64 protein-coding genes (1 of these 64 only partly in view) are annotated in these 55,496 nt (G+C 56.1%); 43 read left to right on the top strand and 21 right to left on the bottom strand.

What is annotated here, in order from left to right; translation table 11 throughout:
- Window positions 1-390 precede the first annotated feature (390 nt).
- On the top strand, window positions 391-771 hold the full coding sequence (gene queD / locus OHL20_RS11165) for a 6-carboxytetrahydropterin synthase QueD (RefSeq protein ID WP_263383269.1): 381 nt from the start codon (window positions 391-393) through the stop codon (window positions 769-771).
- A gap of 4 nt (window positions 772-775) precedes the next feature.
- Window positions 776-1,459 (top strand): 7-carboxy-7-deazaguanine synthase QueE, encoded by a 684-nt coding sequence (locus OHL20_RS11170; RefSeq protein WP_263383270.1) that lies wholly within the window; start codon window positions 776-778, stop codon window positions 1,457-1,459.
- Here the strand turns inward: OHL20_RS11170 and OHL20_RS11175 are convergent.
- Together OHL20_RS11175 and OHL20_RS11180 are read right to left on the bottom strand one after the other, a co-directional pair.
- Entirely contained in the window at window positions 1,456-1,800 is a 345-nt protein-coding gene (locus OHL20_RS11175; RefSeq protein ID WP_263383271.1) for a hypothetical protein, read from the bottom strand. The genes OHL20_RS11170 and OHL20_RS11175 overlap by 4 nt on opposite strands.
- Window positions 1,785-2,336, bottom strand: a complete 552-nt coding sequence (locus OHL20_RS11180) for an RNA polymerase sigma factor (protein WP_263383272.1) — start codon at window positions 2,334-2,336, stop codon at window positions 1,785-1,787. Before OHL20_RS11180 ends, OHL20_RS11175 begins: the two co-directional genes overlap by 16 nt.
- Before the next feature lie 97 nt (window positions 2,337-2,433).
- On the opposite strand from OHL20_RS11180, the gene OHL20_RS11185 reads away from it, so the two are divergent.
- Genes OHL20_RS11185 through OHL20_RS11195 form a run of 3 tightly spaced genes read left to right on the top strand, consistent with a single transcriptional unit; the run spans window position 2,434 to window position 5,294 of the window.
- Window positions 2,434-2,892, top strand: a complete 459-nt coding sequence (locus OHL20_RS11185; RefSeq protein WP_263383273.1) for a DUF6249 domain-containing protein — start codon at window positions 2,434-2,436, stop codon at window positions 2,890-2,892.
- A gap of 48 nt (window positions 2,893-2,940) precedes the next feature.
- Complete coding sequence (locus OHL20_RS11190; protein ID WP_263383274.1) at window positions 2,941-4,233, top strand: UDP-N-acetylglucosamine-transferase; 1,293 nt, start codon at window positions 2,941-2,943, stop codon at window positions 4,231-4,233.
- A 14-nt stretch (window positions 4,234-4,247) separates the two neighbouring features.
- Entirely contained in the window at window positions 4,248-5,294 is a 1,047-nt protein-coding gene (locus tag OHL20_RS11195) for a purine nucleoside permease (protein ID WP_263383275.1), read from the top strand.
- On the opposite strand, the gene OHL20_RS11200 is transcribed toward OHL20_RS11195, so the two are convergent.
- The 8 genes from OHL20_RS11200 to OHL20_RS11235 form a co-directional block, all read right to left on the bottom strand.
- Complete coding sequence (locus OHL20_RS11200) at window positions 5,295-6,428, bottom strand: glycosyltransferase (RefSeq protein ID WP_263383276.1); 1,134 nt, start codon at window positions 6,426-6,428, stop codon at window positions 5,295-5,297.
- Window positions 6,429-6,433: 5 nt separating this feature from the next.
- Window positions 6,434-7,231, bottom strand: coding sequence for a lysophospholipid acyltransferase family protein (locus OHL20_RS11205; RefSeq protein ID WP_263383277.1), 798 nt, complete (start codon window positions 7,229-7,231; stop codon window positions 6,434-6,436).
- Between the two features lie 14 nt (window positions 7,232-7,245).
- On the bottom strand, window positions 7,246-8,817 hold the full coding sequence (locus OHL20_RS11210; RefSeq protein ID WP_263383278.1) for a phytoene desaturase family protein: 1,572 nt from the start codon (window positions 8,815-8,817) through the stop codon (window positions 7,246-7,248).
- A gap of 14 nt (window positions 8,818-8,831) precedes the next feature.
- Window positions 8,832-10,286, bottom strand: coding sequence for an aldehyde dehydrogenase family protein (locus tag OHL20_RS11215; RefSeq protein WP_263383279.1), 1,455 nt, complete (start codon window positions 10,284-10,286; stop codon window positions 8,832-8,834).
- 35 nt (window positions 10,287-10,321) lie between these two features.
- Window positions 10,322-11,911, bottom strand: a complete 1,590-nt coding sequence (gene crtI / locus OHL20_RS11220) for a phytoene desaturase family protein (protein ID WP_396272555.1) — start codon at window positions 11,909-11,911, stop codon at window positions 10,322-10,324.
- A 139-nt stretch (window positions 11,912-12,050) separates the two neighbouring features.
- Window positions 12,051-12,533, bottom strand: a complete 483-nt coding sequence (locus OHL20_RS11225) for a DUF1440 domain-containing protein (protein ID WP_263383281.1) — start codon at window positions 12,531-12,533, stop codon at window positions 12,051-12,053.
- Between the two features lie 250 nt (window positions 12,534-12,783).
- A complete protein-coding gene (locus OHL20_RS11230) occupies window positions 12,784-13,377 on the bottom strand; it encodes a hypothetical protein (protein WP_263383282.1) in 594 nt (197 codons plus the stop codon).
- A gap of 12 nt (window positions 13,378-13,389) precedes the next feature.
- A complete protein-coding gene (locus OHL20_RS11235; RefSeq protein ID WP_263383283.1) occupies window positions 13,390-14,172 on the bottom strand; it encodes an enoyl-CoA hydratase/isomerase family protein in 783 nt (260 codons plus the stop codon).
- A 45-nt stretch (window positions 14,173-14,217) separates the two neighbouring features.
- Between OHL20_RS11235 and ribH the strand changes: the two genes are divergently transcribed.
- Together ribH and nusB are read left to right on the top strand one after the other, a co-directional pair.
- Window positions 14,218-15,108 (top strand): 6,7-dimethyl-8-ribityllumazine synthase, encoded by an 891-nt coding sequence (ribH, locus tag OHL20_RS11240; protein WP_263383284.1) that lies wholly within the window; start codon window positions 14,218-14,220, stop codon window positions 15,106-15,108.
- Window positions 15,108-15,530 (top strand): transcription antitermination factor NusB, encoded by a 423-nt coding sequence (gene nusB, locus OHL20_RS11245; RefSeq protein ID WP_263383285.1) that lies wholly within the window; start codon window positions 15,108-15,110, stop codon window positions 15,528-15,530. The genes ribH and nusB overlap by 1 nt, the downstream gene beginning before the upstream one ends.
- Before the next feature lie 68 nt (window positions 15,531-15,598).
- On the opposite strand, the gene OHL20_RS11250 is transcribed toward nusB, so the two are convergent.
- Together OHL20_RS11250 and OHL20_RS11255 are read right to left on the bottom strand one after the other, a co-directional pair.
- Complete coding sequence (locus OHL20_RS11250; RefSeq protein WP_263383286.1) at window positions 15,599-17,947, bottom strand: hypothetical protein; 2,349 nt, start codon at window positions 17,945-17,947, stop codon at window positions 15,599-15,601.
- Between the two features lie 172 nt (window positions 17,948-18,119).
- Window positions 18,120-20,108: an alpha/beta hydrolase family protein gene (locus tag OHL20_RS11255; RefSeq protein WP_263383287.1), complete on the bottom strand. Its 1,989-nt coding sequence runs from the start codon at window positions 20,106-20,108 to the stop codon at window positions 18,120-18,122.
- A 650-nt stretch (window positions 20,109-20,758) separates the two neighbouring features.
- On the opposite strand from OHL20_RS11255, the gene rpsL reads away from it, so the two are divergent.
- The 35 genes from rpsL to rplQ all read left to right on the top strand — a co-directional run bounded on the left by rpsL (window position 20,759) and on the right by rplQ (window position 42,982).
- On the top strand, window positions 20,759-21,142 hold the full coding sequence (gene rpsL, locus OHL20_RS11260) for a 30S ribosomal protein S12 (protein WP_179489498.1): 384 nt from the start codon (window positions 20,759-20,761) through the stop codon (window positions 21,140-21,142).
- A gap of 85 nt (window positions 21,143-21,227) precedes the next feature.
- A complete protein-coding gene (gene rpsG / locus OHL20_RS11265) occupies window positions 21,228-21,698 on the top strand; it encodes a 30S ribosomal protein S7 (protein ID WP_263383288.1) in 471 nt (156 codons plus the stop codon).
- 89 nt (window positions 21,699-21,787) lie between these two features.
- Complete coding sequence (gene fusA / locus OHL20_RS11270) at window positions 21,788-23,881, top strand: elongation factor G (protein WP_263384994.1); 2,094 nt, start codon at window positions 21,788-21,790, stop codon at window positions 23,879-23,881.
- A 53-nt stretch (window positions 23,882-23,934) separates the two neighbouring features.
- Window positions 23,935-25,122, top strand: a complete 1,188-nt coding sequence (tuf, locus tag OHL20_RS11275) for an elongation factor Tu (protein WP_263383289.1) — start codon at window positions 23,935-23,937, stop codon at window positions 25,120-25,122.
- Between the two features lie 88 nt (window positions 25,123-25,210).
- Window positions 25,211-25,528 carry a 30S ribosomal protein S10 gene (gene rpsJ / locus OHL20_RS11280; protein ID WP_263383290.1) on the top strand — a complete coding sequence of 106 codons (318 nt, stop codon included), beginning with the start codon at window positions 25,211-25,213 and terminating at the stop codon, window positions 25,526-25,528.
- A 61-nt stretch (window positions 25,529-25,589) separates the two neighbouring features.
- Window positions 25,590-26,330, top strand: coding sequence for a 50S ribosomal protein L3 (rplC, locus tag OHL20_RS11285; protein WP_263383291.1), 741 nt, complete (start codon window positions 25,590-25,592; stop codon window positions 26,328-26,330).
- 81 nt (window positions 26,331-26,411) lie between these two features.
- Entirely contained in the window at window positions 26,412-27,083 is a 672-nt protein-coding gene (rplD, locus tag OHL20_RS11290; RefSeq protein ID WP_263383292.1) for a 50S ribosomal protein L4, read from the top strand.
- Entirely contained in the window at window positions 27,084-27,377 is a 294-nt protein-coding gene (locus OHL20_RS11295; RefSeq protein WP_263383293.1) for a 50S ribosomal protein L23, read from the top strand.
- A 72-nt stretch (window positions 27,378-27,449) separates the two neighbouring features.
- The gene (gene rplB, locus OHL20_RS11300) at window positions 27,450-28,274 is read left to right on the top strand and encodes a 50S ribosomal protein L2 (RefSeq protein ID WP_263383294.1); all 825 of its coding nucleotides are present in this window, start codon (window positions 27,450-27,452) and stop codon (window positions 28,272-28,274) included.
- A gap of 79 nt (window positions 28,275-28,353) precedes the next feature.
- Entirely contained in the window at window positions 28,354-28,641 is a 288-nt protein-coding gene (gene rpsS, locus OHL20_RS11305; RefSeq protein ID WP_263383295.1) for a 30S ribosomal protein S19, read from the top strand.
- 71 nt (window positions 28,642-28,712) lie between these two features.
- Entirely contained in the window at window positions 28,713-29,174 is a 462-nt protein-coding gene (gene rplV / locus OHL20_RS11310; RefSeq protein ID WP_263383296.1) for a 50S ribosomal protein L22, read from the top strand.
- A gap of 76 nt (window positions 29,175-29,250) precedes the next feature.
- On the top strand, window positions 29,251-29,928 hold the full coding sequence (gene rpsC, locus OHL20_RS11315) for a 30S ribosomal protein S3 (protein ID WP_263383297.1): 678 nt from the start codon (window positions 29,251-29,253) through the stop codon (window positions 29,926-29,928).
- An 81-nt stretch (window positions 29,929-30,009) separates the two neighbouring features.
- Window positions 30,010-30,444, top strand: coding sequence for a 50S ribosomal protein L16 (rplP, locus tag OHL20_RS11320; RefSeq protein ID WP_263383298.1), 435 nt, complete (start codon window positions 30,010-30,012; stop codon window positions 30,442-30,444).
- A 35-nt stretch (window positions 30,445-30,479) separates the two neighbouring features.
- Window positions 30,480-30,755 (top strand): 50S ribosomal protein L29, encoded by a 276-nt coding sequence (rpmC, locus tag OHL20_RS11325; RefSeq protein ID WP_263383299.1) that lies wholly within the window; start codon window positions 30,480-30,482, stop codon window positions 30,753-30,755.
- Window positions 30,756-30,757: 2 nt separating this feature from the next.
- Window positions 30,758-31,108: a 30S ribosomal protein S17 gene (rpsQ, locus tag OHL20_RS11330; RefSeq protein WP_263383300.1), complete on the top strand. Its 351-nt coding sequence runs from the start codon at window positions 30,758-30,760 to the stop codon at window positions 31,106-31,108.
- Window positions 31,109-31,173: 65 nt separating this feature from the next.
- Window positions 31,174-31,545, top strand: a complete 372-nt coding sequence (gene rplN, locus OHL20_RS11335) for a 50S ribosomal protein L14 (protein WP_263383301.1) — start codon at window positions 31,174-31,176, stop codon at window positions 31,543-31,545.
- Between the two features lie 90 nt (window positions 31,546-31,635).
- Window positions 31,636-31,992: a 50S ribosomal protein L24 gene (gene rplX / locus OHL20_RS11340; protein WP_263383302.1), complete on the top strand. Its 357-nt coding sequence runs from the start codon at window positions 31,636-31,638 to the stop codon at window positions 31,990-31,992.
- 91 nt (window positions 31,993-32,083) lie between these two features.
- Entirely contained in the window at window positions 32,084-32,632 is a 549-nt protein-coding gene (gene rplE, locus OHL20_RS11345) for a 50S ribosomal protein L5 (RefSeq protein WP_263383303.1), read from the top strand.
- Between the two features lie 49 nt (window positions 32,633-32,681).
- The gene (locus OHL20_RS11350) at window positions 32,682-32,867 is read left to right on the top strand and encodes a type Z 30S ribosomal protein S14 (RefSeq protein ID WP_263383304.1); all 186 of its coding nucleotides are present in this window, start codon (window positions 32,682-32,684) and stop codon (window positions 32,865-32,867) included.
- A 166-nt stretch (window positions 32,868-33,033) separates the two neighbouring features.
- Window positions 33,034-33,432, top strand: a complete 399-nt coding sequence (rpsH, locus tag OHL20_RS11355) for a 30S ribosomal protein S8 (protein ID WP_263383305.1) — start codon at window positions 33,034-33,036, stop codon at window positions 33,430-33,432.
- An 89-nt stretch (window positions 33,433-33,521) separates the two neighbouring features.
- Window positions 33,522-34,067 carry a 50S ribosomal protein L6 gene (gene rplF / locus OHL20_RS11360; protein WP_263383306.1) on the top strand — a complete coding sequence of 182 codons (546 nt, stop codon included), beginning with the start codon at window positions 33,522-33,524 and terminating at the stop codon, window positions 34,065-34,067.
- A gap of 95 nt (window positions 34,068-34,162) precedes the next feature.
- The gene (rplR, locus tag OHL20_RS11365) at window positions 34,163-34,528 is read left to right on the top strand and encodes a 50S ribosomal protein L18 (protein WP_263383307.1); all 366 of its coding nucleotides are present in this window, start codon (window positions 34,163-34,165) and stop codon (window positions 34,526-34,528) included.
- 57 nt (window positions 34,529-34,585) lie between these two features.
- Window positions 34,586-35,095 carry a 30S ribosomal protein S5 gene (gene rpsE / locus OHL20_RS11370; RefSeq protein ID WP_263383308.1) on the top strand — a complete coding sequence of 170 codons (510 nt, stop codon included), beginning with the start codon at window positions 34,586-34,588 and terminating at the stop codon, window positions 35,093-35,095.
- A 39-nt stretch (window positions 35,096-35,134) separates the two neighbouring features.
- Window positions 35,135-35,329, top strand: coding sequence for a 50S ribosomal protein L30 (gene rpmD / locus OHL20_RS11375; RefSeq protein ID WP_317890951.1), 195 nt, complete (start codon window positions 35,135-35,137; stop codon window positions 35,327-35,329).
- A gap of 72 nt (window positions 35,330-35,401) precedes the next feature.
- Window positions 35,402-35,863, top strand: a complete 462-nt coding sequence (gene rplO / locus OHL20_RS11380; protein ID WP_263383309.1) for a 50S ribosomal protein L15 — start codon at window positions 35,402-35,404, stop codon at window positions 35,861-35,863.
- 103 nt (window positions 35,864-35,966) lie between these two features.
- Window positions 35,967-37,376, top strand: a complete 1,410-nt coding sequence (gene secY / locus OHL20_RS11385; RefSeq protein ID WP_263383310.1) for a preprotein translocase subunit SecY — start codon at window positions 35,967-35,969, stop codon at window positions 37,374-37,376.
- Between the two features lie 60 nt (window positions 37,377-37,436).
- Window positions 37,437-38,102: an adenylate kinase gene (locus OHL20_RS11390; protein ID WP_263383311.1), complete on the top strand. Its 666-nt coding sequence runs from the start codon at window positions 37,437-37,439 to the stop codon at window positions 38,100-38,102.
- A gap of 7 nt (window positions 38,103-38,109) precedes the next feature.
- Window positions 38,110-38,859 carry a type I methionyl aminopeptidase gene (gene map / locus OHL20_RS11395; protein ID WP_263383312.1) on the top strand — a complete coding sequence of 250 codons (750 nt, stop codon included), beginning with the start codon at window positions 38,110-38,112 and terminating at the stop codon, window positions 38,857-38,859.
- 104 nt (window positions 38,860-38,963) lie between these two features.
- Entirely contained in the window at window positions 38,964-39,182 is a 219-nt protein-coding gene (gene infA / locus OHL20_RS11400; RefSeq protein ID WP_013581270.1) for a translation initiation factor IF-1, read from the top strand.
- Between the two features lie 95 nt (window positions 39,183-39,277).
- Window positions 39,278-39,391, top strand: coding sequence for a 50S ribosomal protein L36 (gene rpmJ, locus OHL20_RS11405; protein ID WP_013581269.1), 114 nt, complete (start codon window positions 39,278-39,280; stop codon window positions 39,389-39,391).
- Between the two features lie 135 nt (window positions 39,392-39,526).
- Window positions 39,527-39,907 (top strand): 30S ribosomal protein S13, encoded by a 381-nt coding sequence (rpsM, locus tag OHL20_RS11410; protein WP_263383313.1) that lies wholly within the window; start codon window positions 39,527-39,529, stop codon window positions 39,905-39,907.
- A complete protein-coding gene (rpsK, locus tag OHL20_RS11415; RefSeq protein ID WP_263383314.1) occupies window positions 39,908-40,333 on the top strand; it encodes a 30S ribosomal protein S11 in 426 nt (141 codons plus the stop codon). It begins immediately after the preceding gene.
- Between the two features lie 128 nt (window positions 40,334-40,461).
- Window positions 40,462-41,094 (top strand): 30S ribosomal protein S4, encoded by a 633-nt coding sequence (rpsD, locus tag OHL20_RS11420; protein ID WP_263383315.1) that lies wholly within the window; start codon window positions 40,462-40,464, stop codon window positions 41,092-41,094.
- Between the two features lie 163 nt (window positions 41,095-41,257).
- Complete coding sequence (locus OHL20_RS11425) at window positions 41,258-42,364, top strand: DNA-directed RNA polymerase subunit alpha (protein WP_263383316.1); 1,107 nt, start codon at window positions 41,258-41,260, stop codon at window positions 42,362-42,364.
- Window positions 42,365-42,502: 138 nt separating this feature from the next.
- Window positions 42,503-42,982 (top strand): 50S ribosomal protein L17, encoded by a 480-nt coding sequence (gene rplQ / locus OHL20_RS11430; RefSeq protein WP_263383317.1) that lies wholly within the window; start codon window positions 42,503-42,505, stop codon window positions 42,980-42,982.
- A gap of 282 nt (window positions 42,983-43,264) precedes the next feature.
- Here the strand turns inward: rplQ and OHL20_RS11435 are convergent, their stop codons facing one another.
- The 6 genes from OHL20_RS11435 to OHL20_RS11460 form a co-directional block, all read right to left on the bottom strand.
- Window positions 43,265-43,441, bottom strand: coding sequence for a hypothetical protein (locus tag OHL20_RS11435; protein ID WP_263385070.1), 177 nt, complete (start codon window positions 43,439-43,441; stop codon window positions 43,265-43,267).
- Window positions 43,438-43,851 (bottom strand): DUF6677 family protein, encoded by a 414-nt coding sequence (locus OHL20_RS11440; RefSeq protein ID WP_263383318.1) that lies wholly within the window; start codon window positions 43,849-43,851, stop codon window positions 43,438-43,440. The genes OHL20_RS11435 and OHL20_RS11440 overlap by 4 nt, the downstream gene beginning before the upstream one ends.
- Before the next feature lie 36 nt (window positions 43,852-43,887).
- Window positions 43,888-45,057: a M24 family metallopeptidase gene (locus tag OHL20_RS11445; RefSeq protein WP_263383319.1), complete on the bottom strand. Its 1,170-nt coding sequence runs from the start codon at window positions 45,055-45,057 to the stop codon at window positions 43,888-43,890.
- Between the two features lie 94 nt (window positions 45,058-45,151).
- Complete coding sequence (infB, locus tag OHL20_RS11450) at window positions 45,152-48,304, bottom strand: translation initiation factor IF-2 (RefSeq protein WP_263383320.1); 3,153 nt, start codon at window positions 48,302-48,304, stop codon at window positions 45,152-45,154.
- A 150-nt stretch (window positions 48,305-48,454) separates the two neighbouring features.
- A complete protein-coding gene (gene nusA / locus OHL20_RS11455; RefSeq protein WP_263383321.1) occupies window positions 48,455-50,065 on the bottom strand; it encodes a transcription termination factor NusA in 1,611 nt (536 codons plus the stop codon).
- A 63-nt stretch (window positions 50,066-50,128) separates the two neighbouring features.
- On the bottom strand, window positions 50,129-50,710 hold the full coding sequence (locus OHL20_RS11460) for a ribosome maturation factor RimP (protein WP_263383322.1): 582 nt from the start codon (window positions 50,708-50,710) through the stop codon (window positions 50,129-50,131).
- 298 nt (window positions 50,711-51,008) lie between these two features.
- Between OHL20_RS11460 and guaB the strand changes: the two genes are divergently transcribed.
- Window positions 51,009-52,535: an IMP dehydrogenase gene (gene guaB, locus OHL20_RS11465; protein ID WP_263383323.1), complete on the top strand. Its 1,527-nt coding sequence runs from the start codon at window positions 51,009-51,011 to the stop codon at window positions 52,533-52,535.
- 4 nt (window positions 52,536-52,539) lie between these two features.
- On the opposite strand, the gene OHL20_RS11470 is transcribed toward guaB, so the two are convergent.
- The 3 genes in view from OHL20_RS11470 to OHL20_RS11480 are tightly spaced (at most 50 nt apart) and all read right to left on the bottom strand, a layout consistent with a single transcriptional unit that may run on beyond the window.
- The gene (locus OHL20_RS11470) at window positions 52,540-53,517 is read right to left on the bottom strand and encodes a GNAT family N-acetyltransferase (protein ID WP_263383324.1); all 978 of its coding nucleotides are present in this window, start codon (window positions 53,515-53,517) and stop codon (window positions 52,540-52,542) included.
- Window positions 53,518-53,567: 50 nt separating this feature from the next.
- Window positions 53,568-55,376 carry an ArnT family glycosyltransferase gene (locus tag OHL20_RS11475; RefSeq protein ID WP_317890952.1) on the bottom strand — a complete coding sequence of 603 codons (1,809 nt, stop codon included), beginning with the start codon at window positions 55,374-55,376 and terminating at the stop codon, window positions 53,568-53,570.
- Window positions 55,377-55,396: 20 nt separating this feature from the next.
- Window positions 55,397-55,496: the end of a DHH family phosphoesterase gene (locus tag OHL20_RS11480; protein WP_263383325.1), read on the bottom strand. 860 nt of this gene lie beyond the right edge of the window; only the last 100 of its 960 coding nucleotides appear in the window; the start codon falls outside the window, past its right edge; it ends in the stop codon at window positions 55,397-55,399.

The following is a 55,496-nucleotide window of genomic DNA, read 5'->3' on the forward strand; positions in this document are numbered from 1 at the left end:
GTTCCACAAGCCTGAGAACAGCCCAACCGGGCATCCCAATTAAAGTCGAACAACTTGACAATCTTCGACCTGTAAAGGGGGGTGTCTGGCAAAATCAGCAGCGAAGAGGTCTTGAACCTTCGATACAAGTCCAGACCTAAGTCTTTTGTTTAGTAGACTTTGGACTTTAAAAAAAAAAATAATTTTAACGTGTTTAATCTGCCTGTTCAAGAATAATGATCCACTCACAGCTTTATCGGTCCCGCAGGACGGACGTCGCATTTGGCTAACGGCAGATAAATCCTGCTCCTGCAGCAAAGCCTACAATCAAGAAGCGTGCGGACATGAAACCGCAACAAGCCAGTCTCATCTAACAAGTGACGCAGCCATTGAGAAGGGAACCACCGCATCATGTTTGAAGTAACTGTAGAAGCCGGATTCTCCTCCGGCCACTACCTGCGCAACTATCGCGGCAAGTGTGAGAACCCCCACGGCCACAACTACAAGGTCTTCGTTACCCTCATCGGCGAAGAACTCGACGAAGCTGGCATGCTCCTTGATTTCAAGCTTCTCAAACAGGTCATGCGTCCCACTGTCGAGTATCTCGATCACTTCATGATCAACGATCTGCCGCCCTTCGACAGCGCCATCAATCCCAGCGCCGAGAACCTGGCAAAGTACTTCTACGACAAGACCAGCACCCAGCTTCACGAGATGACTGCCGGTCGCGTTCGCGTCAAAGACTGCACTCTTTACGAGACCGACACCAGCTTCGCCCGCTACTACGAGTAAGCCCTTGTACCTCATCGAACTCTACAAATCCGTCCAGGGTGAGTCCAGCTTCACCGGCCTCCCTTGCATCTTCGTCCGTCTCGCTGGCTGCAACCTGCGCTGTGCCTGGTGCGATTCCACCTACACCTTCACCGGCGGAACGCCCTACACCGAAGACGAGATCGTCCGCCAGATCGAAGCGCTTGCCCCCTGCAAACTGGTCGAGTTCACCGGTGGCGAGCCGATGCTGCAAGCCCGCGAACTGCTTCCACTTATGGAACGTCTGCTCGCCAGTGGCTACAACCTGATGATTGAAACCAGCGGCGAGCGCCCTCTGGCCGACGTTCCCAAAGCAGTTCACAAGATCGTCGACGTCAAGTGCCCCGGAGCCGGTGCCGCTGCAAACAGCTTCCGCATCGAGAACCTCGAAGCGCTCACAAAGAACGACGAGGTAAAGTTCGTCCTCTCCGATCGAGCCGACTATGACTTCGCCCGAGCCTTTATCCTCGAGCACAACCTCAACAGCAAAGTCGCTGGCGTTCTCCTGAGTCCGGCCTTCGTCCAAACGCCGTCGCCGCAGCGCACCGCCGACAACATGGCCCTGAACCCGCGCCTGGTCGTCGAATGGATGATGGCCGACGGCCTCGACGCCCGCCTCTCGCTTCAGATTCACAAGTTCATCTGGGAGCCGATGAAGAAAGGCGTTTAGCTGACGTTTCGAACTTCACCGCGCATACCGAACCAAAGCACAAGTCCCAGAAACTGGACGTAGAGCAGCCATTCCGTCACCCGCAACACGGGCGCGTTCGCGATACCATGCAGCGCAACCATCAGCGGCAGCGAGACACCGAGCACTACCATGCAGATCATCATCACCAGCCGACCATAGTTCGTTCGAGCAAGGATTACGGGGCGCTCCCGGGGAAGCTGCTGCAACACCCGCGCTGCAAAGTCAGCAGGAATTTGAACCATAGGGCGCGCCTCAAGGGCGCGAATCAGCCGCTCTTCCACTTTCTCAGACTCCTCATCCTGCATTATCTTGTCGCGCATAGAGATTTCCTTTCCGAGTTGCTCAGCAGAGCTTCTCTCAACTTCTTCCGACCGCGATGCAGATGAGTGCGCACCGTTCCAATCGGCAAGCCCAGCGAAAGCGAGATCTGCTCATATGTGTTCTCTTCCTGATGATAAAGAACCAGTACGGCGCGCTCAATCTGGCTCAGCTTGAGCAGCTCTTCCTCAACGATCTGCTGAAACTCGCGGTCTTCCAGCTGTTCAACGGCATTGCGGCCCGGATGCTCTAACCGATCTTCCCAGCCTGATCGTTCATCGGAGATCGACACCAACGACTTCATATCCCGTTGGCGCCGTTTCCACTCATTCTGAGCAACGTTCACAGTGATTCGATAAAGATAGGTCGACAGTAAAGATTCCCCGCGAAAGCTTGGCAGCGCACGGTAAAGCCGGATGAAGACCTCCTGAGCAAGGTCGTCAATATTGTCTCGACTGCCGATCATGCGCACCAGCGTGCCGAAGACCATCGATTGATGATCCCGGACGATCTGCTCGAAGTTGGAATCGGTTTGCAAGTCAGGTTAGACAATATGCCTCGTCGAAAGTTTCGCGCGGGCAAGTGAAACTTACAAGGCATGCCGAGGTCTAAGGTGGGCAGAAAGAGGAAACATCATGGACGCATTCAATTCACCATTTATCGTCCCACTGGGGGGAGCCGCTGTCGCGATCGTCGCGATCGTCGCAGGTATTATGTCGCAGGCGCATGCAGTTCGTGTCAAGGCAGATCAGCGCATGGCCATGCTCGCTCGTGGCATGTCGGTCGCCGAGATCGAACAGCTGCTGGGCTTGGGTCAGGATGAAAAACGAGCGCCCAAGGATCCACTTCGCAGCCTCGGCAACGCGCGCCGCACTGGCATCATCCTTGTCTCCTCGGGAATCGGCATCATGCTCTTCTTCCTTGCGCTCACAGCCATCATCCAGCAGAAGGAGATTCTTTCAGGGGCTGCCGTAGGCTTCATTCCACTTGCCATTGGCATCGGATTCTTTATCGACTACAACCTCCAGAAGCGCGAACTTGCGCGCTTCGGACTTGAGGTCGGTGCGGATCTGCGATCCAGCGAACGGCTGTAGGTTCAGGAGTCAGCCGATACGCTAAACTGCTAGCTAATCGGAGGCTCCTTGGACGAGCAAGACAATCTGATCTTCGTCTCGATCGCCTCGTATCGAGACGCGCAGCTCGTTCCAACGATTAGCCACTGCCTCGCAAAAGCAAGTCATCCAGACCGGCTCCGCTTTGGCATCTGCTGGCAGCACGGCGAAGAAGAAGTCACTCTACCTTTTTTTGATGACCCACGTTTCAAGATTCTCGACATCGACTGGCGTGACAGTCGCGGGGCATGCTGGGCTCGCTCCGAGATCATGAAGCTCTGGAGCGGCGAGGCCTGGTTTCTGCAGGTCGACTCGCACAGCCGCTTCGCTCCCGGTTGGGATGAAATCCTCATCGAAACGATGCGGCAGACCGGAAGCGCGAAGCCAATCCTCAGTACCTATCCGCCGCCGTTCACGCCCTCCGAGCACGAAACCTTCGGAGGCGACGCGCTCCAGATGGCCTTTCAGGGCTTCACGCCCGAAGGTATTCCGTTCATGAAGCCGCTTGCCATTCAAAACTGGATGCACCTGCTGCAGCCCGTTCGTGCTCGCTTCCTCGCGGCTGGCTTCCTTTTTGCTCCGGGCTGCTTCGTCAAGGAGGTTCCTTACGATCCGGAGCTCTACTTCATCGGGGAAGAGGCAACGATGACTGTTCGCGCCTTCACGAGCGGCTATGACCTTTTCCATCCTCACCGGCTTATCATCTGGCACGATTATGTCCGCGCCTATGCCACGCGACATTGGGACGATCACACAAGCGCCAAGAAGGTCGATCGCGAATGGAGCGAACTCGACAAGTGCAGCAAAGAACGCATCAAGCTCCTGCTCGAGGGCGAATTACTCGACAGCTTCGGCCTTGGCACCGACCGCACGCTCGCCGACTACGAAGCCTACGCCGGCCTCAGCTTCAGCCAGCGCAAAGGCCAGAATTACACGCTGCGCTGCGGCGAGCCGCCAAACCCAGAAGCCGCGTCCGATTGGGCCGATGAGATCTACACCTGGCTCGTCCGCGTAAAGGTGAACGCTGTCGACCTGCCGCCTGGATCGCTCGACGATCCATCCTTCTGGTATGTCGCTGTCAACGATGAAGGGGGTCATGAGATCTTCCGTCGGGATTTTCCTCGCGCTGAACTTCTGACGCTCAGTGGCAACGAACCTATAATCTCGCTCATCTGCGAGTTCCAGTCCGGCATCGTTCCCGCGACATGGAGCGTCTGGCCCGTCAACCGCGTACAGGGCTGGCTCCAGCGTATCTCTGGCCCCCTCGCCGAAGATGATTACACGGTCGCTCTCGAAGAGAAGGAAGAACTGCAAACGCCATAAGCTACCATCTGGTAATGCGCTACCTTTCAGCTCTCCTCCTGCTCGCAGCAGCACTGCCGGCCCTTGCTCAAAAGCCGATCGAGATCAAGGTAGTCGTTATCACCATGTTCGAAGCAGGCGCTGATACTGGCGACACGCCTGGCGAGTATCAATACTGGGTCGAGCGCGAGCATCTGGATGCGATCCTGCCGTTCCCGCAGGGCTATCACGATCTGCGGATGAATCAGCAAGGCGTCCTCGGGTTGGTGACTGGCGTAGGAACTGCACGAGCTGCCGCCTCGATCATGGCGCTTGGTTCTGACCCTCGCTTCGATCTCACGCATGCTTACTTCCTAGTCGCCGGAATAGCTGGTATAAACCCGGAGGTTGGTTCGCTGGGCTCAGCCGTCTGGTCGGACTACATTGTCGATGGCGATCTCGCTCACGAGATCGATGCCCGCGAGATTCCCGCCGGTTGGTCGACCGGCTACGTTCCTCTCGGCAAATCGACGCCCTACGAACAGCCGCGTGCTGACCGCTTTGCCGGAGGGGATGGCATCGTCTATCACCTCAACACGGCTCTCGTAAGCTGGGCCTACAACCTGACCAAAGAAACGCTGCTTCTCGATACACCAGCCATTGCGGAGCGCCGCACGCAGTACGCACAAGTTGCCGCGCATCGTCCGCCGTTCGTATTGCGTGGCGACAATCTGTCTGCCAGCACCTTTTGGCATGGCAAGCTAATGAGCGACTGGGCAAGTAAATGGGTGCAGTACCAGACTGAGGGAAAGGGAAGCTACGCCGTTTGCGGTATGGAGGACAGCGGAACGCTCCAGTCCCTTACCTGGTTGGCGAGAGCACACAAAGTCGACATCAATCGTGTCCTGATCCTGCGCACCGCCAGCAACTTCGACCAGCAGCGGCAGGGAATCACCGCAGCCGAGAGCCTGGCTGAGACCAAGGTTACAAAGTACAGCGCCTATTTGCCTTCACTTGATAGTGCTTACCGCGTTGGCCATGTTGTAGTGGATTCACTTGTAGCGAATTGGTCGGACACTCGCGATCATATTCCCGGTAAGTAACTACTCGCCCGCGTACGCACGATCCTTCCAACTCACCGCGCCGCCCATCAGCTTGCGACCGAAGGCGTACCATTGCACCGCCAGCAGCATCAGAATGCCGAAGGGATGCAATACCGCGCCTCGCCAATCCTGCTGAAATCTGCCAGCAGCAAGCAATCTGGGAAGCCACGCGCCACATACCGCCGCAACCATACAACCAATGACAAAGCCCGACGCGTGATGAGTCACGATCCATATGGCAAGCAGAATCGGCAGCACCTGTCCAAGAACAAGCAGCAACGAGATCGGCAGGATGCGCACGGGAGCCGCAATGCCTTCCGTCGCATTTTTTGCGAGTCCCTGCCAAACCTGTCGGGCGGTCGTGTACATGCGGCATTGCGCCAAGCCAGTTAGATCGGCAAGGTCAGTTCGATAGCCATGCTGGCGCAGGAGCTTCGGCAGCATCAACCCGTCATGCATTGTTGCCTTGATCTCCGCGTGTCCGCCGCTGGCTCGATACGCTTCACCGGTCACCATCAGGAACTGACCGCATCCCGCAGAGAACGCTGGATCGGTCCCCTTACGCATTTGTGAGATTGGCAGAAAGCCCAGCAACACAAAGTGGATCAGCGGTAGTAATAGCCACTCCATCCATGTCTTTGTAACCTGTAGCGGAAAGCCGCTTACCAGTCCGGACTCGCTACGGAGCAGAAACGCTGCCATCTTCCCTAATGCCAGAGGCTCCAGCCGCACATCCGCATCCACAAAGCAGAGCAGTGGAAAACGTGCCACATGCGCCAGCGACCAACATGCGTGCTGCTTCCCGTTCCATCCTGCTGGAAGCACCGGCGCATGCTCCAGACGCACTCTCGCATCGCGTACAGCGAGCGCGGCAACAATCGCCGAGGTTCTGTCCGTTGAGCCGTCATCCATGACGATAACCTCAACGTCGACATTGTGACTTGCAAGAACTGAAGTGACGGCTGCTTCTATTGAAGTTTCCTCATCGCGTGCTGGAATCAAGACGGAGATAGCTGGAAGCTTCAATCCGTTGCGTGCTGCGGGCACTCTATAGTGCCGCAGGTTGATGCAGAAGAGCACCGCAGGTGAGAGCGCACAAAGCATCGCAGCTACCGAGAGTGCTATCAGGATCATTGGCGTCATTCTCCCACAACTTCGGGCTTAGCTGTCGAGGTATGTTCTGCCTGATAGGGTCGACGCTGAACGAATGCTTTGATTCGCTGTCCAAGCGCATAGAATCCACCGGTCCCAGATCTGCCGCCAAGCAGCGTCGCGAATCGTGAAGCATCACGCGAGACGGCAAGCTCTTTTAAGGTGTTCATCGCGGATTCCAAACCGGCGATCAGCTGACCCTGCACCTCTTCAAGATTCGAAGCGTTAGAGACTTGCACCGCCGAGCCGACGTACAAGAGAGTGTCTGGTAAGCGTTCATTCCAGAAGGGATACTCAATCGCAAGCGGAATGAGCGTACATCGACCACTGCGTTTCGCCATGCGGTTGGCCAGCGCCGCCAGCCCGGGCTTGAAGAGCAGAGGTCTTTGGCGGGCGTCAGTAAATCTTCCTTCCGGCGTTACCCACAAGGCTCCACCCTGCTGCAAAATGGCTTCGCCTAGACGGAGGAACTGCGCTGCTCCGCGCATAGTCTTCATCTCAATGGGAAAGATGCCGAGCCGTTTCAGGATGGGATAGCGCCGCAGCGCCTCAGCATCCATCGGGGCATAGTGCCTCAGTGTCGGCATCAGGGTATCCGCCAGAAGTATGGAGACCATTGGATCCCACCACGAACTGTGGTTCGCGTAGATAATCAGCGGACCGCCGTCGCTCACGAAACGCTCTGCGCCTTGGATCCGAACCGCATGGAAGTGCCGTCGGAAGTATCCCCGCACGATCCGCCGAAAGAATCTGAGTATCGGTGCGGAGATCTTCGGGACGTTCATAAAGTCAGCCTATCTTACGCTCGTGCTGCTTGGTCGAGCGTGTCAGCCGCGATCCATCCCGACATCATCACCATTGGCATTCCAGGGCCGGGATGTGCCGCGCCTCCAGCGAGGTAAAGGCCGTCCATCTCCTTGGATTGGTTTGCTGGCTTAAAGGCTCCCTGAAAGACACCATGACTTGAGATCCCGTAGATTGCGCCATTCAGAACGCGGTAACGATCGTGGATGTCTTGTGGAGTTAAAGCTGCTTCGAAGACGATGCGATCCTCAAGGTCAGTCAGCCCGGCAGTACGTTTGAGTTTGTCGAGGATAATCTGCCGATACGCGGGAAACATCTTCTTCCAGTCGTGATGCTCCCGAAGGTACGGCGTGTGGACCAGAACGTATAGCGCTTCTCCACCTTCGGGTGCGCTGGTCGGATCGGTGGCAGCGGTTGCCGCGAGATAACATGTCGGATCAGGTGCAGGCTCGCCCTGATCGTAGATTGCATGAAACTCCTCATGCGGATCACGCGAGAAGACAAAGTCATGATGTGCTAGATGCTCGTACCGCTTTTTCAAGCCGAGGTAGAGAACAACACCACTACATGCAGGCTCGTAGTTTCTCTTGCCATCGAAGTGACGTGCCATTGCCCCACCGATCAATTCGCGATGTGTCCGAACTGCGTCTGAGTTCGAGACGATCGCATCAAACGCGTGGACAGTACCTTTAGTTGTAACTAGTCCGGTCACTTTGCCGCCGGCCTTCTGTCCGTGTGCTGGAGCGTCAGTCAGTATCTTGGCTATATCAGTCTCGGTGCGGAAGACAACGCCTAACTCGATCGCAAGCTTTACCAAGCCCTCGGGTATTGCTCTGGTTCCACCCAGTGGATACCAGATGCCTTCACTCATTTGCATGTTGCCGATAGCGCAGAGAATGGCTGGAGAAGCGTCTGGTGAGGAACCCACATACTGTACGAAATGGTCGAGCATCTGCGCAGTGTTTGGATCGGGGATGTGCTCGCGAATCACTTGGCCTACCGATTTACCAAGCCGCATCCTCATGACATCTCTCAACACCTTAATGTCGAAGGCGCCGCCAATGTCCATCGTGTCTTTCATTGACCCGATAGATCGCCAGAAGAAAAAGCGATCCGATATGGAGTGAAGATTCTTCGACTCCTCGAGCAGTTTGAGATATCCCGCACCCATCTTAGGCCAGATAGCCTCAAGCGATGAAGCCATCTCATTCGGATCATCTTTGAGATCGAGCACGCTCTTATCTTCGAAAAAACAGCGCCATTGTGGGTCAAGCCGCACCATCGGAACGTAGTCGTCCATCTTCTTACCGGCTTCAGCGAAGACTTTCCTCAGCATCGATGGCTGGATGAGAATCGTCGGTCCCATATCGAAGCGAAAACCTTCAGCTCGGAGCTGTGCCGCTTTTCCGCCTAGCCACTCATTCTTTTCGAAGACAGTTACGACGTGGCCGCGTGCAGCCAGCGTGCAGGCGGCTGTGAGTCCGGCGAGACCAGACCCAATGATCCCCACGCGCTTGCTGCTTTTAGTGCCATTCACACTGTTTTCGATGACGCCACTCGTAGTCATGCTGCTCCTCAATCCTATTTTCTCTTCGCCAATTGCTTGCCGGCCGCTGCTACCTGCCGCAAGCCTCGCCAGCGTTCTGCCAGACCTCTACCGTGAAACGACGTGATCAGACCATCGAAGAGGCTTTCGTGCGCTGTGGTTGTAGCCTCATAGTGGCGAACACTCTTGCTGTTTCGCACTGCGATCGTTCGTGCCGACGTCATTTCAAGCAGACCCTCTGCACCTCGCGACGATCCAAAGCCACTCTCGCGTCGCCCACTAAAAGGAAGCCGTGGATCGGCAGTGGGCACGATAATGTCATTGATCAGCACACTGCCAGCGACGATATGGACGGCTATTTTTCGCGCTTGCTGCTCGTCTCCGAAGATCGACGCGGTAAGCACAAATGGGCAAGCTGCCTGGGCCGCGATGACATCGTTTTGGCTTGGAACATCGATTACGGAAAGAACCGGGGCGAAGATATCAGCCTGTGCGATCCGCATATCGGGTAGTACGCCTGTAACCACAATTGGCTTCATCGTTTCGGAGGGCATATCTCCAAGAACATGTGCTCCGTTACGCATAGCCTCCTGTAACAAGGTTTCAAGCAGCCTCCTCACATCGCTGGAGACTCGAATGGCAAGCACTTCGGAGAGTGCAATTTGGAGGGCAATCAGAAACGCTTCCCGGCGAGCAGCAGATGCTTCTACCAATAGAACGCGGCGCGGTGCCATGCAAGTTGCGGAGCCATTGAGGCGCATCCCGAAGGTCAAGGCCTGAATGACGCGAGACAGATCAGCTGATGGCAGAACGATGACGGCATCGCAACCTGACAGTTCCATCACAGATGGCGTTAGGGTGTCGGCAAGCTGCCGCATCAGGATGCGTCCGACATCTGCAGATCCGGTAAAGAATACCTTGTCAGGATTTCTTGCAAGCGCCGCGGAGGCCGCGCCTACCGTGTCTTCTGTGACCTGCAGAAGACCCTGCGGAAGTCCGGCGCGAATCATAACTTCTGCAACTAACTCAGCGACAGTTTGGCCGCCGCGTCCAGGCTTCCACGTTACAGAGTTGCCAGCGATCAGAGCCTGCAGGACCTGTACTCCGGGGATGAAAAGAGGATAGTTTGAGGGGCCTATGACTAAGATCTGTCCAAACGGCACACGCTCAATCTCGCTCTCGACACCCGATAACCAGAATGGAAGCCCACGACGACGTAGCCGTCTTGTCGCTAGGATGGTTTTCGCTTGCCGTTCCAGAAAACGACAGGCATCAAGCAGTGGAAGAAGCTCGGCTATTCGAGTATCCGCAGCCGTTCTGGCGAGGATCGGAGAGATGGCTGATGCGACGTCTGCTCCAAGCCGGCTTAGTTCGTGCCGAGTCTTTCGCAATACTTTGAGACGAGCTTCAAGCGGCTGCGCAGCCCATGCTATTTGACATACCTTCCCAGCGCTTCCCTCCATGAAGGGTTTTGCTTTGAAGCCGGTCATGGCTACCTCCACGACAGGAAATGCCACTGCTCTCACTAGGAGGCCACCCCAACTAGCTCGTCACGTGTCAACTCATCCGCAACACCTGAGTCCCATTGTGGCTCCATCTTTAGATCTTGCAGGAGGAGCTTAGAGGTTATGCGGGCGGACTCGAAGATCACGGGCAGACCACTTCCGGGGTGCGTTCCTCCGCCTACAAGATACATCTGATCGATATCTTCGAACCGGTTATGTGGACGAAGGTGCAGCATCTGGCTAAGCGAGTGCGCCATGCTGAAGGTAGCGCCCTTATAAAGGTCAAATTCACTTTCCCAGCCAGCAGGCGTCAGGATTCTCTCGCTGCGGATGCGTCGTTCAACATCGGTGACACCGATTTTCGCAAGTTGCTTCAATGCGAGCTCGCGATAACGTGGAGTTTCTTTCGTCCAGTCGACCTTCGAGGATTTATGGGTCACCGGTAGCAGTACATATAACGTACTCTGTCCGTTTGGGGCGAGGGTGCTATCAGTCACGCTGGCATTTTGTACGTAGAACGACGGGTCATCGGAGAGTTGGTGTAACTCCCCGATATCCTTCAGATTTTGCCTGTAGTTCTTAGCAAGATAGATCGTGTGATGAGAAACGTCATCGTACTTGCCATCAATTCCCAGATACATCATGAATGTAGAGCACGAGTACTGTTTCTTTGCTAATCGCTCGTCTGTCCATCGGTTACGAAGATGATTCGGCACCATCTTCTTCATGGCTCCGGCGAAGTCCGCGTTGACGACGATGGAATCTGCAGAAAGACTATAGCTCTTAGTCTTCACCCCGATGGCCTTACCATTTTCAACAAGTACGCGCTCGACCGGCTCGTTCAACAGGATCTCAACACCCATCTCACGTGCAATCCTGGCCATCGCCCTCGTCACTGCGCCGCACCCCCCAATGGGGTGGTACACACCATGCTCATATTCCAAGAAAGACAGAATGGAAAAGAGACTCGGACAGCGGAATGGTGACATGCCGAGGTACTTTGACTGAAAGCTAAAGCCAAGCCTGATACGTTCATCCTTAAAATGTGCCTGTAGATCCGTGTCGAGAGAGCGCCAGGGAGCGAGTAGTGGCAGTAGCTTTAGCATTCCGGGCTTGGCAAGATCCTTCCACGATTCAAATGGCGATTGCAGAAAAGGAAGGAACTTCTCAAGCTTCGTCCGATTGACTGTAAGGAAGGTCCTAAAACGAACCGCATCGTCCGGTGAGATGGCGCCAATAGCTTTCACCATCTTCTCGACATCTGGAGTCGCAAGCAGTTCACCGCCTGCACCGAAAACCAATCGATACTGCGGATCCAGACGCTTCATGGGGACCTCTTGGTCGAGGTCGTACCCCGCAGAGGCAAAGATCTCTTTAAGGACTCTTGGATAGAGAAAGAAGGTCGGACCTATATCGAATTTGAACCCGTTCTGCTCCCAAGTTGACGTCCGCCCACCCACTTGATCGCGTTTCTCAACGATCGTGACCTTCACTCCGGACTTTGCGAGCAACATTGCCGCCGCTAAGCCTCCGGGTCCTGCGCCGACTATTACGACCTGACGTGAATGCTTCTTCATCGAATCCTGCGCCTCTCGCGAGATGCACCAGATGCTTCCAAACTGGTGTTTCCTGTAGCTGTGATGGCGATTATAGAGAGATCGTGAAGGGAGCCTTGCTCTATCATTCCGTGCTGTCAAGAATCGGATAGCGCAAATTTATAGGACTGGAACTTACAGGATTGAAGGAAGATCAGAGAAATTTTCGAACTGTTCTCCGCACTGTCTCGGTGACCAGCCCAAATACAACATGCGTCCCCATCTCGCTCGTACGCTCACGGACGGTCTGTTCTCCCGGCTCGGCAGAAAGTCCCATAGCTGGTAGTGCGGTCTCGTGCGTCAATGTCGCGAGTGCTAATCCGAAGCTGGCACCCTCCTTTGCTGTGGCGGCTGGGTAAAACTCTGCTAACGCACCATAGGCCGCACCCGCAAGAGCGCCAAAGGCCCAGTGAATTGACTCGCTTGCTATCGCCTTAGTCCCATCATCCAGTGGATGACCGGCAAGCTTCTCTGCCAAGAGATCGGGTGGTTTAGGCTCACCATGAGTCCGCGGCGGATAAACTTTCTCTGCCATTGTTTTAGCTGCAGTCGCTGCAATTCCACCAATCAACCCAGCCAGCAACCCCTTGGCAAGTGAAGGTCTCTGTGGCTTCGCATCCAGTTCTGAGTTGCTCATTTTCCGTATGATGCAACTGAATAGCGCCAAGGTGCCAGAAGGTCAAAACTCAGCGGACGCATGCCTGAGGGGGTTTTCGTCGACTTCGCCCATTCGTTGCAACAGCCGGAACAAACGGTCCCATCTCGAAGGAAGAGGCAGCATACTACTAACGCCATCGTCGGCAATCGCGGCATCCAGACAGCATTGCTGGAGGCCGCATCGTTACGCGTCTTCCCTGCCGGTTGTCTCGATGCGTTCTTGGGACCGTCTATCGCAGTCCGACGCCGCCTTCGTTCCACTCATACACCACGACGCCTAGGTCGTTCAACATCTGCATGGCAGATTCCATATTGCGGCGGACCTGAACCCGGGCGGTTTTAGGAATGTTGTGTGCCTCTTCCACAGCCACCACGCGACCGTAGGGCCATGCATTCTGGGGGACAGCGTTCAGCGCAGTTGGTAAATCTCCTACACGGATGTTCAGGTCCTGCCGACGCGCGCCCACCGGGCGCAGGAGGCCCCCTTCGCCCAAGCCGCTTGTGTTGGCATCTGCCAGCATGACGTGAAGTGTCAGCATGCCACCCTGGACGGTTACGTAAGGATTTTCCCAGTTCGACAGGCTCTTCACCGCCAGGTAACGCGTCTTCGATGGAGGCGGAATCAGCTCCATCTGCTGACGTGCATCTTCAGTCTGTCGCTGCTGCTGACTAGTTACCTGTCGCGTCTCTGCGGAAACCGGAGCAGCGGTGTGACTGCAACCCATGAGGGCAGTCGAAACTAGTAAGGAAGGGAGAAGATACCGTAGATTCCACACAATATCCAGCATACCAAGCGATGCAGCAGTTCCAACGCGCCTTTTCACGTATCTGGAGCGTTACCGTCCCATCCACACCGCAGGCCGCTTCTCAACAAAGGCTGCCGTACCCTCGGCCTTGTCCAGCGTTCCGCAGAGGCGCCCGAAGATTTCGGCCTCAATATCGAGCGCATCCTCCAGTTCGACATGGCTGCCTCGCCGCACCGCCTCCAGGCATGCAGTGGCCGCCAGAGGCGCTACCGCAACGATCATGCGTGCTAACTCCTCCCCGCGCTTCATCAGCTGGTCAGTTGGGATTACCTCATCAACCAGTCCGATCCGCAGGGCTTCAGCAGAGCCGATGATTTCACCAGTCATCAGCAGTTTTAGTGCCGCTGCCTGTCCAACAATCCGGGGCAAACGCTGGGTTCCGCCGTAGCCTGGAATCAATCCGAGTTTGACCTCCGGCTGCCCCATTCTCGCGGCTTCAGACGCGATACGGAGCGTACAGGCTAAGGCCAACTCGCAGCCTCCGCCCAGAGCAAATCCATTGATGAGTGCAATCACTGGCTTGCCGCAAGTTTCAATCAGGCGAAAGACAGCCTGCCCGCGCCGCGACTTCATCTCTCCAGACACGGAACCAACGGTCTGTAGCTCCCTGATATCAGCCCCCGCTGCAAATGCTTTTTCGCCTGCACCCGTCAGGAGAATCACGCGGACGGCGTTGTCGGCCGTCAGGGCCACAAACACCTGCTCCAGTTCATCGAATGCCTGTGTATTCAATGCGTGCAGTACCTTGGGCCGATTCAGGGTGATTGTCGCTACTTCGCGATCAATCACGCACAACAATGTCTCGTAGCTCATCTCATCATCTCCGTGCATCCTGACCCTGACGATACAATCGTTCTTATGATTAAAGGAATAACGCTCGTCCACTCCGTCGCCTCTGCCGACGCGCGGAGCCTTGCGATGGACAGGCTTGGTAGTCTCTTTGAGACCCTCGGCTTTGAATCCGGTAAAGGTTGGCAGGACGATCAGCGACGTGGTGCAGCGTTTCTCGCTCCTCTCGGAAACATTGAACTGGTCACGGGCCGTACTCCAGCCGTTCCGCCATTGCTTATCGAAGTTACACAGTTAGATCATGTCCACACCGCGGTCCAGCAGTGGATGCTCACCGAACATCGCACCGAGGAGGTAGAGACACTCCTTTCTGCCCCTGAGCTCACACACTGGAACTCCCGCCTCTTCACGGCGCAACTGACCTCAGAGCTGCGAGTGGGCTTCTGGCAGTCTGAGAATCCTCTGCATGGCAGGCCTCTCGCGATTGAAGGAGATCTCGACGCCCATGGAATGCGGTTCGCAATCATAACAACGCGCTGGAACACCGTCATCACTGATCGTCTACTGCAGGGTTCGCTCGATGCTCTCTATCGAAGCGGAGCTGCGAAGCAAGATGTCGAGATTGTTCGTGTCCCCGGAGCCTGGGAGATCCCAAACGCTGCCCGGACGCTTGCGGAGTCGAAGAAGTTTGATGCGATTGTCACATTAGGATGCCTTCTTCGCGGTGAAACAGCTCATTACGAGGCTATCTATACGGAGGTAGCCCGCGGGATCGGCCAGTCTCAGCAGGAGACAGGTGTTCCCCATGCCTTTGGTGTCCTTACCTGCGAGACACTCGAGCAGGCACTTGACCGTGCCGGGTTGAAGGCCGGTAACAAGGGCTTCGAGGCAGCGATTGCCGCCATCGAGATGGTCTCGATCCAGCGTAAACTTCGCGCACCAGATCAGGCGGCATCCTAATGGGAACCCGCCGCAAGTCACGCGAACTTACCATGCAGATGCTCTTTCAGGGCGATCTCGGCAAACAGACCCCTGATGAGGTACGCAAACTATTCTGGCCCTCACGCGACGATGTCGACGCTGAGACCCGAGGATTTGCCGAAGATATCTACCGTGTCGCTACCTCTCGGCTGGTCGAGATAGATGGCATCATCGAGCAACACTCACAGAACTGGCGCATAGAGCGCATGCCCGTAGTCGACCGCAATCTTCTACGTGCAGCGATTGCCGAGATGCTGGGTTATCCGAGCACGCCTGCGCCAATCATCATCAATGAAAGTCTGGAGATAGCGCGCCGGTATGCCGCACCTGAGTCGATCCACTTCCTGAACGGAGTGCTTGATGCTGTAGCTCGGGAACTGCTCAAGAAACGTCTCGCGTAATCGATTCATCTACAGGACGCACAAAGGCCCTCTCTTTGGAGAGGGCCTTTGTGCGCACTGACAACAGCTTACGTCGTCTTGCGTGGCTTCTGAACCATTAGGTTCGGGATCGCAATGGTCCCCGTACCGCCGGTGTTAGGTGCAAGGGGGAGGTTGGGAGCAATCGTCTTAGAGTCTGTCAGTGTGCTCCCTGCTGCAGGGCGTGTAATCAGATGAACGAGATTATCTCCAGATGTTCCGGCATAGAACGTGAAGTTATCCGTGCTCCACACCCCAGCTACGGGGGCCGTCGCCGTTCCCGAAAGCTTGATATTGGTCAAGGCCCCCGGGGTAGCCGTACCTGCAACTGCCGGTGCGTAAGCCGGTAATACGCCTCCCGTTCCCGTGTAAGTTACGACTGCAGCAGTGGAATCGGAGGTCGGAAAAACACCGGTGATCGTGACCGGCACAATGCCTGTAAGAGCAGTTGTTGTGAAAGGCGTTGAGGTGCCACCGGTCGAAAACTGCTGCGTAGCAAGCGGACATTGCTGAGCAGGGAGAGTGACCTGTAAATCGCTGAGCAGCCCTGTCGATGCGGCAGCTCCGATGATATGCCGTCCGTCATTCGTAGCTGCGATTCTGTCCGTGGCTGTTGTGACCTGATCCGCCTGCGGATTGAAGACATTTGCAACTGTCGTCTGTCCATTGGTAGTGCTAAGCGTACTGCTCGGGCAGTACGTGACAGCCCGGGTAGTCGCACCAGCAAAATAGGCTCCTACACTCGGCACCGTTACTGCAACATCCAGTGGGGTGTTGCCAGCTGTCGGATTCGGTGATGGGCTTGTGGGTGTGATGTTGTTCCAACCGGTAAACGTCGAGTACACAAGCAGTTGATCGCCAGCCGTGATGTACACCGTCTGTGAGTCGGGCGTCCACTGCGCGTGCGTCCCAATGCCGCCGAACTGCGTAATCACACCGCCAGCGGCTGCTTCCAGGTAGATCAATTTTTTGATTGGATCTGCGATGACAACTGTCGCGTTATCGGGCGAAACTGCGAGCACCGTTCCCGGAACCGATACATCTTCACGCGTTACGCCATCCGTTGTAGCACTCACAACCATCAGTTCGGTAGAGCTACCCATGTAGATGGATGTTCCATCCACGCTGATGACCATCGAGTTTGGAACATATGGAAGCTGGACCGGAGCGCCCAACGTCGTTGTCGTAAAGTCGACGGGTACAAGATAGCGAGACTGCGTGCTTGCAAGGTAGAGGAGGGTGCTATTTGCTCCCGGCGTCGTGATGCCGATCGGGTTTGAAGTAGCCGGCTTTCCGTTACCCAGGAAACCAATCTGGTTGAAAGGAGAAGGATTGCATGTTGGCGGCTGGCAGATCGCCGTAATCGATGCGCCGCCTGGAAAGGAAGGAGTAATAATGCCGCCTGCAGCCGCGGGAATTGTTGTTGGCGTAGTCGAAACGTACTCCAGCGCAAGTCCGGTAAGAACGGTATTGTTCTGATCGAGAACTGTAGCTACCAGCGGCTGAGCGAAGTTCTGATTCACTGTGATGTTGGTTGCCGTCGTATTCGGCACATTCAACTTGATGCTGGTCGGTGGGCATGTCGAGAAGAAACCTGCAGAACTGCCGGCGTTTGAAACACTTGCGGTAATAACAGTAGAACCAGGCTGCTGCGCCGTAGCCACACCGTTCTGATCGATGGCAACGATTCCTGCCGTCTGCGCCGCGAATGTTAGGTGTCCCGCCTGGCAACTGATATTGGAACTTGCCGTACCTGCTCCTGCAAAGACTCGCGCCACCAACTGACCCGTGCTTCCCTGCGAGAGGCAGGCGGTGCCATTGTACGGAGTCGCTGTGATCGTATTCGCAGAGGCAAGTGGGCAGCAATTCGAGGTTGGATCTGTCGTACAGTCGGCCGTCGGCGCTCCAAGCACAATGCTGGTGACCACTGGATGCGTAAATACTGGTATTGGATTGCTCGTCACGCCGTTCGCTTCGGCGGTCAGATACGTCATAGAATTGCTCGCGTTCGGGTTTGTCGGCGGCGTACACACTGTGAAATCAGGAATGACGTTGAGACTACGATTCCATGTGCCCGCGCATAGTGCACCATTCGCAGGATTCACATCAACAATCGACACATTACGCGACCCATAGGTAAATGCCGATACGCTGACCGCGGTACCCTTGCAATCGGTACCTTGCGGTGTGGTCAATTGGCCGATCTGTCCGTAATTTAGAGAGATCCCATACGTGAGCGGCTGCAGCACGATACTGTTCAACTGCCCTACTACAACGCCACCGTCGCCGCTGCTTGCATTGCAGAAGACAACCGGATTCTTTTTCCCGCAACCAGACATCGAGATGCCAAATGGAACCGAGACCAACAACAAAACGAGTAACGTGACGAACCGACGCATTAAACCTCCCCGCCCAACCCGAACCTCAGTCGGACGGTCTTACTGCAAACGCTGAATTCCTTAACCGTAAGTGTAGAAGCTGCTTTGGCGGGACGCAAATGTCGTTGGACATCGGAACAGCGCACCTTTACAGCTTTTTGACGAACATACCCCGTCTTCGTACCTTCTAAAGCTATTTAGCGGGCATTTCCGAGCCAAACCAGTTCAGCGCCCGCTCCAATACGTCCACACGATGGGCTGGATCGCGGAAACCATGTCCTTCATTCGGATACACCACGGGCTGGGTTTTCACACCTTCCGCGCGTAACGCATGCCAGAACTCGTAGCTCTGCGGCGCCGGGCACTCGCCGTCACGATCACCGACGACAACTAAAGTCGGGGTCTTGACGTTCTTGATGTACTCGATAGCCGAACTCTTTGCGTAGACAGCGGGATCGTCGTAGACGCTCTTGCCGAAGAACGGAATCATCCACTGGTCGATTGAGTTCTCTCCGTAGTAGCTCTTCCAATCGCTAATTCCAGCTCCTGCGACCGCGGCTTTGAAACGCGTTGTTTGGGTTACGCCAAACATTGTCATAAAGCCTCCATAGCTCCAACCGGTCAAACCTTCACGTTCTTTATCGATAGGGAAGCGCTTCTCCAGCACATCCATCCCAGCTAAGACATCCCGCAGATCACCGTAGCCGAAGTCTTTGACATTAGCCTGCGTAAACTTCTCTCCCTGTCCATAGCTTCCGCGGGGGTTTGGCATGAATACGAAATAGCCTAGCGCGGAGAATGGAGCCTCTCCAAAACTTGCTCCGGGCCAACGAGTCTGTACCGCACTCGACGGACCACCATGGACAAAAACAATGAGGGGATATTTCTTATTCGGATCGTAGTTAGCTGGATAAAGCAACCATCCCTGCACCTTGTAGTCCTCATTCGACCATTCGACATCCTCTGTCTTGCCCCACGCCGGCTTCAGCTCGTCGTTCAGGTGGGAAATTTGTTTAAGGTTCTCTAGTTCGCCAGCCCATACCTCGGGTGCCCGGTCGAAAGAACTGCGAATAAGTGCCACACTTTGTGATGATCTGCTCGCCGAGATACTCATCGCATCCGTCCCAGAGCCGATAGACTCTGCGAACGTCCCGCCGAGATGAGGAACATCACTTCCTGTCTGGAGGTCCAGTACGGCGATTCTGCTACTGCCGCCAAGATGCTCTGCGATGCCGATCTTCCCATCGTCCACCCAGCTTAGAAACACTGGTGTAGATGTCCGGTCCGGAGTTACGTTCCTCGGCTCGCCACCCGTAGCCGCAATCACATAGACGTCCCCGCCCGTTGCCCCTTGGTCACTCATCAGACCGCCAATAAACGCGATCTTCGAGCCATCTGGCGACCAACGCGGTACGGCAATTTGAAGATTATGGAGCGACCCTTCGATTGTGGTTGTGTTTAGGATCGACTTTGGCTCTCCAATCCTGAGCGCAGCCGAGGAGACTGGCTCTACGTAAAGCTGCGCGATCCACCACGTATTCTCACCCGGCGGCGGAGCCGCAACAAACGCAAGCTGCGCCGAAGTAGGAGCCCAGTTGAATTCGTACACGTGAAGCCCGGCAGGGGTTACCTGCGAAAATGCACCGGTCGCAACGTCAACGGCGCCAACGCGCTGTATCTCAACGCCGTCTTCGCCGATCACGCCTGCGGGCGACTTCATTGCATCCAGCGCCCCGGCACTACGAGTAGCATTCTCGACAAATAAAAAGGCAATCGCCTTCCCGTCAGGAGACCAGGCAGGCGCTTCGATCGACCCTGTCACGTGGGTCAACTGTCTCGCTTGCTCATCTGCCTTGGACCAGATGAAGATTTGCGCTTGGCCCGCTGCATCTGCTTTCCCCGTACATGTCGAAAGAAAAGCTACAGACTTGCCATCGGGCGACCAGGTAGGCAAGGTGCTTCCGCAATTCGCACTCAAGCCTTTCATCTTCGTGGCAATAATCTTCTCTTTGACGTGGTCAGGACTGTTGACGCTGGACAGATGAATGATCGTGCCCTCCTTTGACCTTGCCGACCACGCCACCAGCGAACCGTCCGGGGAGATGGCGGCCTGCAAAGGGTGCTGCACTCTCCCCACGGTTTCCAGCAGAGCCGCGACGCGCTTATCTTTCGGAGTGTTCATAGCTGTCGCAGTCTGACCGTTCATTGAAGCGGCGCCAAATACTGCTAATAACAGGGGTACGAACGCTGGGAGTAAAGCGAACTTGCTATGAAATGAGTCAGAAGTCATCCAAAAAGCGTAGCATGCACCATCGATGAGTCAGATCGGCGATTTGGCACTAAATCATCTAGTCGCATGCTAAAAAGTTGACGCGTCGCGGTTGAATTGCTATTGTTAGAAGGTTCCGCGAGTATCCGGAATGCGCTGCCGAGTAAAAGCGGCGTTTAGAGCATTAAAAATGCTCAGCCAGGTTAAAGAAACATCCACCTGCGCTACACTGGATACAAGAGATTCACCGCAAAGCACCCAAATATTGGAATGCTGTTTTTTGCGGGCCTTTCGCAATCGTGCCTGTGACACCCTCCACCCTGGATGGGCTATACGGGCCGGGACAGCGAAACGGAGCCGGCTCTTCCATCGAATCATCTGGAAAACGCTCGGTCACCGTCGACTGTTTTCGTCTGGATTATGCAGTACAGGCGTAAAGCAGGATATTTCTTCGCAGAGACGCTTCAGCGTTCTCGGTTTTTTGCGTGTACCCCATGCAATCAGCGAAGGTTTCCTGACGAGCGTCTGACAAGTTTTGAGTGCAAAGATCTCAAGGAGCTTTAGTGCCTACGTTCCATCAGCTCGTCAAGCAGGGCCGCACGCCCACTCGCTACAAGACCGCCAGCCCTGCACTTCAGGGTTCTCCCCAGCGCCGTGGTGTCTGCACTCGCGTTTACACGCAGACCCCAAAGAAGCCGAATTCGGCTCTCCGCAAGGTGGCCCGCGTTCGTCTTACGAACGGAATCGAAGTCACAACCTATATCCCAGGCATTGGCCACAATCTGCAGGAGCACTCGATCGTGCTCATCCGCGGCGGTCGCGTCAAAGACCTTCCGGGTGTTCGTTACCACGTTGTCCGTGGAACGCTTGACTCGGTCGGTGTTGCCAATCGGAAACAGAGTCGTTCCAAGTACGGCGCAAAGCGTCCGAAGGCGCAGGCTAAATAAATTCGCTTCGGCTGCATTCAGCCGACGGCGCCAACAGGTTCAGGCCTTGAGAAGTTGACGGTCCTGAAGGAAGACGAGAAGAGCAATGCCAAGAAAAGGCTACATCGCCAAGCGTGAAGTTGCACCAGATCCGGTCTATAGCTCGACCCTGGTTACAAAGTTTGTCAATTCCATGATGTGGGGCGGCAAGAAGTCGACCGCGCAAGGAATTTTCTACACCGCGATGACGAACCTTGAGCAGAAGGGTGGCGACGAGGCTCTCAAGCTTTTCAAGAAGGCAATCGAGAACTGCAAGCCCCTGCTTGAAGTCAAGAGCCGCCGCGTTGGCGGTGCAAACTACCAGGTCCCGATCGAAGTTCTTCCGGAGCGCCGCACGTCTCTCGCTATCCGCTGGCTCGTTACGTATGGCCGCGCTCGTGGAGAGAAGGGCATGGTTGAGAAGTTGACAGCCGAGTTGCTCGATGCCGCAAACGGCCGAGGTGCTGCGATGAAGAAGAAGGAAGACGTTCATCGCATGGCAGAGGCAAACAAGGCCTTCGCGCACTATCGCTGGTAAAGAAGAATTCTTTCAGCAAAATATTTGCTTGTTCTTGGATTGAACGCATGAAAACCCGCGAGTGGATGCTCGCAGATGAGAGACAGACCGTGGCACGCACTACACCTCTAAATCGTTGCCGGAACATCGGGATTATGGCGCACATCGACGCCGGTAAGACGACGACGACCGAGCGCATCCTCTTCTATACGGGAATCACTCACCGTATCGGCGAAGTGCATGAAGGAACTGCGACCATGGACTGGATGGAGCAGGAGCAGGAGCGTGGCATTACGATTACCTCTGCCGCGACCACCTGCACCTGGAAGAACATCCTCATCAATATCATCGACACGCCCGGCCACGTTGACTTCACCGCAGAAGTGGAGCGTTCGCTACGCGTCCTCGACGGTGCAGTTGCTTGCTTCGATGCAGTGGCCGGCGTGCAGCCTCAGTCTGAAACCGTTTGGCGTCAGGCCGACAAGTACAAAGTCCCGCGTATTTGTTTTATCAACAAAATGGACAAGGCTGGTGCGGACGCTGTCTATGCCACTTCGACCATCGTAGATCGTCTCGGTGCCCGTGCTATTCCGATCAACATCCAGATTGGCGCAGAGGCAAAGTTCCTCGGTGTAATTGACCTCGTCACCATGAAGGCCATTCTCTGGCATGACGAGACGATGGGCGCTGAGTACTCCATTGAAGAGATTCCGGCAGCTCTGCTTGACACGGCAAAGACTGCGCGTCACGCCCTCATCGAGGCTGTTGCCGATTCCGACGACGAGATCCTGAACCTGTTCCTCGAGGGTCAAGAGCCGACAGAAGCGCAACTCAAGTCGGGTATCCGAAAGGCGACAATCGCCATGGACATCTTCCCGGTTCTCTGCGGTTCGTCGTTCAAGAACAAGGGCGTTCAAACGCTGCTTGACGCGGTTGTCGATTATTTGCCGAGCCCGCTCGATATTCCCCCAATGATCGGCCATAATCCCGAGAACATGGAAGAAGAGATCATCCGCAAGGCTGATGATAGCGAGCCCTTCTCCGCGCTCGGCTTCAAGATCATGACCGACCCATTTGTCGGCCAGCTTATCTTTATCCGTGTTTACTCTGGTCAGCTAAAGACTGGTGATTCGGTACTTAATCCACGAACTGGCAAGACAGAGCGTATTGGCCGCCTCCTCAAGATGCATGCCAACAAGCGTGAAGAGATCACCGAGATTCTTGCTGGCGATATCTGTGCCGCCGTTGGTCTGAAGAATTTGATCACCGGTGACACGATCTGCACCGACAAGAAGCCAGTTGTGCTCGAGTCCATCGACTTTCCAAAGCCTGTTATCGAAGTGGCCGTTGAGCCGAAGACCAAGGCCGACCAGGAGAAGATGGGCGTCGCCCTTTCCAAGCTTGCGCAGGAAGATCCTACATTCAATGTGCGTACTGACATTGATTCAGGTCAGACCATTATCGCCGGCATGGGCGAACTTCATCTTGAAATCATTGTTGATCGCATGATGCGCGAGTACAAGGTCGAAGCCAATGTAGGCAAGCCTCAAGTCAACTATCGCGAGACGATCCGTTCAAACGCCGACGCGGAAGGTAAGTATATCCGTCAGACTGGCGGCTCAGGTAACTACGGCCATTGCAAGATCCGTATCTCCCCGAACGAGCCGGGGAAGGGTTACGAGTTCACAAACGATACCAAGGGTGGCACGATCCCCAAGGAATATATCAAGCCAATCGATCAGGGCATCCAGGACGCCATGCTCCGCGGTATTCTGGCTGGCTATGAGATGGTCGACGTCAAGGTTTCCCTGTACGACGGTAGCTATCATGATGTTGACTCGAACGAGATGGCATTCAAGATTGCTGGATCCATGGCCTTTAAGGAAGCGGCTCGCAAGGCGAAACCTGTTCTTCTTGAGCCAGTCATGTCTGTCGAAGTTACGGTCCCCGAGGACTACATGGGCACCATCATTGGCGATTTGAACTCCCGTCGTGGCCGTATCGAAGGCATGGAAATGGTTGGCAATACCCAGGCAATTCGTGCAAGCGTTCCGCTCTCGACCATGTTTGGTTATGCCACGCACATGCGCGGCGCCACGCAAGGGCGCGCGAATTATTCGATGCAGTTCAAGCAATACGAAGAAGCGCCCCGTTCAGTCTCGGAAGAGATCATTGCCAAGGTGCAGGGCAAGGACAGCAAGTAAGCAAGTTTAGTTGGACAACGCTTTAGAACTTCAGATACACGGAGACGAGCATCATGGGCAAGGAAAAGTTTGACCGGTCGAAGCCGCACGTAAACATTGGGACGATTGGTCACATTGATCATGGCAAGACGACGCTGACGGCGGCGATCACGAAGGTGTTGTCGAAGCATAATCCGAAGAACACGTTCCGTTCGTTTGACACGATTGACAACGCACCGGAAGAGCGCGAGCGCGGTATTACGATTGCGACGTCGCACGTGGAGTATGAGACGCCGAACCGGCACTACGCGCACGTGGATTGCCCGGGTCACGCGGATTACATCAAGAACATGATCACGGGCGCAGCGCAGATGGACGGCGCGATCCTGGTGGTTGCAGCGACCGACGGCCCGATGCCCCAGACCAAGGAGCATGTGCTCCTGGCCCGCCAGGTGGGCGTCCCGTTCATCGTGGTGTTCCTGAACAAGTGCGATGCGGTTGAGGACGAAGAGCTGATCGAGCTGGTCGAGATGGAGGTCCGTGAGCTCCTGTCGAAGTACGACTACCCGGGCGACGACACCCCGATCATCCGCGGCTCCGCCCTGGGCGCGCTGAATGGCGAAGCCCAGTGGGAGCTCAAGGTGGACGAGTTGATGGCGGCTGTCGATGCGTTCATCCCGCAGCCGGAGCGCGCTGTGGATCTTCCGTTCCTGATGCCGATCGAGGATATCTTCTCGATCTCGGGTCGTGGCACGGTGGTGACGGGCCGTATCGAGCGTGGCAAGATCAAGGTGGGCGAGCCCTGCGAGATCGTCGGCTTCCGCGAGACGCGTGCAACGGTCTGTACGGGCGTGGAGATGTTCAAGAAGCAGCTGGATGAGGGTCTGGCCGGCGACAATGCCGGTCTCCTGCTCCGCGGCATCGCAAAGGAAGATGTGGAGCGCGGCATGGTGCTGGCGAAGATCGGTTCGATCAAGCCGCACACGCAGTTCAAGGGCGAGATCTACGTCCTGAGCAAGGAAGAGGGCGGCCGTCACACGCCGTTCTTCAACGGCTACCGCCCACAGTTCTACTTCCGCACCACGGACGTGACCGGATCGGCGAAGCTGCCGGAGGGCACCGAGATGGTGATGCCGGGCGATAACACGCAACTCGAGATCACGCTGCACACCCCCGTCGCGATGGAAAAGGGACTTCGGTTCGCCATCCGCGAAGGCGGACGCACCGTCGGAGCCGGTACCATCTCCGAAATCATCAAGTAGTTCCGAGAAACGAGGGCTGTCGGTAGGTGCAGAAGTTCATCGCCGACAGTCACTCCAACCGTTCTTTGTAATTGAAAAGAGACCGAACATGGCTGGACAGAGAATCAGAATTCGTTTGAAGGCATATGACTACCGTGTCCTCGATGTTTCCACGAGCGAGATCGTCGAAACTGCAAAGCGCACCGGAGCCCAGGTTGCCGGACCCATTCCGCTCCCGACGATGAAGAACAAGTATTGTGTTCTTCGCTCGCCCCATGTCGACAAGAAGTCGCGCGAGGCTTTCGAGATTCGCACCCACAAGCGCCTGATTGACATCCTTGAGCCAACGCAACAGACGGTAGACGCGCTCATGAAGCTGGATCTTCCTGCAGGTGTTGACGTAGAGATCAAGACGGTTCAAAAGTAGTTCAACCACTATCAGCCCCGGCAGTGCTGAGCACTCAGCATGATGAGGAAAGGAACTTACGATGTCAGTAGTTGGAATTCTCGGTAAGAAGATCGGTATGACCCAGTTGTTCGACGAGCGTGGTGACGTTCATCCCGTGACTGTCCTGAAGGCTGGCCCTTGCGTGATCACGCAACTCAAAACACTGGCGAAGGATGGCTATGATGCCGCCCAGATTGGCTACGTAGACTTCATTAAAGCATCCAAGGTGAACAAGGCGATGACCGGCCACTTCGCAAAGGCTGGCGCTCCTCCCGTTCGGATGATCAAAGAAGTCGCCATCGAAGCAGTAAAGACGGTTGACGGCGAGGAAGCCGTGATCGCCAAAGCCGGTGATCGCATCCTTGTTGACATCTTCAACGACGAGCGCTTTGTTGATGTAATTGGCACCTCAAAGGGACGCGGATTTGCTGGTGTCATTCGGCGTCACGGCTTCGGCGGCGGACCCAAGTCGCACGGTCACATGTTCCAGGTGCAGGGTTCGATCGGCGCATCGTCTTTCCCTTCACGCGTGTTTCCCGGGCAACGTATGCCCGGCCACATGGGTCACGCGCAGATTACTGTGCGCAACCTCCGAATCCGTGGAATTGATCTTGACGACAATTTGATCCTGGTCGAGGGTGCAGTACCGGGACCTCGTGATGGGTTTGTTCTTATCTCCAAGGCTAAGGCGCCGCCGCGTGAGCGCCGTGGTTTTGCTGGTGCCGCAACAAAGGATGCTTTGAAGGCTTCCAAGAAGGCAGCACCCTCCAAGAAGAAGTAGCTCGAACCTCAGACCGCAAAGGTTCTGACAATCAAAGTTAGGGCTCATCACATCGATGGTGGGCATGAAGAAAGAAGAGCAATGGCAAACGTAAATGTAGTCAATCTTGGTGGCGAGAAGGTCGGAGAGATCGAACTCTTCGACGAGATTTTCTCCGGCGAGATCAATGATGCCCTCCTCTGGGAGTCGGTCAAACACTATCGCGCCGCAATGCGCCAGGGAACCGCCGCAACCAAGACCCGTAAGAATGTCTCTGGTGCCGGCAAGAAGCTTTGGAAGCAGAAGGGAACTGGTCGCGCTCGCGTCGGTTCAATCCGCACTCCGCTCTGGCGTGGTGGTGGTACAGTTCACGGACCGCAGCCTCGCAGCTACGAGTACGCCTTCCCGCAGAAGAAACTCATGGGTGCACTTCGTTCCGCGCTTGCTGCAAAGCTCGCTGATGGCAAGTTCACTGTAGTTGATTCTCTCGTCGCAGCAGAAGCGAAGACGCGGCTTTATCGCACAGCGATAACCACACTCAACGCCGGCAAGACGACTCTTCTCGTGGAATCCAGCCGAAAGCTTGATGAGAAGCTATACCTCGGTTCCCGCAACCTGCAGGGCGTAGAGCTTGTGCTCAGCTCTGAGGTTCACCCTTATGACTTGCTTCGTTACGAGCATGCCATTTTCTCCGTGGACGCTCTCGAAGCGCTTCAGGACACGCTTAAGAAATACCTCTCCAAGCGCAAGCGCACCGAGAAGGAGGCTGCATAAATGCCTACCCTGTATACTGTTATTCGCCGCCCACTCATCACTGAAAAGGGCATGACCGTCAAGGAAACCCAGAACACTCTCGTATTTGAGGTTGCTCTTAAGGCCACCAAGACCGAGGTCAAGCAGGCTGTTGAAACTCTCTTCAAGATCAAGGTTGAAGGTGTTCGCACCTCTGTTGTTGAGGGTAAAGAACGCCGCCGTGGCAAGTTCTCCGGCTATCGCCCCGATTGGAAGAAGGCCTACGTTCGCCTGAAGCAGGGCGAGAAGATGCCTGAGTATCTCAACAGCCTCTAAGCAGATCACCGCACAAGATTGATGAACTAAAGCGCCTGATCAGTCAGCCCGCCGCAGTCAAGGAACAAAACGATGCCGATTAAATCATTTCGACCGATTACCCCGAGCCTCCGCTTCGCCACAAAGCTGGTCAACAGCGACCTGACGACGGACAAGCCCCACAAGCCGCTTCTCTCCGTCAAGCCTCGCACCGGCGGCCGTAATAACGCTGGCGGCATGACGATTCGCCACCAGGGCGGCGGTCACAAGCAGAAGCTTCGTCTCATTGACTTCAAGCGTGACAAGTACGGTATCCCGGGCACGATCGCCACGATTGAATATGACCCGAACCGCAGCTCGCGCATCGCGCTGGTCCATTACGCAGACGGCGAGAAGCGTTACATTATTCAGCCGATTGGCCTCAAGGTCGGTCAGTCGATTATGAGCGGCCCGGAAGCGGATATTCTTGTCGGCAATGCATTGCCGCTCAAGAACATCCCGATTGGAACGATTGTTCACAACATTGAACTTCGTCCTGGCAAGGGTGCGCAGATGGCACGCTCCGCTGGTGCTCAGGTCAATCTGATTGCGAAGGAGAATGATTACGCTCTCCTCAAGTTGCCCTCTGGCGAGACCCGCAAGGTTCTTGTGGAGTGCATGGCGACGATCGGCCAGGTTGGCAATACCGATCATGAGAATGTCACCATCGGCAAGGCCGGACGCAACCGTTGGAAGGGTATTCGTCCTGCCAACCGCGGCGTCTCGATGAACCCTGTCGATCACCCACACGGTGGTGGTGAAGGTAAGACTTCGGGCGGACGTCACCCAGTGACTCCATGGGGCCAGCCGACTCGTGGATACAAGACCCGCAACAATAAGCGAACGGATGTATTCATTGTTAGCCGTCGGAGCAAGTAGCATACGCCCAGTAAAACCAAGTCTCGCAACTTAGAGATTCGTCCTATCGAGCACGCAACAGCACTACGGAGCAATCAACATGGCACGTTCAGCAAAAAAAGGCCCCTTCATCGACGGCCACCTCATGAAGAAGATCGACGTTATGAACCAAGCCGGCGACAAGAAGGTTCTGCGTACCTGGTCGCGTCGTTCGACAATTCACCCCGACTTCGTCGGTCACACGATCGCAGTTCACAATGGCCGAAAGTTTATCCCCGTCTACGTCACTGAAAACATGGTCGGCCACAAGCTAGGTGAGTTCTCCGCAACCCGGACCTTCAAGGGTCACTCGGCACGCGCATCCGAATCGTCCGCGAAGCCCAAGTAGTCGCTCGCCGCTGATATAGCACCATTGCAGAACGCGCCGTAGGCGTACTAGAAGCTTTGAAGGAAGTCATCATGTCGAAGATCGTCGTAGAAAAAGTTCGAGAGTTCCGCGCGGAAGCCAAGTTTCAGCGCACCAGCCCGCAAAAGGCGAAGCTTGTCCTTGATATGATCAAGGGCCTTCGTGTCGAGCAGGCGATCAACACCATCCACTTCAGCACCAAGAAGATGGCGCCAATTATCGAGAAGGTCCTGCGCTCGGCTATTCAGAACGCAACCTACGTATCCCAGGAGCAGGGTCTCGATGTTGATGTAGATAATCTCTATGTCCGCACCGCAATCGCGAACGAGGGTCCGCGCATGAAACGGATCCGGCCTGCCCCAATGGGACGTGCCTTCCGATATCAGCGCCGCATGGCTCACATCATCGTGACAGTAGCTGAAAAGAAAGCGGTTGATTCAACCCCAAAGGCTGAGACTACCACTGCCAAGAAGCTGCCCGCAAAAAAGGCTGCAACCAAGAAGGCTGCGAAGTAAGCATCTTCCTGTAAACTTAAGGTTTTGCAAGATCGCCCTGCCGGCTCAACCGGCGAGAGGCAGGAGTAAGGGAACTATGGGACAGAAAGTCCATCCGTACGGATTTCGCCTTGGCATCAACAAGCCGTGGAAGTCGCGCTGGTTTGTAGAGCGTGGCTACGACAAGCTGCTGGTCGAGGATGTCAAGCTCAAGGCCGAGCTCCGTGAGAAGCTCAAGGCCGCCGGTGTCAGCTCGGTAGAAGTCGAGCGCCCAGGTAACAAGCTTCGCCTCATCATCCGCACTGCGCGTCCCGGCATCATCATCGGTCGCAAGGGCGCAGAGATCGATAAGCTGAAAGCGGACATCCAGAAGCGCACCAGCCGCGAGGTTTTCATCGACATTCTCGAGGTTAACAAGCCTGAGCTCGACGCTCAACTTGTCTCTGAGAACATCGCCCTGCAGCTGGAGAAACGCGTCAGCTTTCGTCGCGCGATGCGGAAGTCGGTTGACTCTGCTCTTCGCTTCGGTTGCAAGGGAATCAAGGTTCGCGTGTCCGGTCGTCTCAACGGAAACGAGATCGCCCGCTCCGAGTGGTATCTCCAAGGTCGGCTGCCACTGCACACCTTGCGTGCTGATATCGATTACGGCTTCTCCGAGGCGCACACCACCTACGGGATCATCGGCGTCAAGACCTGGGTCTATCGTGGTGACATCTACGAGCAGAAGAAGCGTCGCGATCAGGGTGTTACCACTACCGGTGCGTTCGCGTCCTAAGTTTCACGCGGGTAGGCGCGCAAGCCTTACCCGCTTAAGTTTCACGATAGCTGGTCTGATCCTAGCTAAGAGGGTTTTCTCATGTTGATGCCAAAGAAGGTCAAGTATCGCAAGCAGCAGCGCGGCCGCATGTGCGGCAAGGCGTGGCGTGGCTCCGATCTCTCGTTCGGCGACTTCGGCCTCAAGGTCGTTGAGTGCGGTTACATCACCGACCGCCAGATTGAAGCTAGCCGTATCGCCATGACACGCTTCATCAAGCGTGGCGGCAAAGTATGGCTCCGAATCTTTCCGGACAAGCCGATCACCAAGAAGCCTGCCGAAACCCGTATGGGCAAAGGTAAGGGTGCTCCGGATCATTGGGTAGCTGTAGTTCGCCCAGGTAAGATCCTGTTCGAGATGGAAGGCGTTACTCCCGAGCTCGCTCGCGAGGCCATGCGTCTCGCTGCTCACAAGTTGCCGCTCAAAACGATCTTTGTTCAGCGTCACGATGTGAAGGTTGCTGTCGCAACCAAGTAAGATTTGTAAGAAGTTTGTATCAAGGAAGAAAAACAATGGAATTCGAAAAGATTCGCAGTCTCAGTGACGATGAGCTAAAGACGGAGCAGGCAAAGGCCGGCGAGCAGTTGTTCCGCATTCGCTTTCAGAAGAGCCTTGGCAACACCGAAGGCATTAAAAAGCTGCGCACGCTCAAACTTGATATCGCACGCATCCAGACGGTCGCCCGTCAGCGCGTTCTTGCCGCAGAATTGGCAGCAGCGCCGAAGAAGGTGAACGTCGCCCCGGCACCAAGCCAGCGTAACGCTCGCAAGAAAGCGAAAAAGGCCTAATCATGTCTGAATTGAATCCAACCGCTGCCTCCACAACCTCTGCTGAGCCCCAGGCTGCAGCACGGCGTAACGAAAAGGTCGGCCTCGTCGTCTCCACGAAGATGCAGAAGACGATCGTCGTCGAAATCGAAATGCGCAAGGCGCACCCGAAGTACAAGCGTGTGATGAAGTCGAACAAGAAGTTCTACGCTCACGACGAGCAGAACTCCGCGCGGGTCGGCGATGTTGTCCGCATACGTGAGGCTCGCCCGCTTTCGAAGCTCAAGCGCTGGTCTCTCGAAGAGATTGTTCGTCGCTCTTCTCTGTCGTCGCTCTCTGATGTAAGAGTTCCAGTTGTTGCTGAAGCTAAATAGTTCAGCAGGCTAAGTTGAGGGTCTGCGAGGCAAAGCCTCCGACCGTGTAGTGCAAGGAGATCATCATGTCAGTCCAAATGAGAACGATGCTCGATGTAGCCGACAACTCCGGCGCCCGCAAGTTGCAGGTAATTCTGCCGCTTGGTGGCGGCCTGGGCAAGAAGGCTGGCCTCGGTGACGTCGTCACGGCAGCCGTCAAGGAAGCCTCCCCCGACGGCACCATCAAAAAGGGTAAGGTCGTCAAGGCGGTCATCGTTCGTACGCACAAGGAGTACCGCCGTCGTGACGGCACGTACATTCGCTTCGACCAGAACGCTGCTGTTGTCATCAATGATGCCAACGAGCCAGTCGGCACCCGCGTCTTTGGGCCTGTGGCCCGCGAACTTCGCGAGAAGAAGTTTCTCAAGATCGTCTCGCTCGCACCTGAAGTAATCTAACAAAGCTTTTACCTCTGGCATCACGCAGAGAGTACGCGGATTCCGGCTCCGCACAGCACCAACCGATGGCCGAGATTTGGAGATTCCACCATGCCCGTGCGCAAAGTTGAAAAAGTAAAAACGAAGATCAAGATCAAGCGTAACGACGTAGTTGCTGTCATTGCCGGCAAGGACAAAGGTAAGACGGGTCGCGTCCTTCGCGTCATCGCCGAAAAAGAGCGTCTTCTTGTTGAGGGCATTATGATGATTAAGAAGCACGTCAAACCCAATCCTCAGAAGAACATTCAGGGCGGCATCGCTGAGCAGGAAGCTACGATCCACATCTCGAATGTAATGCTGCTCAACAGTGAAGGCAACAAGACGCGCATCGGTTCCCGCATCGAAGGCGAGAAGAAGGTTCGTTTCTCCAAGGCCTCTGGCACGACGATCGTAGAAAAGAAGAAGTAGTTCTATCCAATTTGTTTTATCGGTTCACCCCACGCATCGGTAAACGGGCGCAAGCCAAATCCGGAAATCGTGGAGAAAGCGAAGTATCATTATGGCAGCACGTTTGAATGACAAGTATCACAGCGAGATCAAACAGTCTATTGCGAAGGAACTAGGCATCACCAATGCCATGGCCGTTCCAAAGATCGAAAAGATCGTCATTAATATGGGTCTCGGTGAAGCTACCCAGAACGTCAAGATCATGGATCCGCTCGTCGCTGACCTGGCGTCAATCGCCGGCCAAAAGCCTGTCGTGACCAAGGCTAAGAAGTCGATCGCGGCCTTCAAGCTCCGCGAAGGTATGCCGATCGGCGCGATGGTCACTCTACGTGGCGATACGATGTATGAGTTTCTCGATCGTCTCATCTCGATTGCTCTTCCCCGTGTTCGCGACTTCCGCGGCGTATCGACGAAGAGCTTTGACGGACGTGGTAACTACACCTTGGGCCTGCGGGATCAACTTATCTTTGCTGAAATCGACTATGCAAAGGTCGACAAACTCAAGGGTATGAATGTCACAATCGTTACCACCGCGAAGGATGACAATGGAGCTCGCACTCTGCTTAAGGCGTTCGGAATGCCCTTCCGCGTCGGCGCCTAAGATTTAATCGCATCAACCAGATTTGCACCAAAGATAGAGAGCAAACATCATGGCAACTACTGCAAAGCGCGTCAAAGACGCAAGGAAGCCGAAGTTCAAGTCCCGCCAGCACAACCGCTGCCAGATCTGCGGCCGTCCTCGCGCGTTCCTCCGCAAGTTTGGCGTTTGCCGCCTCTGCTTCCGCGGTCTTGCTCTCAAGGGCGAAATTCCGGGCGTAGTCAAATCAAGCTGGTAAGATAGATTTGTCTGTGCAGAACCATCGCACAACCTCCAGAGACCTCGTTCGGGCAGACGCTTTGAACGCAGCAGTCTGGTAGTTTTACTCAACATTGAAAGAAGCAACATCCCCGCTGGTTCTTGCGAGAGACACTCGTGAGCGAACGGGGGATGAAGGAGATTGAATGAACCTCACAGATCCAGTAGCAGACTTCCTGACCCGTATCCGTAACTCCATCCGTGCCCGCCATCAGAAGCTGGACGCACCTGCCTCCAAGCTAAAGTCTGAGATTGCCCGCATCCTTAAAGAGGAAGGCTACATCGCGAACTACAAGCCGACTGAAGAGAACGGGATGAAGGTTATTCGCGTTTATTTGAAGTATGGCCCAAACAATGAGCCGGTTATCCGCGATCTCAAGCGCATCTCGCGCCCTGGCTGCCGCGTATACCTCGGTCGTGATGAAATTCGTCGTGTTCAGGGTGGTCTCGGTATCTCCATCATGACCACCCCTAAGGGAGTCATGACTGGTCGTCAGGCACGTCGCGAAGGTGTTGGCGGCGAGATCCTTGCAGAAGTCTGGTAAAGCTCGCTAACGTTTCTTTGTACTTAGCACTCCGGCTGCAGTGGAACGAGTTCCCCCTCGCGACTCGCAAGCCCCGAAAGTAGAATTCAATGTCTCGTATTGGTAAAAAGCCCATCGCTCTCCCCGTCGGCGTCAAGTACACCGTCAGCGAGAATGGCAGCACCGTTCTGGTTGAAGGCCCCAAGGGCAAGGTAAGTGCAATGCTCCCGGGTGGTATCACCCTTGCCGAGAAGGACGGCCAGTTGTTCGCTGAGCGTAAGGACGACAAGCAGGCGGCTTTCCATGGTCTTGCTCGTTCCCTCGTGTTCAACGCGATTACCGGTGTCACCACCGGCTGGACCAAAGATCTTGATATCGTTGGCATCGGTTACCGCGTTGAGCTCAAGGGTAAAAACATGGTTGTGTTCACCTTGGGCTATTCGCACCCGATTGAGTTCCCGCTGCCTACCGGCATCGAGGTCACAATCGATCCGAAGCAGACCCACATCACCGTGGCTGGAATTGATCGCCAGAAGGTCGGTCAGATCGCGGCTGATATGCGCTCACTCCGCAAGCCGGATCCGTACAAGAACAAAGGCGTTCGCTATACCGGCGAGAAACTCAAGAAGAAGGTCGGAAAGACCGGCGCCAAGTAGTCTTTAGGGGTCTGGCAGCAGCTGCTGTCAGCCCCGCCACTCACACCCGAACGTTTTCAGCACTCTGGGAACGCCACTAGGAAGGAAGACCTACCATGATCAATCCTCGCCAACGTAACGTTATTCGCCAGCGCGTACACACTCGTATCCGCGAGAAGATGTCCGGCACTGCAGAGCGTCCACGCCTCAACGTGTATCGCTCGCTTAACCATATCTACACCCAGCTGATCGACGATCTCAACGGTGTCACCATCGCCTCTGCATCCTCCTTCGGCAAGAAGACCGACGAGAAAGCTTACGGCGGAAACGTCGCTGCGGCTCGTGCAGTTGGCAAGATGATCGCCGAGCGCGCGCAGGAGAAGGGCATCAAGAAGATCGTGTTCGATCGCGGTGGCTACCTCTATCATGGTCGCGTTAAAGCTCTTGCCGATGCGGCTCGTGAAGCTGGTCTCGATTTCTAAGGTTTTCAGGTCATAGGTTCAGGCGCCACTGGCAGCCAGAAAGCGGTACAAGGAATTATGGCAACTCTCAAGAAGAAGCTCGATGCGAACCGCCTCAACCTGAAGGACGAGGTCGTCTCCATCAATCGCGTCACCAAGGTCGTCAAGGGCGGTAAGAACATGTCCTTCGCTGCGCTGGTCGTCATCGGAGACCCCGCAGAAGGTGTAGTCGGCTACGGCTCAGGCAAGGCTAAGGAAGTCCCCCAGGCGATCCGCAAAGGTATCGAAGCTGCCAAGAAGAACCTTTTCAAGATCAACCTGACGGACACAACAATTCCTCACCAGGTACTCGGTCACTTTGGCGCCGGTTCGGTCATGCTGAAGCCTGCTCCAGAAGGTACCGGAATCATCGCTGGTAAGACGGTTCGCGCTGTCATGACTTCTGCCGGTGTGCAGAACGTCTTGACGAAGTCGCTTGGCTCGGCTAACCCGCACAACGTTATCAAGGCTACGTTCGACGCTCTCATCCAGCTTCGCAACAAGGCTGAAGTCGCCGCTCTGCGCGGTAAGTCAGTCGACGAACTCTAAGTTTGTTCTCTGCTTCATTCGATCTACAGGAGTTTCATCATGGCAGATACAAATGCAATCGCCAAAATCAAGTTGCAATACTTCCGCTCCAAGATCTGCACGCCAGTCAAGCATAAGCTCGTCATTAAGGGCCTCGGCTTTACCCGCCTGAATCAGATCGTTGAACGTGAAGATACCCCATCCATTCGCGGTATGGTTGCCAAGGTGCCACACCTTGTCCGCGTCGTAGCCTAAGCTGTCATCGCCCTTCAGGGCCTATATGCGAGTCGGTTGACCACAGTCACCGGCGTTAAGCGAGGAAATATCATGGCAATTCGTAATCTCTCCAATCTGCGCGCCCCCAAAAAGGCGAATGAAAACAAGAAGCGTGTCGGCCGCGGTATGGGCTCGGGTATGGGTAAGACGTCCACCCGTGGTCACAAGGGTCAGGGTTCGCGCTCGGGTTCGTCGCTGATGCGCGGTTTTGAAGGCGGCCAGATGCCCCTTCATCGCCGTCTGCCAAAGCGCGGTTTCACCAACATCTTCCGCGTGGAGTACCAGGTCCTTGGACTTGACCGCATCGCTGAAATCCTGGAAGCACAGCCCGGTACCGAGTTCACGCACGAGAACATTATTGCGCTTGGTTTGCTCCGCAAGAAGGGTGCTTTGATCAAGGTGCTCAACAATGGCGAGATTAAGACCGCCGTAACCGTCCATGCTCACAAGTTTTCGGCCACGGCCAAGGCGGCGATCGAAGCAGCTGGCGGCCAGGCCATCCTGATTGGCTAGTTTTCCTGCATAATAGTTGGCGAGGACACTCGTGTCCTCGCCAACTCTTTAAGAGCATCGCGTCAGCACCATACCAGCACCGCGCCAGAGGTCTCAGTCTCAGATGTTCGAGAAAATCGCAAATATCTTTCGTATTCCTGACCTTCGCAAGCGCGTGCTCTTCACGCTCGGCCTGCTGGCGGTCTATCGTCTGGGCGCACACATTCCTACCCCCGGCATCAACGCCGACATGCTCGCCCAGTTCTTCAATCAGAACTCCGGCTCAGCCATGGGCCTTGTTGACCTCTTCTCTGGCGGAAATCTCCGTAAATTGACGGTTTTCGCTCTCGGCATCATGCCGTACATCACGGCCTCCATCATCTTCCAGTTGCTAACCGTCATTTACGAGCCGCTTGCAAAGCTGCAGAAGGAAGGCGAACTGGGCCGCCGCAAGATCACGCAGTGGACCCGTTATGTCACGGTCCTGCTTGCTCTTGTGCAGTCGAGCGCTATTGCCCTTTCACTTACCGGGACGGCGACAGGCTCGCCGATGGTGACCATCCCCCACTGGCAATTCATCCCCCTTTGCGTTCTGACGTTGACCACCGGTACTGCCTTTATCATGTGGTTGGGTGAGCAGATCACTGAGCGTGGCATCGGCAACGGCATGTCGCTCCTGATCTTTACGGGCATCGTGGTAGGCCTGCCGAAAGGCATTGAGGAGCTTTACACCAAGGCTCGCGACGGCGCCTGGGGAGCCTTTACCCCGGTAGCAATCATCATCATCATCGCGGGAATGATCGCGGTCGTAGCCTTCATCGTGCTTGTTGAGCGCTCCGAACGCCGCATTCCTGTCCAGTACGCGAAGCGCATCGTCGGCCGCAAGATGATGGGTGGTCAATCGACCTTTCTTCCGCTCAAGGTGAACTCCGGTGGCGTCATGCCGGTTATCTTTGCCAGCTCGATTCTCTCGGCCCCGCTCCTCCTGGCAGGCGTTCCCTTCTTTGGAACGCCCCTGCGCGATACGCGGTTCTTTGGTCCGCTCCTTCGCGGGATTGCTCCCGGTGAACCTTGGTACGTTCTTCTGCAGGCTGCGGCGATCGTCTTTTTTGCTTACTTCTACATCTCGATCGTCTTCCGCCCGGATGACATTGCCGACAACATGCGCAAGTATGGCGGCTTTATTCCCGGTATTCGTCCAGGCCGTCGCACCTCGGACTTCATCAACGACGTTCTCACACGAATCACCCTCGTTGGTGCTCTCTACCTCATCATCATCACCTTGGTCCCAACGATCTTGATCAGCGGTATCCATTTCAACCACCTCCCGCTCATCGGTTCTGTATTCGATCATTTTCCAACCTGGGTGACAAACGGCCTTGGCGTCAATTTCTACTTCGGCGGCACGTCGCTTCTCATCGTCGTCGGCGTAGCCATGGACACCGTACAGCAGATCGAATCGCAGCTCATCATGCGCCACTACGATGGCTTCTCTCCGAAGTCCGGTCGTATTCGCGGCCGTCGCAGCTGGTAAGAAAGTAGCGTCTTGATCAATATCGATCCACAGCACATACCGGTCCCGGCAGAAATTTTCATGCCTGGGCCGGTTCTCCTTCTTGGAGCCCCCGGCGTCGGCAAGGGTACCCAGGCGCAGATTCTGATGTCTGAATTTGGCATTCCGCAGATCTCCACCGGCGATTTGCTGCGCGACCACCGTGCCCGTCACACGGATCTAGGTTTACTCGCTGAAGACCTCATGGCACAAGGCCAACTTGTTCCAGACGGCCTAGTCAATAAGATGGTTGCCGATCGACTTGGTCAGCCTGACGCAGCTCGCGGCTTCATCCTTGACGGCTTTCCCCGTACCCTTCCCCAAGCCACGTGGCTGGATACGCATCTCGGACAGAACGCTTCCGCGAAACCCGTAGTTGCTGTAAGCATTCAGGTTGACTACGATGAGCTTCTACACCGTATCACCGGACGCCGCACCTGCCCGGTTTGCAGGACCATTTATAACGCTTTTTCAAATCCTCCTAAAGCGACGGGCATCTGCGACTTGGAAGGTGCGCAACTCATCCAACGTTCAGACGACTCTGAGGAAGTATTTCGCGAGCGGATGAAGACGTTTGACCTACAGACCGCTCCTGTTGTTGAGCACTACAGGGCGCAGGGTCGGTTTCAAGAGGTAAATGGCGATCAGTCGGTCGATCAAGTCACTTCTGCCATTACCTCAGCCCTAAGACAGCTCCGAAGTAAATAAACCGAACATGGCCATCCTGATAAAAACTACCGTTGAGATCGACAAGATGCGCTGCTCTGGCATCGCGCTGCGCAAGGTTCACGATGCCCTTGCGCCACTCGTCGTCGCAGGTGCAACTACCATGGACCTCGAGAACGCAGCCGTCGCCAAGATCGCTGAATTAGGCGGCACTGCAGCTTTCAAGGGTTACCACGGCTTTCCCGCAGCCCTCTGCACTTCCATCAACCAGGAGGTCGTACATGGCATGCCCAGTACGAAGCGCGTGCTCAAGGACGGTGATATCATTTCGATCGATTGTGGTGTGATCCTGGAAGGCTTTTACTCGGACGCCGCGGTCACCTATGCAGTCGGCACCGCCTCCCCTTCCACCCGTAAGCTTCTCGACGTGACCCTGGCATCCCTCGAGGCGGCTATTCTGGAATGTCAGGTGGGCGGCCGGCTCGGTGATATCGGTGCAGCGGTTCAGGAGATGTGTGAGGCAGCCGGCCTCGGCGTAGTACGCGACTTTGTCGGTCATGGCATAGGTCGAGCCATGCATGAAGATCCGCAGGTTCCAAATATCGGCACCCGCGGTAAGGGGCCTCGCCTCAAAGCCGGCATGGTTCTTGCGATTGAACCGATGATCAACGCAGGTAAACCCGAGGTGAAAGTTCTGCCGGATGGCTGGACCGCCGTCACTGTAGACGGCAGTTATAGTGCTCACTTCGAGCACACTGTGGCGATCACCAAAGAAGGTCCTCGCGTCCTCACGCGTTAAAGTCTTCGTAAATCACAATAAGTACGGTAATATAAATGATGCTGTGGGCTTCAGCGCACAGCATCCGGAAATCAGGGCTTGCTCTGTACTCCAAAGGAGATCGTTTGTCGAAGGAAGATGCAATTGAAGTCATGGCAGTCGTCGTTGAGACGCTGCCAAACGCTATGTTCAAGGTCGAACTAGAGAACAAGCATCAGGCACTCGCTCACGTCTCCGGCCGCATGCGCAAGAACTTCATTCGTATCCTCCCCGGCGACCGCGTCGCGATTGAGCTCAGCCCCTATGATCTCAACCGTGGCCGCATTGTCTACCGCTACAAGTAACAGCTCTGCGCTGTTCATCTGGCCGGTAATCACTGCACAAATCCAGCTTTACCAAAGCAGGTGAATGTACGCCTGTTGTATCCGAAGGGAACTACATGAAGGTCCGCGCCTCAGTTAAGAAGATCTGCGACAAGTGCAAAGTCATCCACCGCCGTGGCGTCGTTCGCGTTATTTGCGAGAACGCCAAGCACAAACAGCGCCAGGGTTAGTTTCTGGTCAGCACCGACCGGCCCCACCGGGCTAGTTAGCCGAAGTCAAGGCTTGCGTTGAACCCGGCGGACTCTCCGTAACCTACCAACCCGCTCCCGCGATCAGATCGCGGGGCCCAACCGAAAAGGAACCTCATGGCACGTATTGCTGGAGTCGATGTCCCTAACAACAAACAGGCACGCATCGGACTCACCTATATCTTTGGTATCGGCGACTCCCGCGCCGCCAAGATCCTCGCGAAGGCGGACATCGATCCGATCGCGAAGATTGGCACGCTCGACGAGGATGCGCTGAACCGTATCCGTCAGGTCATTGAAGCCGAGGGCCAGATCGAAGGCGATCTCCGCAAGGACATCTCGCTCAACATCAAGCGCCTCATCGAAATTCAGTCCTACCGTGGCCTTCGCCATCGCCGCAGCCTCCCGGTTCGCGGTCAGCGCACACACACCAACGCCCGCACCCGCAAGGGTCCCCGTAAGGGAACGGTTGCCGGTAAGAAGAAAGTGACGAAATAAATGGCGAAGACACAGAATCAGCAAAAGAGTGGCAAGGCCGCAGGCAAGGGTAAGAAGTTCAAGAAGCGCGAACGTAAGAACGTTCCATTCGGCCTCGTCTTTATCCAGGCGTCCTTTAACAACACCATTGTCACCATCACCGACCAGACGGGCAACACGCTCTCCTGGAAGTCTTCCGGCTCGCTCGGCTTCCGCGGCTCCCGCAAGGGAACCCCGTTTGCGGCACAGCAGGCTGCCGTCGGTGCTGCCAACGCAGCTCGCGACCACGGTCTCCGTTCGGTTGACGTTCGCGTCTCCGGTCCGGGGTCTGGCCGTGAGTCCGCGATTCGCGCTCTCGCCACGACGGGCATCGAAGTCCGCAGCATTCGGGACGTCACGCCGATGCCGCATAATGGCTGCCGCCCTCCAAAGCGCCGCCGCGTCTGATCTATCTGGCTGACGCCTCCAGCGGTAATCTCGCTGGAGGCGTTAGTCTGTAACCGCAACAGGATCGCGAAGAAGCGCTGCCAGCGCGTAAAACGATCGTCACCGATGCATGATTCAGGAGCAATACCATGGCACGTTACACAGGACCCGTCTGCCGCCTCTGCCGCCGCGACGGTACAAAACTCTTCCTCAAGGGCGCAAAGTGCTTCACCGAGAAGTGCCCTGTTGAGAAGCGCAACTTCCCGCCAGGCCAGCACGGCCAGTCCAAGAAGGTTAAGAAGGTTGTCGGCTACGGTCTCCAGCTTCGTGAGAAGCAGAAGGCCAAGCGCATCTACTTCACTCTTGAGACCCAGTTCCGTGCCTACTACCAGAAGGCTGCCAACAAGACGGGCGTCACCGGCGAACTCCTTCTCCAGCAACTTGAGACGCGCCTCGATAACGTGGCTTACCGTCTCGGTTTCGCAATGAGCCGCCGCCAGTCCCGCCAGGTTGTCCGTCATGGTCACGTGCTCGTGAATGGCCGCAAGGTCAACATCCCGTCCTTCCAATGCAAGGTTGGGGACGAGATCGCGATCCGCGAAGGTTCCAAAGCTCTCGTCATTCTCGAAGAGTCGAAGAACTTTGCCGCTGGTCAGCGCTCCGTGACCTGGATCGACATCAACCGGGACAACCTGTCCGGCAAGATCATCGCCCTGCCGAAGCGTGAGGATATCAGCCTGCCGGTCAACGAGCAGCTGATCGTCGAACTCTACAGCAAGTAAGGTTCGTCTTAGAATCTGTCATCCGTCACGCGCCGTGTGTCATTACTTCTACGGTGCGTGGCAGGATGTCTAACGATGTAGTACCAACCACAACCTGACCGTAAACGCATCACCCCACCATCTCGCAGAATGCATCGCGAGTGAGTCGGACAAGGAGAAATACATGTTCTGGAGAGGTTTTCAAAAGCCTAAGCGTCTCGCCGTCGAAGCCGAAACACTAACGGATAAATATGGTAAGTTCTCCGCTCAGCCTTTCGAGCGCGGTTTCGGTACGACCATTGGCAATGCACTCCGCCGGACACTGCTTTCTTCGATTGAAGGCGCAGCCGTTACCGCCGTTCGCATCGAAGGCGTTCTTCACGAGTTCCAATCGATTACGGGCATCGTCGAAGACGCAACAGACATCATTCTGAACCTCAAGCAGATCCCCTTCAAGCTTGCAGGCGATGGCCCCAAGGCGCTTTACCTTCGCGCTGATACCGCTGGTGTTATCACCTCTGGCATGATCGAGGCCGATGGCGATGTCGAGATTCTCGATAAGAACGTCTACATCTGCACCGTCTCTGAAGGCGGAAAGATTGACATGGAGATGCGCCTCAAGCGCGGCCGTGGCTACATCTCTGCCGACAAGAACTTTGACGGCGACCTCGGTCTCGGTTTCATTCCCGTCGACTCCGTGCACTCGCCAGTTCGTAAGGTCAACTACCTCGTTGAGGCAGCCCGTCTTGGTCAGATTACCGACTTCGACAAGCTGACCATCGAGATCTGGACCAATGGAACGGTTCTTCCCGCTGATGCACTCGGCCTTTCGGCCAAGCTGCTCAAGGATCACATGACCATTTTCATCAACTTTGAAGAGGAGATGGACCCCACGCACCTCGGGGATCATGATGGCCCGGCGATCCGCAATGAAAATCTCAACCGCTCTGTAGAAGAGCTTGAACTCTCTGTCCGTAGCTACAACTGCCTCAAGAATGCCAACATCGCCACCATCGGCGAGCTGATTCAGAAGACCGAAGCCGAGATGCTGAAGACCAAGAACTTTGGTCGCAAATCTCTCAACGAGATCAAGGAGATACTGGCGCAGATGGGCCTCTCCCTCGGCATGAAGATCGACGAGAATGGCAACCCGCAGCCCGGACCAACCTCCGTCCTGCCAGCAGCTACCCTCGCGGCCTCCTTCGGCAACTTTGATGATGACGACGATGACGATGAAGACGAGGATGATGACTTTGAACTTCCCGCCGGCAACGAGCCAGAGAACTTCTAACTGATTCGGGACGGTGAGTCGAAGGCTCACTGTCCCGTCGTTTAACGCTTTACCCGAACTACCGCGCCGCTCCACGATGCGCTATTTCAGCAGTAACCGACTCACGGCTATAGCCGAGTCGAAGGAGATCAACCCGCCATGCGTCACCGCAATGCAGGATTCAAACTAGGACGAAATACCAGCCACCGCCGTGCCATGCTGCGGAATCTGGTCACCTCCATCATCCTGATGGACCGCGTAGAGACCACGATCACTAAGTGCAAGGCTACCCGCCCGATTGTCGAGAAGATGATCACGTTGGGTAAGCGCGGCACCGTTCACGCCCGCCGCCAGGCTCTCTCTTACATGATGACGCCTGAGTCGGTCGACCGCCTCTTCAACGTCGTTGCTCCGCGTTATGCGAGCCGTCCAGGTGGCTATTGCCGCATCACTCGCCTTGGAGCCCGTAAGGGTGACGCCGCTGAGATGGCGTTCATCGAGCTTCTTGGTGCCGAGCACGAGCTTAATGAGAAGGCACAGAAGCGCGCCGACGCTCGCGAGAAGAAGCGCGAAGAGATGCAGAAGCAGATGGAAGAGCAGAATCCGGGTGAAGCTCCTGACCCTAATGCTGAGCCATAGATAGTCGCTTACAGTGAAGTATAAAGAGGCGCATCCATACCGGATGCGCCTCTTTTGCGTCAGGTACCTTTCCTATCGGTCGCAACCAGAATTATCGAATTAGGATAGAGAGATAAAAAATGCGATCAAGATGCTGAGCGTAAGCTGTTTCGAATGAAAGGCTTAGCACAACTGCCTCTAAGTATAAGTTAACAAGTGACTTAGCGGTAAACATGACATTCTAAACGGCTTATGCCAAAATTAAAGCGCGCGACTGCTAAAGTGGCCTAACGAGAGGCGTGACTAGTGTTTGACCAGCCACATAACCCAACCTGCGGCAATGGTTCCGCCGACGAAAAGTACAAAGCAGAAAGCTGCGAATCGGATCATCTTCTGGGTTTCAGACCGCTGCGTGATGCCGAAGACGATCGAAGCGAAGAATGAAAAGAGAATCATGGCGCTGAAGTGAGAGAGCATCATGAACGCTTCCTCCCCGTAGCCAGCGAGTGCGCGTCGACAGCGCAGATAAAGTTCAGCAGTCCGGCGACCACGATGAACTTGCTACCGTAGTCGGCTACTGCGGTTTGTACCGAGGCTGCTCCGAGATCCATGGCACGGGCTGCGAAGTAAAGGCAGCCAGCTCCAAGGTCGCCGACAAAGTTAAGGATGTCAAGCAGCTCCGAGGTATTAGGAACGTAGACCTTGCCCTGTAGGGAGATGCCAATGCTGAACATCGCCACAACCGACACAAGCAGGAGAGCCCCACGGCCCCACTTTCGCAGCAGAAAATGACCTGCACCCGGAATCAACCAGCCTGCAATCAAAATCAGTAGCGGAGACACGGGAGACTTGTCCTGAACCCGCGTTACAACCTGTGCATTCGTAGCCATTTACCCTCATCATAACAGTTACAAACCGGCTGCTATCTAGACTCGCACCAGCTCAGTTTGTACTCGCCCGGTAACTTCGGCAGCACCTGGTCGCGTGATCATATTGATTTCGCTGCGCACGCCGAACTCGCCGGGGAAATAGATTCCAGGCTCGACTGAGAAACACGTGCCTGGCAAGAGAAGCCGCTCGTCATGCGTCTCCAGATTATCGAGGTGTGCTCCATTGCCATGAAGGTCGGTGGCGATGTTGTGGCCTGTGCGATGGGTGAACCACTCTCCAAAGCCAGCGTCCCGGATGACGGCGCGGGCAGCGTCATCCGCCTGCCAGCCCGGAATTGAGACTCCATCTTCGTATGCCTTCTTTACGGCCCGGACGGCAGCGTCGCGTGCGTCGCGTACCGTCCTAAAGACTAGTTGCTCCCGCGCGGTGGGTTCACGGCCAACAACTCCTGTCCAGGTAATGTCATAAAAGCATGAACCCGACTGCTCCAGCCGAGCCCAGATATCGATGAGAACAAAGTCGCCGGTTCGGATGGCGAGGGAGTTCAGAGCGGATGGCTCATAGTGCGAGTCGGCGCTGTTGGCTCGACAGCTCACATTTGGCCCGTGCTCCCAAACCAGACCCTCATGCTGCATCGCTTGCTGCAGATATTCAACCATGGCGAATTCGTTTGTGCCGGCCCCGCGGACACGCTGACCGAGTTCCTTCCACCCGGCCTCCAGGATGCGATCAAGCTTCTCTTGCGCTGCGTAATGACTGGCGATCTGGGCTTCGCTGAGGACTGCTTCGAACTGGCTGACCAAGTCAGCCGAGCTGACGATGTCCTTGCCCAGTTCGCGCAGCATCTCGATTGTGCCTGCGTCGACGAGCGAGATCGCCATGATCGCGTTGCGCGGAGAGTACTGCATTGCCAGGCGGGTTCTATCGGCGAGCATGGTGGCTACACGGGCCTCAAGCTCCTGCCACGAGGAGTACTCTGTTTTGCCGCCGGGCAGCTTGTCGAGGCGGCCGCTCTCGATGCGATGGACCAGCTTCCTGGGCTCGCCCGCGGCTGGGATGAGATAGAACCAGCGACGGGTAACGAGCGCATGCTCATTAAGGCCGAGGATTCGATAGGCAAGCGGATCGCGGTGATGATGGTCGTAGAAGAGCCAGCCGTCGAGGTGCTGGTCGCGCAATGCTGTCTGGATAGCCGAGAGGTCCATAGGTTTCCTGAAAGCGATTGTAGTTGCCGATTGCCAAACGGCAAAAGGGCGGACTTCTTGAGGAGTCCGCCCTTTTACTTTGCTACGGGAGTAATTACGCGGTGACAGTATTGGCTGTCGCAGCGGCTGCAACTGCGGCCAATCGCTCTTTCTCGACCTTTTCAGCCTTCCGGGCGAGGATGGAGTTTTCTCCAAGCTCGTCGGCCAACTTCTCCGTGGTGAAGGATTCGATGACGTCGCCAGCTTTGATGTCCTTGAAATTGGCGAGATCGATACCGCACTCAACACCTTGACGGACCTCGGAGACATCATCCTTGACGCGCTTGAGCGAAGCGATCTTACCCTTGTAGACCTCGACTCCATCGCGGAGAACACGCACCTGCGCATCCCGCTTGATGAGGCCGTCGGTCACGCGGCAACCGGCAATCTGTCCGACCTTGGTGATCTTGAAGACTTGCAGGACTTCCGCGCGGCCAGAGTAGTTCTCCTTGAATACTGGCTCGAGCAGACCGTACATCGCCTTCGTGATCTCATCCTGCAGCTCGTAGATGATGGAGTGGAGACGAATCTCGACGCCTTCGCGCTCGGCAACTTCGGCCGATTTGCGATCCGGACGAACGTTGAAGCCGATGACGACTGCATTCGATGCGGACGCCAGCAGCACGTCGGACTCGGTGATGGCGCCGACGCCAGAGTGCAGGACGCGGACCCGAACCTTCTCGGTTGACATGCGCTGGAGCGAATCGGCCAGTACTTCGACCGAACCCTGCACGTCGCCCTTGAGGATAAGGTTGAGATCCTTCATACCGGCATGCTTGATCTGCTCGGCAAGGCCTTCCAGAGATACGCGGGAGCTCTTGGCAAGCTGCGCCTCGCGTTCCTTCATCTTGCGGTACTGAGCGATGCCCTTGGCCTTGTCACGGTCTGCCATGACGAGGAACGTGTCACCTGCATCCGGCATGCCTTCGAGTCCAAGGATTTCAACGGGGGTAGACGGACCTGCTTCGGTGATAGGCCGACCACGATCGTCGAACATGGCGCGGATCTTGCCGAAGGTGTTGCCGACGATATAGCTGTCGCCAAGCTTCAGGGTTCCGTTTTGTACAAGCACGCTGGCGACGGCGCCGCGACCACGATCCAGCTTGGCCTCAATAACGGTTCCGACGGCAGGCCGATCTGGCTGAGCCTTCTTCTCGTGAACGTCGGCAACCAGGCAGATCATCTCTTCGAGCTTGTCGAGGTTGAGCCGCTGCTTCGCGGAGACCTCGACGAACTCTACATCGCCGCCCCAGCCAATGAGCTGAAGGCCACGCTCGCCGAGCTGCTGCTTGATGCGATCTGCGTTTGCGCCAGGTTTGTCGATCTTGTTGATCGCCACGATGATTGGCACGTCCGCCGCCTTGGCGTGATCGATCGCTTCGAGGGTCTGAGGCATGACACCGTCGTCTGCCGCAACCACGATGACGACGATGTCCGTGATCTTCGCACCGCGTGCACGCATGCGGGTGAAGGCCTCGTGACCAGGCGTATCGAGGAAGACAATCTCGCGACCGAAGGCTGGAGAGTCTGGCTTGGTGACGTGAACCTTGTAGGCTCCGATGTGCTGGGTGATGCCGCCAGCTTCACCGGCTGCTACGTCGGTGGAACGGATGGCATCGAGCAAGGAGGTCTTACCGTGGTCGACGTGACCCATGACGGTGACCACGGGAGAACGTGTGATCTCGACCATGCCGGTCGTATCTTCGAGGAAGCCTTCGATGGCCTCATTCTCGAGCTGCTCTTCAACCGAGATGATCTGGGCATCGGCACCGAACTGGCGAGCGACATCCTTGACCAACTCGCCTTCGAGCGACTGGTTTACGGTGACGAAGACACCCTTCATCAGGAGGGTTGCGATGAGGTCCTTGCCGCGAACGTCGAGCTTTTCGGCGAGATCCTTGACGCTGATGCCCTCGGTGACGGTGATGGTCTTGGTAATCGGCAGAGGTTCGCGAGAGATCTGCTGGCCGCCGTAACGTGGTGGCGGCTGGAAGCCCTTCATCGGGCCTTCCTTCGACTTCTCGTAGCGCTGACCTCCACGACGCTGACCGGGGCGAGCCGCAGGACGCATCCCGCTGGGATTTTCACCTGGACCCGGCATCACACCGGGTGCGCCGCCTGGACGTGGTGCGCCGAAGCCGGGACGTGCTCCAAAGGCTGGACGTGGCGCGCCGGGTGCGAATCCAGGACGTCCGGGGACACTACCGGGCGCTCCCGGGCCACCGGGGAAGGTGCGCGTCGGGTGCATCGGACGACGTGCGCCGGGTGCTCCGGGACCGGCACCGGGCATGCCGGGGCGGTAGCCGGGGGTACCGGGGGCCTGACCGGGACGAGGACGCTCGAAGATCGGACGGCTGCGTGCCGGAGTTCCCGGAGCGACCGGCGGAGCGGTGTAGATTGGTCGCGGTCCCGTTTGCGGCATGATGACGCGACGTGCCGGAACCGCTGGGGGTGTAACGACTGGCGCTACGGGCTCGGCTGTTTCTGCAGCTGCAGAGATTTCGACCGGTGCCTGTGGTGCGACGGGCTCAGCAACTACTGAGGGCAGTGTTACAGCCGCTAATGGAGTAGCGACCACCGGCGGGACTGTTGGAGTGATAACGGGCCTTGGTGCGACGGCTACCACGGCAGGCGGCGCAACGGCGGTTACTGGTGGCGCAACGACCACGGGCGGCTTAGCAATGACCGGACCCAGGGGAGGCCGGCTTGCGATGGCCGGCGGAGGTGGGGGAGCGACGATGTTCGCCTGCTGACGCGGCAGAGGAACAATGCGGCGAAATGCTGGCGGTGGCGGCGGTGTTGCGGCGACTACGACTGGCGGGGCCACGGCGACGGCGGGCCGGACTGACGCGGCAACAACGGCCGGCGCACTCTGCGGAGGCGCCACTACGGTTAGACGAGCTGGGGGGGGTATGGCGCGAACACCCGAAGCTTCGGCCTGACGGCGTTCGAGGATTGCCTTCATCGCATCACCGGGCTTGGAGATGTTGGACAGGTCGAACTTGGGCTTTTGCTCTACTGCCTGCCGGGTCGATCCGGAGCCGCGACTTCCGTTCTTAAAATACTCCCGGACCCGCTCGGCCTGGTCGTCTTCAATGGAACTGGAGTGGGTCTTTCCGGACACGCCGATTGCTTCGAGCGCGTCCAGAATCGGCCTGCTCTTTACTTCAAGTTCTCGTGCCAGATCATTAATGCGAACTTTGCTCATCCGTCCCTTTTCGCTTCCTTGCGCCCCTGGCGCTTGTACCGTTAGCTGGTCATAGCAGCCCCATTGAGGTAGGAATCGTTACAGTCTTTATTATTACTGAAATCGCGGTGTTCGCGAACCCCGTAATGTTGCGTTGCGTGGTAGATATTGCTAACCACGATCATGTCCGTCGGTGTCGATCCCCTCATCGGAGATCTCTTGTGCTTCATTTACCAGAGAATCTACAGTGTCGTTGTCCAGTTCAATTGCTTCTTCACGTGCATCTGCATCACTGAACGCATCGCTTTCAGAATCTTGATCTTCTGCATCGGCAAGGTCTTCCGTAGAAAGATCGTCGATCTCCTCTGCTTCGCCGGTGCCGGCCTCTTCAGCCAGAATCTCTTCCGGCGTTTTCACGTATGAACTCTTCTCCATGGAACCCTCCTCGGTTGAAACTGCTATTTCAGCGTCCTCAGTTGCTGCGGAGTTCTCTCTGGTTGCTTGCTCCGCACCCTGCTCAAAGTATTCACGGACTGCATTCGAAATCTTCTCGACCGTCTTCTCGCCAATGCCAGGAACCTCTTCCAACTGTTCCGGAGTCATGTCGGCGAGTTCTTCGACGGTAGTGATACCGGCGGCGATGAGCTTCTCAAGAATCTGCTCGCCCAGTGCGCTGATCTGTTCGACGGGAGTTGTCGGTCCGCCAGACATGGCCTGCATCTGCTGCTCGACCTCCTGGCGCTTCTCCTCTTCACTCTTGATGTCGATCTTCCATTGCAGCAACTTCGCTGCAAGTCGCACGTTCTGACCCTTTTTACCGATGGCGAGCGAAAGCTGTGTGTCGTCTACGATGACTTCGATCTGCTTCTCGGCGAGATCGACGATGGAGACGCGGCTGACCTTCGCGGGCTGCAGGGCCTTCTCGGCAAAGGTGGTGATCTCTTCCGAGAATTCGATGATGTCGATCTTCTCGCCGCGGAGCTCGCGAATGATCGATTGGACTCGCATTCCCTTCATACCGACGCAGGCACCCACCGGATCGACATCCTTGTCGCGGCTCATGACGGCAATCTTCGTCCGTTCGCCTGCCTCACGGGCGATGGCACGGATGCTGACGGTGCCGTCGTAGATCTCGGGAACTTCGCTCTGGAACAGGCTCTGCACGAGGGCAGGCGCGGCGCGGGAGACGATCACTTGCGGCCCCTTTGCGGCGCGATCCACGCGAAGGAGGACAACACGAACACGCTCTCCGACCGAGAACTGTTCGAGGCGCGACTGCTCACGCTTGGGCATCCGGGCCTCGGCTTTGCCAAGGTCAAAGATCACATCCATGGGTTCGAGGCGCTTGACCGTGGCGGTGAGTACCTCACCTGCACGGTGGTTGTACTCGTTGAAAACTGTGTCGCGCTCGGCTTCGCGAACCTTCTGGAAGATGACCTGCTTTGCCATCTGGGCGGCGATACGGCCGAGAGGGGTGGTGTCTTTATAGAAGCGAAGCTCGCCCCCAACCTCGACCTCAGGGGCAAGTTCGCGTGCCTTTTCGAGTGAGATCTGGTTGATTTCGTCTTCAACGAGCTCTGGAGTCTCCACAACAGTTTTGTAGACATAGGCGCGGATCTCGCCGGTCTCGCGATCCATCTCGGCGCGCATGTTCTCTTGTGTTTTGTAGTACTTGCGGGTCGCCAGCGCAATCGCGTCTTCGACAGCACCCACCACGATCTCGGGCTCGATGCCCTTATCGCGGCTCAACATCTCAATCGATTGGTACAGAACACTTGCCATAATCATTCTTCCTTAGCTTCAGATTGCGTTGGTTCTCGCGACGTCCTTCAAGCGACGGTGCGACTAGATTTCGGCGATCAGGTTCGCCTTCTCGACGTTTGCCAGCGGAATGGTCACAACCTGTTCCGTGGTCGCCTTCTTGGCGTTGCCCTTTTGCTTGATTGCCGCCAGGTCGAGGGTCAAAATATCGTCGGCGAAGGCGGTCAATCTGCCTTGCCATTGGCGATTGTTATTGATCGCCGTGAATGTCTGCAGCTTGATGAGACTGCCTTGAAACCGGGTGAAGTCCTCTGCCTTCGAGAGCTTTCGCTCAAGACCGGGGGAGGAGACCTCGAGGGTGTATTCGGCTCCTGGTATTAGGTCTTCTACATCCAGCATTGTTCCAAAATCGCGGGCAAAATTGGCGCAATCTTCATGCGTCACACCTGAAAGCATCTCGACCGGAACTCCCCTGGGAAGATCGATCTCTTCTCCGTTTTCTACCAACGCGGCCAGCTTTGCGCGTTCCTCGGCGTCCTTTTCGAGAAAAACTCGGAGCGTACGAAATTTCACGCCTCCCTGAAACTCGAGTTCCACAAGTTCCAAGTGGTGCGAAGCGGCGACTCGAACCGCCATTGCCCGAATTTCTTCGATTTGAAGCGCCATATCGTGTTTCTGTTCCGATCACTGACTGCTGTCGTTCTAATTGTCTTTAGAGCAAATAAAAAGTGGGCTGTGGCCCACTCATCCTTCCCGTCATTCCCGGTACGCTCACGGTGTCCTGCTACGACGGAACAAATTCGCCTGCAATAAAGATAATACAACGAGAATCAGCCGAACTCAACGTCACCAACAAGCAGGCGTTCGGTAAGGGGAATTATTCTCCGCATTTGCTCTCAGTACCCTGCAACTCTACAATCGGTAAACCTGCATCCGTACAACCATTCGTTGCGGGCTTATACCTATGATCAATCTCCCGCTGCTCGAAGCACTGACCTTTGACGATGTTCTTCTCGTTCCCGCATACAGCGACGTCGTTCCAACCCAGGTCAGTACCCAGACGCAACTGACCCGCAGCATCACGCTCAACACTCCACTTATGTCGGCAGCCATGGATACGGTGACGGAGTCGCGTCTGGCGATCGCCATGGCCCAGCAGGGAGGCCTTGGGGTGGTTCACCGAAATCTGACCATCGAGCAGCAGGCCGGCGAGATCGACAAGGTCAAGCGTTCCGAGTCGGGCATGATCGTTGACCCTGTGACGATCTCTCCTGAGCAGCCGATTTCGGATGCCCTCGAGGTGATGCGGCGCTACAAGATCTCGGGCGTTCCGGTGACCAAGAATAAGAAGCTCGTCGGCATTCTCACGAATCGCGATCTTCGTTTCGTCTCCAGAACCGACCTGTCGATCGACTCCGTCATGACGAAGGAGAAGCTGATTACGGTGCCTGTTGGCACGACGCTTGAAGAAGCGGAGCATATCCTTCATCAGCACAGGGTCGAAAAGCTTCTCGTCGTCAATGATGAGTACGAGCTAAAAGGCCTGATTACGGTTAAGGATATTCAGAAGAAGCTCAAATATCCGAATGCTTCCAAGGACAGCCAGGGCCGACTGCGTGTCGCCGCGGCAATTGGGGCTACGGGCGACTTTCTAGAGCGTGCCGCTGAACTGGTAGCAAATCGGGTAGATGCGCTCGCGATTGACTCAGCCCATGGCCATTCCTCGCGTGTTCTCGAGGCAGTCGCGCTGGTCAAAAAGCACTTCCCGAATGTCGATCTGCTTGCTGGAAATGTCGCCACCTATGAGGGTACGCTGGCGTTGATGGATGCTGGTGCGGATGCAGTTAAGGTAGGAATTGGACCAGGCTCGATCTGCACGACGCGCATGGTGACTGGTGCCGGCATGCCGCAGATTACGGCGATTTCGGAGGCGTATCGTGCGGCAAGTGAGCGCGGAATTCCGATCATTGCGGACGGCGGCATCAAGTATTCCGGTGACGTCACGAAGGCGATTGCGGCTGGAGCGAACGTTGTAATGATGGGCTCGCTCTTTGCTGGAGTGGACGAAAGTCCTGGCGAGACGATTCTCTATCAGGGGCGCTCGTTCAAGGCGTACCGCGGGATGGGTTCGCTGTCGGCGATGGCGCAGGGTTCAGGTGAGCGATACTTCCAAGGAAAAGAGGATATGACGGAGTTCTCGAGCGGAGAACGACCGTCGCTTACCGCGCGGGAGGGTAGCAGCCAGAATCGTCTGTCGAAGTTCGTACCCGAGGGAATCGAAGGTCGTGTACCGCATCGCGGACCGCTTGAGGCGATGGTCTACCAGCTTGTTGGTGGATTGCGGTCAGGTATGGGATACCTCGGATGCGAGACGATTGCGGACCTGCAGACGAAGTCCCGATTTATCCGCATCTCAAACGCCGGGCTACGCGAAAGCCATGTCCACGATGTCATCATTACCCGCGAGGCGCCAAACTACCATGTTGAGTAGCTGGTCAGCTCTTCGACACGCTGTAGACCAGGGCCTCAAAGCTGTGGCGCGTCACGAATCCTAACTCGCTGTAGAGCTTCATCGCGGGTAGATTCATTTCGGTAACGGTGAGCGTGATTGCTTGAAAGCCAGCTTCGCGCAGCTTAGCGACGCAGTGGCGCATCAGTAGCTTGCCGAGGCCCTGCCCACGATATGCAGGTGCTACGCAAAGTTGCGTGATGTGAGCCACCTGCTCCCCGACGTTTGAGCAGAGGACGATGGCTACGAGGGCGCCCGTGTCTCGCCGCCTTAGCACCCATGAGTTGCCGGCATCGAAGACGCCGCATCCTGGGAAACGAACGATATTGTGCAGGAAGCGCAGGGAGCCGTGAAGCGAACGGTACTGGTCGTTTACTTGCGCGTCAACGTGACCTGCGTAGGCATGAAAGATGAGTTCGGCGGATGAGTGGTAGTCGTCGCCAGCCCAGCCGGTCAGCTTGATATCGGCAGGAGTCTTCTGTGGTGCAGAGGTCACCCCACCATCTTTTTGCAGATCGAGTTCCACAAATCTGCGGGGGAACAATGCGAACCCTGCCTCTCGAAAGACGTCGTCCATCACGCTGGTGTCGTAGAGCAGAAGTTGCGACTCGATGCGGTCGATATCGGGAGAGTGCTGGAGCATCTCCAGCAGGTGATGGAGAAGTGTCTTGGCGATCGCCAGGGAAGCTGCCGGGTCATCTGCCATAGCGTAGGCGTCCCCGATTACAGCTTTGTGCCCTTCGTAGACGCAAAAGGTAAAGCCACAGATGCGTCCTCGATCCAATGCGACAAAACCCGGCAGCACACGGGAGTCAAGATATTGCAATAGGAGTTCTGTGGAGCTTTGATAGTCCCACCGAAGTCGCTGCTTCCAGGTACGTGCCTCATGCTCAAGCAGTGGGCGTAGCTGCCGTGCCGAAAAATGACGCAGGTCTAAGATTTCGAGTTGGGTTGCGACCGTCATGATGGTGTTGCCTTGATCGAGCTTATCGCAGCAGGAGTGCCGCGTGTTGTCTACCGGGCGAAGACTCGATAGACCTCGAGCCCTTGCGGATCGTAGAGGAAGAGGGGCTCGTAGATTCGGCCATTGAGCCATTGCTGCAGGTCGGCTGAGTCGTTGGCGGGAATGACGAGGAGATGCTCCTCATTGGGCACACCATCGGTGCTGTAGTGGACAAGAGATTCGTTACGGTAAAAGGCCAGCCCGTAGACCATGTCACGTTTTACGCCTTCGACGGCAAGGACGTGCAGTTCGGGAGCCTGCGCCTTGATCTTTACGGCCAATGGGCGAGCAGAGTAGCTGAGGTCGAGGTCCTTGCCGTGGAAGCCGAGCAGGAAGATGAGCGTCGCGACGATTGGCAGGAGGGTTGCATTCCGAACCTGCGCGATGCCGCCACGGCGAATGATCAGCATAACGATTGCACCCATCGCAACCGCTGAGACGGCCGCAATCGCGAGCCAGCGGGCGGAGGGCACGAGGGTGTCATACTTCATGTGTTGCGGAGCGAGAACCAGCACGAAGACCAGCAGCGCACACAATACAGCGTGCGACCAGAGCAGCCACCGGGGGAGACCGGTGCGTCGCAGACGGTTGAGGTAGTCGCCAGTCAGGATGGTCAACGGAGGGATCGAGGGAAGGATGTAACCTGGCAGCTTCGAGCCTGAGAAGGAGAAGAAAAGAATGGGAAAGAGCGTCCAGAGAACCAGAAATTCAGGAAAAGCATCGCCAGCGCGTACGTGGCCCAGATAGCGCTGAGGCTTGTGCCGGGCCTTCCACTCAGCGACCGAAACCTGGACAGCATCGATGAGCGCACGCATGGAGAGCACCGTCCACGGCATCAGCGCGATCAACAGAACGGCGAAGTAGTACCAGAATGGCTGATGGTGTTGGAACCGATTTGTCGCAAATCGCTCGAGGTTATGCTCGAGGAAGAAGGCTCTATAGAAGGTAGGGTTTCGCTTCTGGACGGCGATGTACCAGGGGAGAACCATGGCGAAGTACAGGATCAGACCAGGGATCCAGATGGTCCGCCTCAGCACGGACCATTCTCTCCGTAGAGCTACGAAGACGAAGATGATGGCCAAAGCAAGGAACGGAGCTACGGGACCTTTGGCCAGGGTGGCGGCTGCGCCAAAGAAGTAGAGATCAAAGAGCCAGAACTTCTTACCTGTCTCATACCACGCATACCAACCCAGCATGCCGATACAGAAGGGTGCAGCAAGCTGCATGTCGGTTGAAGCACCACGTGAGAAGCTGACCATGCCAAGGCAGGAGGCAGTGATGAGGGCGGCATCGAGGTGACCACCCGGGCGAAAGCGGCGAAGGTGGAGGAAGACCAGCAGGATGAGAAAAAAGGCGCCGGAGGACGAGGGAAGCCGGGCAGACCAGTCGGAGATACCAAACTCTTTGAAGAAGCTCATTGCACGCCAGTAGTAAAGGGCTGGCTTCTCAAGCCACGGTCGCCCGTACAGGATGGGCGTGACGGTGCCACCGACCAGGCAATGGAACGAGTTCTCGATGTCAATGGCCCGCAGACTATGCGGCATGACCTTCGCGTGTACCTCGTGACAGGCGTTTGAGTGGGCTTCGAGCATCTCCCGCGCGACCTGGGCGTAGCGAGGTTCATCCGCACCTACCAAGCCAAGCTGGTCTCCGCCAAAGATCGGGATGAGACCGTAGAGGAGCAGGAAGAGCGTGACAATAAAAAGAATTGCAAGTTCCCTGGGCGCGGTAGCCGCAAGAAGCCGGTGTACCAGAGACGGTTTACTGCGATCATTCGGTTCGCCTAAGTCGGCGGGAGGCGGATTTTCAGTCACAGTCACGTTTGTTGAGCGGCCTCAGGCTAACAGGGTTCATCCCGGAGCTGTTTCAAAATACGTCCGGTTGCGGAGGACAGTGGACCGTCGATGGTGCAGCCGCTGGCAGTTCGATGACCGCCGCCA

The organism is Granulicella arctica (assembly GCF_025685605.1).
Classification (GTDB): domain Bacteria; phylum Acidobacteriota; class Terriglobia; order Terriglobales; family Acidobacteriaceae; genus Edaphobacter; species Edaphobacter arcticus.

What these genes read in the sequence shown, in the direction of transcription:
- OHL20_RS11215 (WP_263383279.1), bottom strand. Translation starts at nt 10,286, where the DNA reads ATGACCGGCTTCAAAGCAAAACCCTTCATGGAGGGAAGCGCTGGGAAG.
- OHL20_RS11250 (WP_263383286.1), bottom strand. Translation starts at nt 17,947, where the DNA reads ATGCGTCGGTTCGTCACGTTACTCGTTTTGTTGTTGGTCTCGGTTCCA.
- OHL20_RS11225 (WP_263383281.1), bottom strand. Translation starts at nt 12,533, where the DNA reads ATGAGCAACTCAGAACTGGATGCGAAGCCACAGAGACCTTCACTTGCC.
- rplV (WP_263383296.1), top strand. Translation starts at nt 28,713, where the DNA reads ATGTCGAAGATCGTCGTAGAAAAAGTTCGAGAGTTCCGCGCGGAAGCC.
- rplE (WP_263383303.1), top strand. Translation starts at nt 32,084, where the DNA reads ATGGCAGCACGTTTGAATGACAAGTATCACAGCGAGATCAAACAGTCT.
- OHL20_RS11470 (WP_263383324.1), bottom strand. Translation starts at nt 53,517, where the DNA reads ATGACGGTCGCAACCCAACTCGAAATCTTAGACCTGCGTCATTTTTCG.
- OHL20_RS11235 (WP_263383283.1), bottom strand. Translation starts at nt 14,172, where the DNA reads ATGAGCTACGAGACATTGTTGTGCGTGATTGATCGCGAAGTAGCGACA.
- rplP (WP_263383298.1), top strand. Translation starts at nt 30,010, where the DNA reads ATGTTGATGCCAAAGAAGGTCAAGTATCGCAAGCAGCAGCGCGGCCGC.
- map (WP_263383312.1), top strand. Translation starts at nt 38,110, where the DNA reads ATGGCCATCCTGATAAAAACTACCGTTGAGATCGACAAGATGCGCTGC.
- OHL20_RS11255 (WP_263383287.1), bottom strand. Translation starts at nt 20,108, where the DNA reads ATGAACACTCCGAAAGATAAGCGCGTCGCGGCTCTGCTGGAAACCGTG.
- nusA (WP_263383321.1), bottom strand. Translation starts at nt 50,065, where the DNA reads ATGGCAAGTGTTCTGTACCAATCGATTGAGATGTTGAGCCGCGATAAG.
- rpsM (WP_263383313.1), top strand. Translation starts at nt 39,527, where the DNA reads ATGGCACGTATTGCTGGAGTCGATGTCCCTAACAACAAACAGGCACGC.
- nusB (WP_263383285.1), top strand. Translation starts at nt 15,108, where the DNA reads ATGGGAACCCGCCGCAAGTCACGCGAACTTACCATGCAGATGCTCTTT.
- OHL20_RS11185 (WP_263383273.1), top strand. Translation starts at nt 2,434, where the DNA reads ATGGACGCATTCAATTCACCATTTATCGTCCCACTGGGGGGAGCCGCT.
- rpmC (WP_263383299.1), top strand. Translation starts at nt 30,480, where the DNA reads ATGGAATTCGAAAAGATTCGCAGTCTCAGTGACGATGAGCTAAAGACG.
- OHL20_RS11440 (WP_263383318.1), bottom strand. Translation starts at nt 43,851, where the DNA reads ATGGCTACGAATGCACAGGTTGTAACGCGGGTTCAGGACAAGTCTCCC.
- rplO (WP_263383309.1), top strand. Translation starts at nt 35,402, where the DNA reads ATGGCAATTCGTAATCTCTCCAATCTGCGCGCCCCCAAAAAGGCGAAT.
- rpsQ (WP_263383300.1), top strand. Translation starts at nt 30,758, where the DNA reads ATGTCTGAATTGAATCCAACCGCTGCCTCCACAACCTCTGCTGAGCCC.
- infB (WP_263383320.1), bottom strand. Translation starts at nt 48,304, where the DNA reads ATGAGCAAAGTTCGCATTAATGATCTGGCACGAGAACTTGAAGTAAAG.
- rpsS (WP_263383295.1), top strand. Translation starts at nt 28,354, where the DNA reads ATGGCACGTTCAGCAAAAAAAGGCCCCTTCATCGACGGCCACCTCATG.
- OHL20_RS11390 (WP_263383311.1), top strand. Translation starts at nt 37,437, where the DNA reads ATGCCTGGGCCGGTTCTCCTTCTTGGAGCCCCCGGCGTCGGCAAGGGT.
- ribH (WP_263383284.1), top strand. Translation starts at nt 14,218, where the DNA reads ATGATTAAAGGAATAACGCTCGTCCACTCCGTCGCCTCTGCCGACGCG.
- OHL20_RS11460 (WP_263383322.1), bottom strand. Translation starts at nt 50,710, where the DNA reads ATGGCGCTTCAAATCGAAGAAATTCGGGCAATGGCGGTTCGAGTCGCC.
- rpsE (WP_263383308.1), top strand. Translation starts at nt 34,586, where the DNA reads ATGGCAACTCTCAAGAAGAAGCTCGATGCGAACCGCCTCAACCTGAAG.
- rplC (WP_263383291.1), top strand. Translation starts at nt 25,590, where the DNA reads ATGTCAGTAGTTGGAATTCTCGGTAAGAAGATCGGTATGACCCAGTTG.
- tuf (WP_263383289.1), top strand. Translation starts at nt 23,935, where the DNA reads ATGGGCAAGGAAAAGTTTGACCGGTCGAAGCCGCACGTAAACATTGGG.
- rpmJ (WP_013581269.1), top strand. Translation starts at nt 39,278, where the DNA reads ATGAAGGTCCGCGCCTCAGTTAAGAAGATCTGCGACAAGTGCAAAGTC.
- rplD (WP_263383292.1), top strand. Translation starts at nt 26,412, where the DNA reads ATGGCAAACGTAAATGTAGTCAATCTTGGTGGCGAGAAGGTCGGAGAG.
- rplB (WP_263383294.1), top strand. Translation starts at nt 27,450, where the DNA reads ATGCCGATTAAATCATTTCGACCGATTACCCCGAGCCTCCGCTTCGCC.
- rplN (WP_263383301.1), top strand. Translation starts at nt 31,174, where the DNA reads ATGTCAGTCCAAATGAGAACGATGCTCGATGTAGCCGACAACTCCGGC.
- rpmD (WP_317890951.1), top strand. Translation starts at nt 35,135, where the DNA reads ATGGCAGATACAAATGCAATCGCCAAAATCAAGTTGCAATACTTCCGC.
- rpsD (WP_263383315.1), top strand. Translation starts at nt 40,462, where the DNA reads ATGGCACGTTACACAGGACCCGTCTGCCGCCTCTGCCGCCGCGACGGT.
- rplX (WP_263383302.1), top strand. Translation starts at nt 31,636, where the DNA reads ATGCCCGTGCGCAAAGTTGAAAAAGTAAAAACGAAGATCAAGATCAAG.
- rplQ (WP_263383317.1), top strand. Translation starts at nt 42,503, where the DNA reads ATGCGTCACCGCAATGCAGGATTCAAACTAGGACGAAATACCAGCCAC.
- rpsC (WP_263383297.1), top strand. Translation starts at nt 29,251, where the DNA reads ATGGGACAGAAAGTCCATCCGTACGGATTTCGCCTTGGCATCAACAAG.
- OHL20_RS11200 (WP_263383276.1), bottom strand. Translation starts at nt 6,428, where the DNA reads ATGATCCTGATAGCACTCTCGGTAGCTGCGATGCTTTGTGCGCTCTCA.
- rpsK (WP_263383314.1), top strand. Translation starts at nt 39,908, where the DNA reads ATGGCGAAGACACAGAATCAGCAAAAGAGTGGCAAGGCCGCAGGCAAG.
- OHL20_RS11295 (WP_263383293.1), top strand. Translation starts at nt 27,084, where the DNA reads ATGCCTACCCTGTATACTGTTATTCGCCGCCCACTCATCACTGAAAAG.
- OHL20_RS11195 (WP_263383275.1), top strand. Translation starts at nt 4,248, where the DNA reads ATGCGCTACCTTTCAGCTCTCCTCCTGCTCGCAGCAGCACTGCCGGCC.
- OHL20_RS11210 (WP_263383278.1), bottom strand. Translation starts at nt 8,817, where the DNA reads ATGACTACGAGTGGCGTCATCGAAAACAGTGTGAATGGCACTAAAAGC.
- rplF (WP_263383306.1), top strand. Translation starts at nt 33,522, where the DNA reads ATGTCTCGTATTGGTAAAAAGCCCATCGCTCTCCCCGTCGGCGTCAAG.
- rpsH (WP_263383305.1), top strand. Translation starts at nt 33,034, where the DNA reads ATGAACCTCACAGATCCAGTAGCAGACTTCCTGACCCGTATCCGTAAC.
- OHL20_RS11425 (WP_263383316.1), top strand. Translation starts at nt 41,258, where the DNA reads ATGTTCTGGAGAGGTTTTCAAAAGCCTAAGCGTCTCGCCGTCGAAGCC.
- queD (WP_263383269.1), top strand. Translation starts at nt 391, where the DNA reads ATGTTTGAAGTAACTGTAGAAGCCGGATTCTCCTCCGGCCACTACCTG.
- rpsG (WP_263383288.1), top strand. Translation starts at nt 21,228, where the DNA reads ATGCCAAGAAAAGGCTACATCGCCAAGCGTGAAGTTGCACCAGATCCG.
- OHL20_RS11435 (WP_263385070.1), bottom strand. Translation starts at nt 43,441, where the DNA reads ATGATGCTCTCTCACTTCAGCGCCATGATTCTCTTTTCATTCTTCGCT.
- rplR (WP_263383307.1), top strand. Translation starts at nt 34,163, where the DNA reads ATGATCAATCCTCGCCAACGTAACGTTATTCGCCAGCGCGTACACACT.
- OHL20_RS11445 (WP_263383319.1), bottom strand. Translation starts at nt 45,057, where the DNA reads ATGGACCTCTCGGCTATCCAGACAGCATTGCGCGACCAGCACCTCGAC.
- guaB (WP_263383323.1), top strand. Translation starts at nt 51,009, where the DNA reads ATGATCAATCTCCCGCTGCTCGAAGCACTGACCTTTGACGATGTTCTT.
- OHL20_RS11350 (WP_263383304.1), top strand. Translation starts at nt 32,682, where the DNA reads ATGGCAACTACTGCAAAGCGCGTCAAAGACGCAAGGAAGCCGAAGTTC.
- rpsJ (WP_263383290.1), top strand. Translation starts at nt 25,211, where the DNA reads ATGGCTGGACAGAGAATCAGAATTCGTTTGAAGGCATATGACTACCGT.
- secY (WP_263383310.1), top strand. Translation starts at nt 35,967, where the DNA reads ATGTTCGAGAAAATCGCAAATATCTTTCGTATTCCTGACCTTCGCAAG.
- OHL20_RS11175 (WP_263383271.1), bottom strand. Translation starts at nt 1,800, where the DNA reads ATGCGCGACAAGATAATGCAGGATGAGGAGTCTGAGAAAGTGGAAGAG.
- OHL20_RS11205 (WP_263383277.1), bottom strand. Translation starts at nt 7,231, where the DNA reads ATGAACGTCCCGAAGATCTCCGCACCGATACTCAGATTCTTTCGGCGG.